The sequence below is a fragment of the Lutibacter maritimus genome, assembly GCF_900116115.1.
GTDB lineage: Bacteria > Bacteroidota > Bacteroidia > Flavobacteriales > Flavobacteriaceae > Lutibacter > Lutibacter maritimus.
Window position 1 is genome coordinate 297,680 of sequence record NZ_FOZP01000005.1, and the last position, 48,068, is coordinate 345,747.

57 protein-coding genes are annotated in these 48,068 nt (G+C 30.4%); 46 read left to right on the forward strand and 11 right to left on the reverse strand.

Annotation, left to right across the window (positions count from 1 at the left end; translation table 11 throughout):
* On the reverse strand, positions 1–1,331 hold a 1,331-nt coding region (locus BM335_RS15740), incomplete at its 3' end, for an Ig-like domain-containing protein (protein WP_177219190.1).
* Positions 1,332–1,541: 210 nt separating this feature from the next.
* Here BM335_RS15740 and BM335_RS10105 point away from each other — a divergent pair.
* The gene (locus BM335_RS10105) at positions 1,542–2,894 is read left to right on the forward strand and encodes a UDP-N-acetylmuramate--L-alanine ligase (protein WP_090226493.1); all 1,353 of its coding nucleotides are present in this window, start codon (positions 1,542–1,544) and stop codon (positions 2,892–2,894) included.
* 3 nt (positions 2,895–2,897) lie between these two features.
* On the opposite strand, the gene BM335_RS10110 is transcribed toward BM335_RS10105, so the two are convergent.
* Positions 2,898–3,356 carry a hypothetical protein gene (locus BM335_RS10110; protein WP_090226496.1) on the reverse strand — a complete coding sequence of 153 codons (459 nt, stop codon included), beginning with the start codon at positions 3,354–3,356 and terminating at the stop codon, positions 2,898–2,900.
* A gap of 126 nt (positions 3,357–3,482) precedes the next feature.
* Between BM335_RS10110 and BM335_RS10115 the strand changes: the two genes are divergently transcribed.
* From BM335_RS10115 to BM335_RS10135, 5 genes are read left to right on the forward strand one after another with little or no spacing between them, the layout of a single operon-like run.
* The gene (locus tag BM335_RS10115; protein WP_143102412.1) at positions 3,483–7,202 is read left to right on the forward strand and encodes a hypothetical protein; all 3,720 of its coding nucleotides are present in this window, start codon (positions 3,483–3,485) and stop codon (positions 7,200–7,202) included.
* Positions 7,203–7,220: 18 nt separating this feature from the next.
* On the forward strand, positions 7,221–7,847 hold the full coding sequence (locus tag BM335_RS10120; protein WP_090226503.1) for a zinc ribbon domain-containing protein: 627 nt from the start codon (positions 7,221–7,223) through the stop codon (positions 7,845–7,847).
* 3 nt (positions 7,848–7,850) lie between these two features.
* Positions 7,851–8,417: a zinc-ribbon domain-containing protein gene (locus tag BM335_RS10125; protein ID WP_090226506.1), complete on the forward strand. Its 567-nt coding sequence runs from the start codon at positions 7,851–7,853 to the stop codon at positions 8,415–8,417.
* 11 nt (positions 8,418–8,428) lie between these two features.
* Positions 8,429–9,322, forward strand: coding sequence for a zinc ribbon domain-containing protein (locus BM335_RS15835; protein ID WP_090226509.1), 894 nt, complete (start codon positions 8,429–8,431; stop codon positions 9,320–9,322).
* A gap of 17 nt (positions 9,323–9,339) precedes the next feature.
* Positions 9,340–9,870 (forward strand): hypothetical protein, encoded by a 531-nt coding sequence (locus tag BM335_RS10135; RefSeq protein WP_090226512.1) that lies wholly within the window; start codon positions 9,340–9,342, stop codon positions 9,868–9,870.
* A gap of 10 nt (positions 9,871–9,880) precedes the next feature.
* Here BM335_RS10135 and BM335_RS10140 read toward each other — a convergent pair whose 3' ends face one another.
* Complete coding sequence (locus BM335_RS10140) at positions 9,881–11,380, reverse strand: TrkH family potassium uptake protein (RefSeq protein WP_090226517.1); 1,500 nt, start codon at positions 11,378–11,380, stop codon at positions 9,881–9,883.
* Positions 11,381–11,383: 3 nt separating this feature from the next.
* Positions 11,384–12,730, reverse strand: a complete 1,347-nt coding sequence (gene trkA / locus BM335_RS10145; protein WP_090226520.1) for a Trk system potassium transporter TrkA — start codon at positions 12,728–12,730, stop codon at positions 11,384–11,386.
* A 56-nt stretch (positions 12,731–12,786) separates the two neighbouring features.
* Between trkA and radC the strand changes: the two genes are divergently transcribed.
* From radC to BM335_RS10160, 3 genes are all read left to right on the forward strand, one after another.
* Positions 12,787–13,485 (forward strand): RadC family protein, encoded by a 699-nt coding sequence (radC, locus tag BM335_RS10150; RefSeq protein ID WP_090226528.1) that lies wholly within the window; start codon positions 12,787–12,789, stop codon positions 13,483–13,485.
* Positions 13,486–13,555: 70 nt separating this feature from the next.
* Entirely contained in the window at positions 13,556–14,848 is a 1,293-nt protein-coding gene (locus tag BM335_RS10155) for a polysaccharide deacetylase family protein (protein WP_090226532.1), read from the forward strand.
* A gap of 7 nt (positions 14,849–14,855) precedes the next feature.
* The gene (locus BM335_RS10160) at positions 14,856–15,728 is read left to right on the forward strand and encodes a hypothetical protein (RefSeq protein ID WP_090226536.1); all 873 of its coding nucleotides are present in this window, start codon (positions 14,856–14,858) and stop codon (positions 15,726–15,728) included.
* 10 nt (positions 15,729–15,738) lie between these two features.
* On the opposite strand, the gene BM335_RS10165 is transcribed toward BM335_RS10160, so the two are convergent.
* Positions 15,739–16,875, reverse strand: a complete 1,137-nt coding sequence (locus BM335_RS10165; RefSeq protein WP_090226540.1) for a glycosyltransferase — start codon at positions 16,873–16,875, stop codon at positions 15,739–15,741.
* Between the two features lie 144 nt (positions 16,876–17,019).
* On the opposite strand from BM335_RS10165, the gene BM335_RS10170 reads away from it, so the two are divergent.
* The 3 genes from BM335_RS10170 to BM335_RS10180 are packed head-to-tail and all read left to right on the forward strand — an operon-like array spanning position 17,020 to position 19,602.
* The gene (locus tag BM335_RS10170) at positions 17,020–18,000 is read left to right on the forward strand and encodes a glycosyltransferase (protein ID WP_090226544.1); all 981 of its coding nucleotides are present in this window, start codon (positions 17,020–17,022) and stop codon (positions 17,998–18,000) included.
* Positions 17,997–18,680, forward strand: coding sequence for a YjjG family noncanonical pyrimidine nucleotidase (locus BM335_RS10175; protein WP_090226548.1), 684 nt, complete (start codon positions 17,997–17,999; stop codon positions 18,678–18,680). The genes BM335_RS10170 and BM335_RS10175 overlap by 4 nt, the downstream gene beginning before the upstream one ends.
* 1 nt (position 18,681) lies before the next feature.
* Entirely contained in the window at positions 18,682–19,602 is a 921-nt protein-coding gene (locus BM335_RS10180) for a hypothetical protein (RefSeq protein ID WP_090226553.1), read from the forward strand.
* On the opposite strand, the gene BM335_RS10185 is transcribed toward BM335_RS10180, so the two are convergent.
* A complete protein-coding gene (locus BM335_RS10185; protein ID WP_090226556.1) occupies positions 19,599–20,873 on the reverse strand; it encodes a replication-associated recombination protein A in 1,275 nt (424 codons plus the stop codon). The genes BM335_RS10180 and BM335_RS10185 overlap by 4 nt on opposite strands.
* A gap of 161 nt (positions 20,874–21,034) precedes the next feature.
* Between BM335_RS10185 and BM335_RS10190 the strand changes: the two genes are divergently transcribed.
* Positions 21,035–21,700 (forward strand): rhomboid family intramembrane serine protease, encoded by a 666-nt coding sequence (locus BM335_RS10190; RefSeq protein WP_090226561.1) that lies wholly within the window; start codon positions 21,035–21,037, stop codon positions 21,698–21,700.
* 105 nt (positions 21,701–21,805) lie between these two features.
* Here BM335_RS10190 and rlmB read toward each other — a convergent pair whose 3' ends face one another.
* From rlmB to BM335_RS10215, 5 genes are all read right to left on the reverse strand, one after another.
* Positions 21,806–22,552 carry a 23S rRNA (guanosine(2251)-2'-O)-methyltransferase RlmB gene (rlmB, locus tag BM335_RS10195; protein ID WP_090226565.1) on the reverse strand — a complete coding sequence of 249 codons (747 nt, stop codon included), beginning with the start codon at positions 22,550–22,552 and terminating at the stop codon, positions 21,806–21,808.
* A 99-nt stretch (positions 22,553–22,651) separates the two neighbouring features.
* A complete protein-coding gene (locus BM335_RS10200; protein ID WP_090226569.1) occupies positions 22,652–23,491 on the reverse strand; it encodes a hypothetical protein in 840 nt (279 codons plus the stop codon).
* A 14-nt stretch (positions 23,492–23,505) separates the two neighbouring features.
* The gene (locus BM335_RS10205; RefSeq protein ID WP_090226574.1) at positions 23,506–25,002 is read right to left on the reverse strand and encodes a SusD/RagB family nutrient-binding outer membrane lipoprotein; all 1,497 of its coding nucleotides are present in this window, start codon (positions 25,000–25,002) and stop codon (positions 23,506–23,508) included.
* A 14-nt stretch (positions 25,003–25,016) separates the two neighbouring features.
* Entirely contained in the window at positions 25,017–28,100 is a 3,084-nt protein-coding gene (locus tag BM335_RS10210) for a SusC/RagA family TonB-linked outer membrane protein (protein ID WP_090226577.1), read from the reverse strand.
* 493 nt (positions 28,101–28,593) lie between these two features.
* On the reverse strand, positions 28,594–30,261 hold the full coding sequence (locus BM335_RS10215) for a ShlB/FhaC/HecB family hemolysin secretion/activation protein (protein WP_090226581.1): 1,668 nt from the start codon (positions 30,259–30,261) through the stop codon (positions 28,594–28,596).
* A 161-nt stretch (positions 30,262–30,422) separates the two neighbouring features.
* Between BM335_RS10215 and rpsL the strand changes: the two genes are divergently transcribed.
* The 33 genes from rpsL to BM335_RS10380 form a co-directional block, all read left to right on the forward strand.
* Positions 30,423–30,797, forward strand: a complete 375-nt coding sequence (gene rpsL, locus BM335_RS10220; RefSeq protein WP_068206887.1) for a 30S ribosomal protein S12 — start codon at positions 30,423–30,425, stop codon at positions 30,795–30,797.
* A 23-nt stretch (positions 30,798–30,820) separates the two neighbouring features.
* Positions 30,821–31,297: a 30S ribosomal protein S7 gene (rpsG, locus tag BM335_RS10225; protein ID WP_090226584.1), complete on the forward strand. Its 477-nt coding sequence runs from the start codon at positions 30,821–30,823 to the stop codon at positions 31,295–31,297.
* Positions 31,298–31,306: 9 nt separating this feature from the next.
* A complete protein-coding gene (gene fusA / locus BM335_RS10230; RefSeq protein ID WP_090226587.1) occupies positions 31,307–33,424 on the forward strand; it encodes an elongation factor G in 2,118 nt (705 codons plus the stop codon).
* A 17-nt stretch (positions 33,425–33,441) separates the two neighbouring features.
* Positions 33,442–33,747 (forward strand): 30S ribosomal protein S10, encoded by a 306-nt coding sequence (gene rpsJ / locus BM335_RS10235; protein WP_070237956.1) that lies wholly within the window; start codon positions 33,442–33,444, stop codon positions 33,745–33,747.
* Between the two features lie 149 nt (positions 33,748–33,896).
* The gene (gene rplC / locus BM335_RS10240; RefSeq protein ID WP_090226590.1) at positions 33,897–34,514 is read left to right on the forward strand and encodes a 50S ribosomal protein L3; all 618 of its coding nucleotides are present in this window, start codon (positions 33,897–33,899) and stop codon (positions 34,512–34,514) included.
* Positions 34,514–35,143, forward strand: a complete 630-nt coding sequence (rplD, locus tag BM335_RS10245; protein ID WP_090226592.1) for a 50S ribosomal protein L4 — start codon at positions 34,514–34,516, stop codon at positions 35,141–35,143. The genes rplC and rplD overlap by 1 nt, the downstream gene beginning before the upstream one ends.
* Before the next feature lie 9 nt (positions 35,144–35,152).
* On the forward strand, positions 35,153–35,443 hold the full coding sequence (gene rplW, locus BM335_RS10250) for a 50S ribosomal protein L23 (RefSeq protein ID WP_090226595.1): 291 nt from the start codon (positions 35,153–35,155) through the stop codon (positions 35,441–35,443).
* 12 nt (positions 35,444–35,455) lie between these two features.
* On the forward strand, positions 35,456–36,280 hold the full coding sequence (rplB, locus tag BM335_RS10255) for a 50S ribosomal protein L2 (RefSeq protein ID WP_090226599.1): 825 nt from the start codon (positions 35,456–35,458) through the stop codon (positions 36,278–36,280).
* 7 nt (positions 36,281–36,287) lie between these two features.
* Positions 36,288–36,569 carry a 30S ribosomal protein S19 gene (gene rpsS / locus BM335_RS10260; protein WP_090226602.1) on the forward strand — a complete coding sequence of 94 codons (282 nt, stop codon included), beginning with the start codon at positions 36,288–36,290 and terminating at the stop codon, positions 36,567–36,569.
* 9 nt (positions 36,570–36,578) lie between these two features.
* Positions 36,579–36,983 (forward strand): 50S ribosomal protein L22, encoded by a 405-nt coding sequence (gene rplV, locus BM335_RS10265; protein ID WP_090226607.1) that lies wholly within the window; start codon positions 36,579–36,581, stop codon positions 36,981–36,983.
* Between the two features lie 12 nt (positions 36,984–36,995).
* Positions 36,996–37,718, forward strand: a complete 723-nt coding sequence (gene rpsC, locus BM335_RS10270) for a 30S ribosomal protein S3 (protein WP_090226611.1) — start codon at positions 36,996–36,998, stop codon at positions 37,716–37,718.
* Positions 37,719–37,740: 22 nt separating this feature from the next.
* Positions 37,741–38,169, forward strand: a complete 429-nt coding sequence (gene rplP / locus BM335_RS10275) for a 50S ribosomal protein L16 (RefSeq protein WP_090226614.1) — start codon at positions 37,741–37,743, stop codon at positions 38,167–38,169.
* 15 nt (positions 38,170–38,184) lie between these two features.
* Positions 38,185–38,376, forward strand: coding sequence for a 50S ribosomal protein L29 (gene rpmC, locus BM335_RS10280; RefSeq protein ID WP_090226618.1), 192 nt, complete (start codon positions 38,185–38,187; stop codon positions 38,374–38,376).
* A gap of 19 nt (positions 38,377–38,395) precedes the next feature.
* On the forward strand, positions 38,396–38,653 hold the full coding sequence (gene rpsQ / locus BM335_RS10285; protein ID WP_090226622.1) for a 30S ribosomal protein S17: 258 nt from the start codon (positions 38,396–38,398) through the stop codon (positions 38,651–38,653).
* Position 38,654: 1 nt separating this feature from the next.
* On the forward strand, positions 38,655–39,023 hold the full coding sequence (gene rplN / locus BM335_RS10290) for a 50S ribosomal protein L14 (RefSeq protein WP_090226625.1): 369 nt from the start codon (positions 38,655–38,657) through the stop codon (positions 39,021–39,023).
* Positions 39,024–39,032: 9 nt separating this feature from the next.
* A complete protein-coding gene (gene rplX / locus BM335_RS10295) occupies positions 39,033–39,341 on the forward strand; it encodes a 50S ribosomal protein L24 (protein ID WP_090226629.1) in 309 nt (102 codons plus the stop codon).
* A 2-nt stretch (positions 39,342–39,343) separates the two neighbouring features.
* Positions 39,344–39,895, forward strand: coding sequence for a 50S ribosomal protein L5 (gene rplE / locus BM335_RS10300; protein WP_090226634.1), 552 nt, complete (start codon positions 39,344–39,346; stop codon positions 39,893–39,895).
* A 3-nt stretch (positions 39,896–39,898) separates the two neighbouring features.
* Positions 39,899–40,168: a 30S ribosomal protein S14 gene (gene rpsN / locus BM335_RS10305; protein WP_090226638.1), complete on the forward strand. Its 270-nt coding sequence runs from the start codon at positions 39,899–39,901 to the stop codon at positions 40,166–40,168.
* Between the two features lie 62 nt (positions 40,169–40,230).
* Complete coding sequence (rpsH, locus tag BM335_RS10310) at positions 40,231–40,629, forward strand: 30S ribosomal protein S8 (protein WP_090226641.1); 399 nt, start codon at positions 40,231–40,233, stop codon at positions 40,627–40,629.
* A 17-nt stretch (positions 40,630–40,646) separates the two neighbouring features.
* Positions 40,647–41,192 (forward strand): 50S ribosomal protein L6, encoded by a 546-nt coding sequence (gene rplF / locus BM335_RS10315; RefSeq protein WP_090226644.1) that lies wholly within the window; start codon positions 40,647–40,649, stop codon positions 41,190–41,192.
* A gap of 14 nt (positions 41,193–41,206) precedes the next feature.
* Positions 41,207–41,560, forward strand: coding sequence for a 50S ribosomal protein L18 (gene rplR / locus BM335_RS10320; RefSeq protein WP_090226652.1), 354 nt, complete (start codon positions 41,207–41,209; stop codon positions 41,558–41,560).
* Positions 41,561–41,566: 6 nt separating this feature from the next.
* Entirely contained in the window at positions 41,567–42,091 is a 525-nt protein-coding gene (gene rpsE / locus BM335_RS10325; protein WP_090226656.1) for a 30S ribosomal protein S5, read from the forward strand.
* Positions 42,092–42,104: 13 nt separating this feature from the next.
* Positions 42,105–42,287, forward strand: a complete 183-nt coding sequence (rpmD, locus tag BM335_RS10330; RefSeq protein WP_090226659.1) for a 50S ribosomal protein L30 — start codon at positions 42,105–42,107, stop codon at positions 42,285–42,287.
* Positions 42,288–42,299: 12 nt separating this feature from the next.
* Positions 42,300–42,752 (forward strand): 50S ribosomal protein L15, encoded by a 453-nt coding sequence (gene rplO, locus BM335_RS10335; protein ID WP_090226663.1) that lies wholly within the window; start codon positions 42,300–42,302, stop codon positions 42,750–42,752.
* Positions 42,753–42,764: 12 nt separating this feature from the next.
* The gene (secY, locus tag BM335_RS10340) at positions 42,765–44,099 is read left to right on the forward strand and encodes a preprotein translocase subunit SecY (RefSeq protein ID WP_090226667.1); all 1,335 of its coding nucleotides are present in this window, start codon (positions 42,765–42,767) and stop codon (positions 44,097–44,099) included.
* Positions 44,099–44,314 (forward strand): translation initiation factor IF-1, encoded by a 216-nt coding sequence (gene infA, locus BM335_RS10345; protein WP_068206835.1) that lies wholly within the window; start codon positions 44,099–44,101, stop codon positions 44,312–44,314. Before secY ends, infA begins: the two co-directional genes overlap by 1 nt.
* Positions 44,315–44,324: 10 nt before the next feature.
* Positions 44,325–44,441: a type B 50S ribosomal protein L36 gene (ykgO, locus tag BM335_RS10350; RefSeq protein ID WP_073370549.1), complete on the forward strand. Its 117-nt coding sequence runs from the start codon at positions 44,325–44,327 to the stop codon at positions 44,439–44,441.
* A gap of 2 nt (positions 44,442–44,443) precedes the next feature.
* Positions 44,444–44,818, forward strand: a complete 375-nt coding sequence (gene rpsM / locus BM335_RS10355) for a 30S ribosomal protein S13 (protein ID WP_090226671.1) — start codon at positions 44,444–44,446, stop codon at positions 44,816–44,818.
* Between the two features lie 11 nt (positions 44,819–44,829).
* Entirely contained in the window at positions 44,830–45,213 is a 384-nt protein-coding gene (gene rpsK / locus BM335_RS10360; protein ID WP_090226675.1) for a 30S ribosomal protein S11, read from the forward strand.
* Positions 45,214–45,297: 84 nt separating this feature from the next.
* A complete protein-coding gene (gene rpsD / locus BM335_RS10365; protein WP_090226683.1) occupies positions 45,298–45,903 on the forward strand; it encodes a 30S ribosomal protein S4 in 606 nt (201 codons plus the stop codon).
* Positions 45,904–45,925: 22 nt separating this feature from the next.
* Positions 45,926–46,918 carry a DNA-directed RNA polymerase subunit alpha gene (locus tag BM335_RS10370; protein ID WP_090226686.1) on the forward strand — a complete coding sequence of 331 codons (993 nt, stop codon included), beginning with the start codon at positions 45,926–45,928 and terminating at the stop codon, positions 46,916–46,918.
* A 34-nt stretch (positions 46,919–46,952) separates the two neighbouring features.
* Entirely contained in the window at positions 46,953–47,432 is a 480-nt protein-coding gene (rplQ, locus tag BM335_RS10375; RefSeq protein WP_090226690.1) for a 50S ribosomal protein L17, read from the forward strand.
* A 94-nt stretch (positions 47,433–47,526) separates the two neighbouring features.
* Positions 47,527–48,068: hypothetical protein (locus BM335_RS10380; protein ID WP_143102413.1), on the forward strand; the 542-nt coding region annotated here is incomplete at its 3' end.

Here is a 48,068-nt window from a genome sequence, read left to right on the forward strand (position 1 = left end):
GTAGGTTTATCAATTTCACAAAAAGTTTGCGTACTTTCAGAAATTGTTGGCGGAGGAACCGTTGTAATAATCACATTTACCGCAACTCTTGAAATACTTTCACAACCAGTTTGCGAATCTTTTTGAGCCGCCCAATAATTTGCTCCGTCAATTAATAAATCATTTGCATTTAACGGAGTAGTAGATATTTCGGAATTATACCATTGAATTTCATTACCAGAGGCAGTTAAATCAGAAACAGTTGCGTTATCAATTTCACAAAAAGTTTGCGTTGTTTGATTGATAGTTGGCGGAAGTGTTTTTTGAATAATTACATTAATATTTGCAGTGGCATCTGAACAAATGTTTAAAGTGCTTGAAACAGTGTAAGTATATACACCTTCATTATTAATTCCAGGTTCAAAAGTGCCTAAATATCCGTCACTTAAATTGCTAGGCCCCGACCAATATCCAGTTGTATCTGGATTTCCTTCAAGTAAATCAAATAAGTTTATAGTAACTAAATCTTTTTCACAAACGTTATAATTATTACTTATTCCTGCATTTGGAGTGGTATCTATTAATACCGTAGTACTAACTCTTTCAGTACTTTCACAAGGAAAAGAATTTTGTGATGCCCAATATTGTTTGTTATTTTCTAATGGCACATTAGAATCTAAAGGCACTCCAGAATCTTCACTTGCATACCAACTAATATTAATTCCAGTTGCTCTTAAATCATTTACAGTTGGATTAGGTGGACTGCAAAATGATTGAATTGGAGCAACAATAGGTGGTTCTGGATCTACAATTGTAACCGTTGTTGGTAATCTACCAGAAGTACAACCATTTTCAGTTTGTTGCACCCAATATGTTTGTCCGTTTGATAAGGGTAAATTACTTGGTAATAAATTCCCTCCAAATTGAGCACTATACCATTGTATATTAGTTCCTGTAGCAGATAAAGATCCAATTGTTGGGTTAGCGCTTTTACATTTACCAACAAATATATCTACTCCAGAAGGATAATTTCCGTTAATGGTTACAGTAACAGGAAGTCTTGATACGCTACAACTCCCACCACTTTTATCATCAGCATAATAGGTTCTGCCATTTATTAGTAAAGATGTTGGATTGAGTTGATTTCCACCAGAAGCCGCATCAAACCAAAATATTTCGGTTCCTTGAACTACTAAATCAGAAATTTTTTTATTATCGGTTTTGCAAAATGATTGTGAACTAGCACCAATCGGTGTTGGGTTAATACATTGTGAATAAGATGGTAGTGTGAAAACAAATAATAGCAATAAAACAACTATCGATTTAACTAATGAAAATCTACCTTTTTTCATAGAAATTATTTTTTTGAGATGTTACTTTCAATTCTAAATGCATACTTTTGAAAATGTATATAAATATATAGAAAAAAACCATTTATTTATAATAATAAACTATATATGTGAGATAAGTCACAATTTATTTAGTGGCTGATAAAGAAACATATATTGTTTATGAAGATTTTAATAGATTATTTACATTTGATTTTATAAATTTTATCTAAAATGAATTTACATTTTATAGCAATAGGAGGAAGCGCAATGCATAATTTAGCATTAGAGCTACATGAAAAAGGATATCAAATAACAGGAAGTGACGACACTATTTTTGAGCCATCAAAATCTCGTTTAGAAAAAAAAGGCTTATTACCAAAAGAATTTGGCTGGTTCCCTAATAAAATAAACTTAACTATTGATGCAGTTGTATTGGGAATGCACGCAAAAGCAGATAATCCAGAGTTATTGAAAGCTAAAGAGTTAGGATTGAAAATCTATTCGTATCCTGAGTTTTTGTACGAACAATCTAAAAATAAAACGCGGGTTGTAATTGGAGGTTCACACGGTAAAACAACGATTACATCAATGATTTTACATGTAATGAATTATCATGAAATTAACGTTGATTATATGGTAGGTGCGCAATTAGAAGGTTTTGATACAATGGTTAAATTAACTGAAAAGAATGAATTTATTGTGTTGGAAGGTGATGAGTATTTATCAAGTCCAATAGATTTACGTCCTAAATTTCATTTATACAAACCTAATATTGCGTTGTTAAGCGGTATTGCTTGGGATCATATTAATGTGTTTCCAACCTTTGAAAACTATGTTGAGCAGTTTTCAATATTTACTAATTCACTAACAAATGGTGGAATTATGGTATATAATGAAGAAGATATTGAAGTTAAAAATGTAGTAGAAAAATCAGAAAATTCCATTAAAAAGTATCCATATACAACTCCAGAATATAAAATTGTAAATGGCACAACTTATATTGAAACTCCCGAAGGTGAAATGCCTTTAGAGTTTTTTGGAAAACATAATTTGCAAAATATGGCTGGTGCAAAATGGATTTGTCAACATATGGGTGTTGGTGAAGATGAATTTTATGAAGCTATTGCAAGTTTTAAAGGAGCCAGTAAACGTTTAGAAAAAATTGCAGAAACTACTTCTGCAGTGGTTTATAAAGATTTTGCACATTCACCAAGTAAAGTAGAAGCAACAACAAAAGCCGTTAAAAATCAATATAAAGATAGAAAGGTAATTGCTTGTTTAGAATTACATACGTATAGTAGTTTAAATCCTACATTTTTAAAAGAATATTTTGGAGCTCTAGATAATGCTGATGTTGCAGTTGTTTTTTATTCGCCACATGCATTGGAAATTAAAAAGTTAGCCGCAATAACTGAAAAACAAATAAAGGATGCTTTTCAGCGCAAGGATTTAATTGTGTACACAAATCCAACTGAATTTCAGGAATTTATATTCAATCAAAATTTTGAAAATACCGCTTTATTGTTAATGAGTTCTGGAAATTATGGAGGTTTAGATTTAAATAAGTTTAAAGAAGTTATTTAATGTTTATTCCATTTTTGTTGTAATAAACATAAGTCCTAAACCAATTACTATCGTAATAAGAATATTAGTAATGGTTTTTTTTTCTTGGTAAGCAGTATTTAATTGTGGAAAATCAGGTAAAAATTTAATAGCAATAAAACTATTTCCATTATTTTTTAAAAATACAGGACTTCCAATTTTTTGCCCATTTCCACTATAGGTTTTTCCTTTATAATTAAATTCATAGCTGTACAAATAGGTATATTGGTTAGGTATTGTTTCATTTCTTTCACCTAATTGTTGCCTATAACTTGTTATTTTAGCATTGGTTTCTGTTCCATATAAAACTAACACACTTAAAAAAATACTATAAAGGGTAAAAAGGATACCAACAGATAAAATAAACCATTTTCCTAAGTTATTTTTGTTTTTAGCTTCCATGTAAAATCTAAAAGGCAGTATATCAAAATTATAAATTTTCATTTTAATTCTATTCTTTCTTTTTGAAAATCAACAAACAAGTTGTAAATTTACGTAGCTACTAATTAAAAAATCAATCAAAATTGGATTTTAAACCAAATGTTTATTGATTTTTTTAATTGGATAGTTATGAAAAAAACTTCGCATTATAACAATTATCTTTACCCAATTATTTTATTAATATTCATAGTTTTTTTGTCAGGAACAATGTTTGGACAAATGAATCCATATGAATGGAATAGATTGCCAACCGATTCTGAAATCAATAGTGCTAAACAAAATTTAATTAAAGAATTAACGCAAACAATTAGTGTTAATGGGAAAGTTGTAGACCAGAAAAATGTGAGGCTTTCACCAGTGATAAAATTTCATAACAAACGAAAAGCTGGACAAGTACCTCCTCAAGATATTTCTAGAATGATTGTTTTTGTGGAAGTAACTGGAATAATGGGAAGTAGGTTAGGAGAGTATAATTTATTTCAAAGTAAACAAACAGGTAAATTTGGTTTTGCAAGACACGCAGATGTAACGCCAGGTATGACATTAGATGAAAAGTACGATGATTTTATAGCATATCTTAACTTATATCCAAACAATGACTCTGGACTTGCAAGAGGTTTTGCACCTGCTTTGGGCGGTACAACTACTTCAGTTAACAATAACACTAAAGCTGATGAGAATATTCCAAATGAAGATGATGAAATACCTTGGGAAATTGTTATTGGTGGTTCAATAGCCGCTGCTGTTGCTGCAATAATTAGAAAAATTTTGAAAAAAGGAGCAGCTTCCAAAACTTCAAAATCTGCAAAAAATAAAAAGGAACAAAAAGAGGAAGAGGAGGAAGCACATTATATTTTACAACTTAATAAAAATAGCTTTCAATTAAAACTTAATGAACCAGAAACTATAGAAGTTCAAGTATGGAAAGTTACTGCAAAAGGAGAAAAAAGGTGCTCAGCCAACATACAAATTCAAAACTTTGAAAAAGCACTAAAAATAACTCCAACAACTGGTGTAAATAGTTTACAAGCACAATTAGTACTAGAAAAGCAACCCAAAGAAACAAGTTTTACTATTTTGGTAAACGCTAATGCTGAAGGACATGAATTTCAAAAAGAGGTGACCATTCAACCTTTTGGAGAACTACAAATTGTTGTAGAAACATCTCCAGATAATAAAAGAACGTTAAGGCCAGATACGTTTCAAATTATTACCTGTTACGCTCAAGTTTTAGATGAATTAGGTAAAAATATACCAGATTTAACAGAGAAAATTAAATTTACTCCTAAAAGTGATTGGGTAGATATCTCTCAAAGTATTATTGATGGTGATCGAATTGCCATTAACATTGGTTGCACTAATCCTAATCCTATTTCTGCCGCATCACATCCTCCAAAATCTGTAATTTTAAGTGTAACCATGGATGATGTACCTGATGATGTTGAACCGCTGCAACTTGATGTGGAAATACAATTGTTAGATTGTAATTTAGAAACTGAAATTAATGATGCAACATTTCCTGCAACCGATGAAATTAATGAAATCACTTTTAATGCTTATATAGAAAATGCTGGTGAAGAAATTGGTTGGAATTTTGTGGGAGAATATAAAATAGGTGATGAACCAACAGATCCGTTAACTACTATTTCTATCGATAAAAAAAATGAAACAGAGGTTAATGTAAAATTATCTGGACCACTAATAAAACCTTCAGAAAATGAAACTTTTATTACTAAAACATTGGTGATTTCAGCATTTCAAAATGATGAAAAACCGTTAGAAAGGCATTTAAATATTATTGTTTCTCGTGAAGGTTTATTTATAAAACACGGCGTAAATAAAAATAACGAACTCAATTTTACGGCAGATAAACCTTTTGAGCAAAATTTAGAATTTGCTTTAAATGTGTATGATGAAAACACCAATCAAATAGTTGTAGATAAAGTAAATTTACAAAACTTAGAATTCGAATTTTTAAACGACGAGAAAGAAATTCAAAATTTAGTAACTGTACTACTTCCAAAAATTGAATATGTTGATTTAGTTACCAATATTCCTTATGGAAGATACCATTTTTCTACAAATGCCGAAATTCCTGGAGTTGGTAATATTCTACCAATAAAATACAAAGTAAAAGCACACGTTGCTAATGCAAAAAAACCTGAAATATTTGAAACAATACTCACTGTTAATGTAAAAACTTATGGTATAGGTAAAGAGTTTCCAGATTGGGTAAAAGCTTACGAAGAATGTAAATATGTTATTAATACTTATGTCCCTGCCGGTGAACCTTATCAAAAATTAAATGCTTTATTAGAAAGCAGAAAAATGACTTTGGGAGCCGAAGGTATGATCGAATTGCGAAATCGAATTTGGAAAATAGCATCTAATTTAATTTTGGCAGAAGGCGCTGAAGGCTATAAAAGTGTTGATGCTTGGGCAAGTGCAATTGTCACTACATTAGAATGGGCAGAATGGGCTGGTGATATTGCATTTAGTGTTTTAATGGCATATACAACGGGAGGTTTAGGAGCAACTGCTGGTGGAATGATTAAAGGAGGCTTAATTGATGCGTTACGATTTTATATTTATGAGCCAGATAAAACCTTTGATGATTTTTGGAAAATGCAAACCGATAAGTTTGTACCAATGCTCATGAATATGGCAAAAGGTAGATTATTGTCTATCGAAAATATTGAATTAATTGTTAAAGGTAATAAACCTTTGGCTTGGACAATTTTTGTGAGTTGCGAATTTTTATACAATTTATATCAAACCAAATCTGTAACCGAAGCTGCTAAAATGACTGCGCAAGCAATGGTTGAAGAAGTAATGATTCAAAAATTGACAGCCAAACTTCATCAAGAGGCAATGAATCGAAAAATTGCGTACAAAAGTCCAAAAGAAGTTTTTGATGATATTATGAAAAACACCAAAGTTGAAAATGATGAATTAGTTATAGATCAAAAAAAATTATTAGAGCTTATGCGTGATCCTGAGGCAGTTAGAACTATTAAAAATCATGGCTCACCAAAAATTAAAAGCTTGTTTGAAAAGTCGCGAAATAAAATTTATCAAGAACACGATTTTCATTTAAAACAGTATATAAAAGATACTTATAAAATTCCTCCTGAAGATATTATTATTGATGATTTTAGAACCCCAGGTTCTGATGCAACAAATGTTAATACCGATCGTGATTACAGAGTGCTTAGAAAGGTTACCAAAGCAGATGGAAGTGTTCAGTATATTGAATTACAACGCACTAACTGGATTGATAAATCATACGATATTTTTGGAAATATTACAGGAAAGCCAAATGGTATTGATAGTGTGGAATGGGCAGAAAAACATCAACAGCGCGGAACCGATAGGTTTGATGCAGAAGCTTGTTCAGATTATTCAGATCATACCTATAACAAACAAACGGGTGAAGTTGAAGTGCTCGATTCAAATATAAAAAGAGTAAAAGAAGGTAAATCAACATTAGTAAATGCTGAAGAAATGGGTGAAATGTATAAAACTAAAGTTGAAAATGCCGTAAAAAATGGTACAATTCCAGAAGCTTATGCGCAATTACAAAAATCAATTAAAACGTTAGAAAATGTAAGAGAAGGTTATAAAAATCAAAATTTAGAGATTCCAGAATTAGATTCGAAACTAAAAATTGCTATGGGCTATGCAAAAAGTGTAAAAACAGATGTTTCGGATATTAAAAACCCTATGAATGTTAAAAATATGGAAAAACAAATTAAAAATATGTCTGGGTATGATCTTAAAAAACTAACAAATGATATTAACAAAAGTTTTAAAGATTTAAAAATACACGATAAAGGTTCACCAAAATAACAGTAAAAACCAACAGCTATGTCATTTTGCAGTAATTGTGGTCAAAAATTAGCAACGCAAATTAAGTTTTGCCCTGCTTGTGGCACAAAAATTTCAGGTGTTATTTCGGGTATAACTTCAAGCCAACACCTTAAAGAATATCAAGAAAAAATGTATAAAAACACTGTAATTTCTTTAAAAAATGAGGGGCAAAAAATTATTGAAAATAAGGCGAAAGAAGCATTTTCATCATTTGCTAAACACAAGTTTAAAACTTCAGAAAGCACACAACCAATTGCAGAAGTTTTTAAACCTGCCAAAACTTTTAATAATGAAGTAAATAAACCTGTTTCATCAGCATCCAAAATAAATAAATGGACTTGGATTTATATTGTAATAAATGCGCTGTTGGTTTATTTTGGAAATCAATTAGAAGAGGTAGTTGGTGTATTGTTCTTTTCATTTTTTATTTTGTTAATAGTTTTTATCAGAAGAAAAAAAGAAAAACCATACAATTGGTTGGTTAAAATTATACTAGTTGTACAACTCATTTTTTTAATTGCATTGGTTGCAGATAGATTAGAAAATATTACAGCTATTACAATTTTATTAATGGGATTATTAATAACGAATTTAATGTTATTGTTTAATGGAAATAAATCGTAAAATATGATGTCAATATATTGTCCAAATTGTGGAGCTATACTTACTAAAGGAACAAAATTTTGCACCAATTGTGGTGCCTCCATGCAGGTTATTAGTAGTGAAAATGATGTTAAAAAAAATAATGAGGTAAATCTTGTTGAAGAAAGTTTAAATCAGCCAAATAAAGGCAAAAGGTTGTTGATTGCGCTCTTGGTAATGGTAGTTTTAACAATTGTTTTTTTTATCGGTAAATCATTTTTTAAAGATGTTGTGCCCACAGAAAAACCATTTTCTGTTGAAGAGCAATTAGGTAAACTTGAAGGAAAATGGTACGATCCAACAGATGCTGTTTTAGGAGATAAAGACGTGATTATTAATTTTAATAGAAAAGAAGATGTTGTAATAGCAAAAGATGAAAAGGGATTGTTTGAAGCTAAAATAACACCTTTTGGGGCAAATAATTACCAAGCAATAACAAAATTACAAGGTGTAGAAGGAGATTTTGAATTGCATTTTTATGAAGAAGAAGATAAATTGGTGTTTTTTAGCACATTAACTAAAAGTAGCTGGTATTTAATAAAGAATAATTAAAAATAATTGATATGAAATTTTGTACAAATTGTGGTGCTAAATTAAGTGAAGAAACAAAGTTTTGTACCAATTGCGGTGCTAAAATTTTAGATGTAAATAATGAAAATAACACTGGAGAAGAAAAGGAGCAAACAAAAGTTTCAGAACTTCCAAATGATTTAACTTTAACTGAATTAAAGAAACTAAATAATGCAATTACACTTAAAAACAATCAAACAGGTATTGTTAAAAAAGCAATATATTCAGCAATCTTTTTTGGATTAGTAATATTGGTTGCCATTATGGGTTTTGATGCGTTACCAATTCATCCATCAATAGTAATGATTTCAATTTTCTTTTTATTAATGTCTTTGGTAATAGCTTTTATGTTTAGAAGCAGAGAAAAAAAATTACAATCGTTAATTTCTGGAGAAAATTTAATTGCAGCTTGGACTTTAACTGATAATGAAAAACACAATTACGTAAATTTTTTATATAGTAATGAAAAATCAAAAAATATTGGTTTACTGATAGTTATTTCTGTTTTAGCTATAGTGATTTTTGGCATATTTATTTTGGTGATAGATGAAGGTAAATTATTTATGTTTTTAGCTTTAATAGGTTTGTTAGTTTTTGTTTCCTTTTTTGCTTTTGGAATGCCTTATTATTATAGAAATCGAAATTTAAAAAACGATGGAAAAATTTTAATAGGAAAGAATTTTGCTTACATCAATGGGTTTTTTCATAATTGGGATTTTCCATTATCAGGCATAAAAAAAGTTAAAGTGATAAAAGAGCCTTTTTATGGTTTATATATAAAATATTATTATACTGATAGAACTTTTACAAACACAGAAGAATTGAATATTCCTGCTTCGGAATGGATAGATTTATCTCTGCTTGTAGCGGCGTTAAACAAAAAATAATTTTAAAATAAATAAAAATGGCTTATTCACTAAAAATTCACGATCCTAGATTTGATAAGTATTTAAAAAATACCAAAGATTATAGATTTCAGTTTGGTTTTGCTTTGGCAATTATAGCCATTGTAGCATTTTATATATATGGTGAAGTAAGTGATGAAATGGACAATCCTGAAGCCCTGTACATTGGTTTAGGAATTGGTGGCATGTTTTTTATAATTGGTATTTATGCTGCGTTATCCATAAAGAAAGAAGCAACTTGGGATGGGGAAGTAGTAGAAAAAGAAATTATTGAAAAAGAAAAAAGCATCGATTTTGTGGTGTATGTAGAAGATCAAAAACATCAAAAACATGAAATTAGATCAGAGAATGATGCTACTTTGTATAATTATTATAAAATTGGTGAAAAGGTTCGTTATCACGGCAAATTAAAATCTTATGAGAAATTTGATAAATCAAATGATGCTATTATTTTTTGCAATGCCTGTGCTTTTATGCACGAGATTGATGAACACATTTGTAGAAATTGTGGCTGTCCGTTATTAAAATAAATTTATGATTTTAATTTTTTCTCCAGAAGAATGGCGTTAATAAAATTAAAACAGTAAATAATTCAAGTCTTCCTATTAGCATTAAAAATGAACAAAACCATTTAGCTGGTATGGTTAAATGTGCAAAATTATCAACCGGACTAACTGAGCCTACTGCAGGACCAATATTTCCTAAAGATGATGCGGCAGCTCCCATTGCAGATAAAAAATCTAATCCAAAAAAAGTTAGTAAAAGACTGCTTACAATAAAAATAAGCATATACAATACAAAGAATGATAATATGTTGTAAATGATGGTTTTAGGAACACTTCCTCCATCGTAACGAACCGGAATTATAGCGTTTGGATGCAGTAATTTTTTAAATTCATAAAAACTACTTTTTATCATAATTATATGACGTACAACTTTAATTCCACCACTGGTAGATCCTGCTGAACCACCAATAAAAAAGAGTGAAAAAATAATGGCTGTAACCATAGAGTTCCACATTGTGAAATCTGCAGATACAAAACCAGTTGTTGTTAAAACTGAAACTACAGAAAAAGCAGCATGCCTAAACGCATTTTCTGTTTCTCCCCAAGTGTAAGCGTGTTGCAAACTAGTTTGTAAACTGGAATCCTGATAATTTACAATTAAGTAAGTAATTAAAAGTGTAACTCCAATTGTTCCAAAAAAGTAATATTTAAATTCTTCGCTTTTAAAAACTTTTCTAATTTTTCCTTTTAATGCAAAATAGGTAAGTACAAAATTTGCACCTGCAATAAACATAAAAATTATGATAATGTATTGAATGATAGGAAAAGAATCATAATGTGCAATACTTGCATTTTTTGTTGAAAATCCTCCAGTACTCATAGTTGCCATAGCGTGGTTAATGGCATCAAACCAAGTCATACCAGCAATTTTTAGTAGAAAAAACTCAGTAAATGTTAATATAAAATAGATTAACCAAAGTCTTTTAGCGGTTTCTGTAATTCTTGGATGCATTTTATCGGCAGAAGGTCCTGGAGCTTCCGCCATAAATAACTGCATACCACCAATTCCTAACAATGGTAAAATGGCAACTGTTAAAACAATAATTCCCATACCGCCAATCCAATGAGTTGCACTTCGCCAAAATAAAATACCTTTTGGCATGGATTCAATATCGGTTAAAATGGAAGAGCCAGTGGTGGAATATCCTGAAAGTGTTTCAAAAAAAGCATTGGTATAAATTGGAATAGCATTGGTAAAAACATAAGGTAACGTTCCTGTTACTGTTAGCATTAACCATCCTAAAGTAACAATTAAATAACCTTCTTTTTTACCAAGATTTTTTTTAGCGTTTCTGTTAAAAAACCATAAAATAAAACCAATAGCAATGGTTGTAAGTCCAGCTTGTAGAATTCCCCATTTTTCAGTTTCACCATAATACATGCTAAAAGGAACTGCAAATAACATAAATGTTCCATTTAACATTGAAGTTAAACCTAAAAAACTGATAATGATTTTGAAATTAAGTCCTCTCATAAATTAGTTAAACAACTTTTCAACTTTATGAATAGCTTCAGGTAAACAAAATACTACCGCTTTGTCTCCTGCTAAAATTTGGAAATCACCAAAGGTCATATGTGCAATACCATTTCTAATGACACCGCCAAACACAGCTTTTTTTGTGATGTTTATATCTCTTACCAATTTTTTTGTAACTGGTGAATTTTCTTTTACTCTAAATTCTAAAACTTCAGCATCAACATTGTGTAAGTTGGCTAATTTTAATACATCGCCTTTTCTAACATGTTTAAAAATAGCACTTGCAGCGAGTAGTTTTTTATTAATAAGGGTATCAATTCCAATAGTTTGTGAAATGTTGATGTAGTCCATATTTTCAACCAAAGCAATTGTTTTTTTTACACCTTTAGATTTTGCTACCAAACACGACATGATATTTGTTTCAGAATTACCAGTAACTGCCACAAAAGCATCCATTTCAGAAATATTTTCCTCTTCTAAAAGTTCCACATTTCTTCCGTCACCTTTAATAATTAGGGCATTTGGTAATTTTTCAGCAACTTCTTTGGCGCGTATTTTATTAATTTCTATTAATTTAATGTTGAATTTATTATCACATAAACTTCTAGCAGCTTTTACACCAATTTTACCACCACCTAAAATCATTACATCCTTAACTCCAAACTGAGTTTTACCCATTAATTTGTATAGTTTTTTAATGCTTTCTTTTGGTGCAGAAAAGTAAATTTGATCGTCAGCTCTGTAAATTGTATTTCCTCTTGGAATAATTGTTTCGTCAGAGTTTTCAGGTTTTATAGCTATGGTTATAAAATCAATATCTGAAAATTTTTCTCTGGCTTGTTGTACCGTTAAGTTTATAAGTGGTGAATTATAATCAAGTGTGCTTCCTAAAATATTTAAGGTACCATTTTCAAATTGAATGGTATCATTAAACGCAGATTGATTGAGCAGCATTTTAATTTCATCTGCAGCTAATTCACCAGGAGATATCATATTGTCAATACCCAATTGAACAAAATCAATTTCAGAATTTTGTGTAAATTCATGATTTGATATTCTGGCAATTGTTTTTTTAGCGCCTAATTTTTTTGCTAAAACAGCAATGGTAAAATTGGTGTTTTGAGACTCTGTTACGGCCAAAAAAATATCGGCTTTATCAATATTTATTTCTTTTAAAAGTTTTATGGAAGTGGCATCGCCACGTTTGGTAATTACATCAATATGGTTAGTTGCGTACTCTAATTTTTCAGCATCAGTATCAACCAAGTATATATCTTGTGACTCAAAAGAAAGCAGTTTTGCTAAATGAAAACCGACATCTCCAGCACCAGCAATTATAATTTTCATATATTGAATATTTGCCACAAAGATATTACTCTTATCTTTGATAAAAAAATTTGCGTATGAGATATGAAAATAATTCACTATCAATTAAATACTGGGCTGAAGATGATAGACCACGAGAAAAATTGGTATTAAAAGGAAAAACAGCATTGTCTGATGCTGAGTTAGTTGCAATTTTAATAGGTTCAGGCAGTAAAAATGAAAGTGCTGTAAACCTTTCAAAACGGATTTTAGCATCTATTGATAATAATTTAAACAGTTTAGGGAAATTAACTGTTGAAGATTTGAAAAAGTTTAAAGGAATTGGTGAAGCGAAAGCAATAAGTATAATAACAGCGTTAGAATTAGGTAGAAGAAGAAGATTGGAAGCAGCCTTAGAATTACCTAAAATTAATAGCAGTAAAGCAGTATTTAATATTATGCAACCCATTATTGGTGAATTAAATCATGAAGAATTTTGGGTGATTTATTTAAACAATTCCAATAAAGTATTGTATAAAGAGCAATTAAGTAAAGGAGGTTTAACAGGTACTTTGGTTGATGTACGATTGGTATATAAAAAAGCATTAGATTTATACGCAACAGCTATTATTTTATGCCATAACCATCCATCTGGAAAATTAGCACCAAGTGTTGCCGATAAATCAATAACTCAAAAGTTAAAGTTAGCAGGAGAAACCTTAGATATAAAAATATTAGATCATTTAATTGTGACTGAAAATGCTTATTTTAGCTTTGCTGATGAAAATATTTTGTAGTAATTAAAATACATTTGCAAATTATGAGTTTTAAAAAGGTTTTAAAACAAATCACCAACAGCTGATAACCATGCTTTTAGTTTATACACATAAAATTACACCACGTCTCAATTATATTTTTAAACACATTTTTGTCAGAATATTACAAATTCCAGTAAGTTTCACAACTAAAGTGGAAGAGTTTGTGGTACATAATGGGCCTAAAATTACTTATGCAAAATCACCTTTAGGTTCAGAGTTTTTTATTAGAAGCAATGATATTTTATTTGAACAAGGTATTAATGATATTGATATAAAAGTTTTAAATTGGGATGAGGTTCCTTGTTTTTTTCCAGCTGGAGAATTTTCATCCATTCCGTTTGATATTTTTGCAGCTAGTTTTTACTTAATTAGCAGATACGAAGAATATTTACCGCATGTAAGAGACATTCATGAACGTTTTCCGTTTAATGAAAGCATTGCATTTAAAAATGGGTTTTTAGAAAAACCTGTAGTGGATATTTGGGCATTTAAATTTTTAGAAACTTTAAAAGAAAAATTTCCAAATTACACATATAAAGAAAGAGAATTTACAATGATTTCTACCATTGATGTAGATATTGCATTTTCATATAAAAACAAAGGTATTTTAAGAACATTTGGAGGCTTTTTTAAAGATTTTGTACAATTTAGATTTGTAAATATTTGGTATAGATTGTTAACCATTTTAAATTTAAAAAAGGATCCGTACAATACGTTTTCTGAAATTTTAAAAATTAAAAAAGAACTTAAATTAACAACACTTTTTTTCTTTTTAGTTGGAGATTATACAACGTTTGATAAAAATATTTCCTCATCAAATAATAAATACAGATCCTTAGTAAAATCTGTTGCAGATTATGCTAAAATTGGTTTGCACCCTTCATATTATTCACATAAAGATGCTGCGCTTTTAAAGAAAGAAAAATTACGATTAGAAAATATTATCAATACTCCAGTAACATTTTCAAGACAGCATTATTTACGTTTAAATATTCCGGAAACGTATCAAAATTTAATTGATTTAGATTTTGAAGAAGATTATACAATGGGTTATGCAAGAACCGTTGGTTTTAGAGCAAGTACGTGTACGCCTTTTTATTTTTATGACCTAGATTTTGAAATTCAAACACCCTTAAAATTATATGCATTTGCATTTATGGATGGCACATTAAAAGACCATTTAAAATTAACAAATGAAGAAAGTTTAGCTAAAATTTTAGCATTAAAAGATGAAGTTAAAAAGGTAAACGGAACTTTTATAAGTTTGTTTCATAATAATTCATTGAGTGAAAATGATGAATGGAAAGGGTGGAGTACTATTTATAAACAAATGTTGAGTTAATTTTTTGATGATTCGTTATTTAAAAAACAATGAAATTGATTTAAAAAAATACGATGCCTGTATACAAACTGCTTTAAATTCCAGAATATACGCATTTAGTTGGTATTTAAATTGCGTTGCCGATAACTGGGATGTTTTAGTTTTAAACGATTATGAAGCAGTAATGCCATTACCTTGGCGACAAAAATATTTTATAAAATATATTTATCCACCAGCTTGGACTCAGCAATTAGGCGTTTTTTCAAAGGCTGAGGTACATGAAACACTTATTGCGGAGTTTGTAAATTCTATTCCTAAAAAGTTTAAAAAAATTACCATTCAGTTTAATTCTCAAAACAATGTGAGTTTCATAAAAACTGAAAAGAGAATCAATTATGTATTGGATTTGAATAAGCCTTATGAAACACTTCTTAAAAGTTTTAGGAAGGATAGAAAATATCGTCTAAACCAAATTAAAAATAAAAATTTTATAGTTAAAAATACTACAATTGATGAGCTTATTTTGCTTGGAAAATTACATTATTCTTATTTAAAAATAGAAGATAAAAGTTACCAAAATTTAAAAAGTCTTTCAGAACTTATTTTAACAAAAGGCACTGGTTTTTTATTAGGCGTTTATGATGTAAATAATGAGTTTTTAGGAGGTTCTATGTTTTTAAAAGATCACAAGAGGTTAACCTATTTGTACTCCGTTGCTACTGAAATGGGAAAACAAAATCACGTAATTAGTTTAGTTTTATCTCACGTACTTAAAGAGTTTTCTTTAAGTAATTATGTGTTAGATTTTGAAGGATCAATGATTAAAGGAATAGCAAGTTTTTATAAAAGTTTTGGAGCAATTCCAGAAACGTATCTTCAGTTTAATAGATTTCGTTTGTAATTAAAAATAACTATTTTTTTGCTAGTGATTGATGATATAATTTTGAAAAACGTTCACAAATTGTTGCTTTACTAAAATGATTTACAACATAATTGTGCATTTCGTGTTTACTAGCTAATTCATATTTTTTGTTATAAATATTGAGTAACTCAATAAATAGTTGGTTTTCATCTTTTGAATTAATTAATTTTCCAAAATTATTAGGAAAAAATTCTTTAATTCCTCCAACATTTGTAGAAATTACAGGCAAACCACAAGAAAAGGCCTCTAAAATTACACAAGGTAAATTTTCATAATTACTAAATAATACAAATACATCTGCTTTATTTAAATATATTGGTATTTCATTATGAGGTATTTCATTTGTTATTTTATAATTGGCAATGCCTAAATTCTTAATTTTATCAATATATAAATTGGACTTATTTCCTATTAAATGTAGTTTTAAATTAGGAATGTGTTTTTGTAACTTTCCAATTGTATCAAGAATTCCTGATACATTTTTAGCTTCATCTCTCATATGAGAAATATGTATGATTTCAAAATGATCACTGCTAGCATCATTAGAAATATTAAAAATAGAGGTATCAACAACATTAGGAATTGGGTAATAGTTTCCTAACAAACCAAATTGTACCATGTTATTTTTTAAATTATCAGAAACAGGACATACAAAAGATGCATTTTTTATAATAATTTTAGTAACTAACTTTTCTAAATATTTAATTGATTTATTATTTGGGTATAAATATCCTGTCCAATGTTCTGTAATTATAAACGGGATTTTTTTAAACCATTTTAAATACAATGCAATAATTCCTTTTGGGAATGAAATATTTAAATGAACAACATCTACATTATCAACAGTTTTAATACTCTTTAAATATGCTTTTAAAAATGTATAAAATTTAAAAATTAAGTTCCCATATTTTGGTACATAAATAATAGTTGTTTGAACATTATTTTCTTTATAATTTTCAATTTCAGCTTTGTTTACTAACCTATCATTGGTAATTACGTGTATTGCGTAAACATTGTGTTTTGTTGCAACAGCTTCGGCATGTCTTTTAACAAAATCGCCATTTTGTGGTGATATTTTTGTAGGATACCATCCAGAAATAAATAAAACATTTAATTTTTTATTCAAATTCCAATAAATTAGTGCTTAATCTTCTGTAAAGTTAGGAGAATATCTTTATATATTTTTTTAAATAAAAGTATTTATTCTTCGTTAATATATTTTAGCTTCGCATTTCAAAACTAAAATTTGAAATAATTTTTTAAAAAGTAAATGGCGCTCAATAAAAAAGTAAATGTTATTGTTTTAACCTATAATCAAGAGGGAATTATTACACAAACAATAGAGAGTATTGTTAGCCAAGAAACTGCATTTAATTTTGATATTATAATTGGAGAGGATGGTAGTACAGATAGCACCTTAAATATTATTTTAAACCTTCAAAAAAAATACTCAAATAAAATTAGAATTATTTCTTCAAATAGAAACAGAGGAATGTACGCTAATTTTTTAAATTGTATAAAGCAATTAGATGCTGAGTTTATTGCAATTTGTGATGGTGATGATTATTGGGTTGATTCGAAAAAATTACAAAAGCAGATTGATTTTTTGGATAAAAATAAAGATTTTAGTTTGGTTGGAACTTTATGTAAATACCTAGATGTAGCAACTAATAAATTTAAAGAGCCTAATGTTTTTAATGAAAAGTATAGAGAATATACATTTCAAGAAATTTTATCAAAAAACCCTTTTACTACATCAACAGTAGTTTACAGAAAATTTTTGTTAGATGATTTTTTAAAATTTTACAACCAAAATAATAATCACTTAAATAGTTTTTTAGATTATACATTATGGATATATTTTTCATATAAATCCAAATGTGCTATTTTAAATAATATAACTACTGTATACAGACTTTCGCCAACTAATTTTTCTCAAAATCCAGCATTAATTAAGCGTTGGGAATTTCAATTGTATTTTTACAATCAATTTAAATTTTATATTGCTGCACTACCAAAAATCAGTCAAATAACAATTAATAAAGCCACTTATTGTAAAGCAAAACAATTGTATATATTAGCGCTTTATAATTCTGATGATGCTATTTTAGCAGAGTTTGAAGCTGTATTTTTAAAGCAAAGAGATTATGTAAGGTACTTTTTATTGAAATTTTCAAGAACCTTTCCGCAGATTATAATTTTAGCTAAAAACTATGAAAAACTTATAATAAAGATTAATTTTAAAAAATGAACAACATCAAACACATATTTTTTGATTTAGATCACACACTGTGGGATTTTGAAACCAATTCAGATATTGCCTTTGCAGCCATTTTTAAAAAATATGGCGTAAATACCAGTTTAGATAAATTTTTAAATTATTACCGTAATATCAACGAAAATTACTGGAAATTATACCGAGAAGAACGTATTACTAAAGAAGAATTACGAATTGGAAGATTAAGAGATGCTTTTGCTAAAATTAAATACCAAGTAGATATGGATTTAATTGACAATTTATCGGTTGATTATATTGAGTACCTTCCCAAAAACAATCAACTTTTTGATGGTACGTTTGAAATTTTAGAGCATTTAAAACCAAATTATAAAATGCACATTATTACCAATGGTTTTAATGAAGTGCAATTTAAAAAAATTGAAAATTCGGGTTTAACTAAATATTTTGATAAAACTATTACCTCAGAAGAAGCTGGTGTAAAAAAACCAAACCCAATTATTTTTCAATACGCTTTACAACAAACCAATGCATTACCATCAGAATCTATTATGATTGGAGACAATTGGGAAGCTGATATTATGGGAGCAAAAAATGTTGGATTTGATGTAATTTATTGTAATTTTAATGCAAAACCTGTTAGTGAAAATATAAAATCAGTATCAAAATTAATAGAAATAAAACAATACTTATAATATGAAAAAAACTTTCTTTATTGTAACGCTTATGCTGGTTTTTACAACCATAAGTTTTGCACAAAAAAACAATATTAATGGTTACAAATACATTCTTGTACCTAATCAATATGAATTTCAAAAAAGTAAAGACGCCTATCAAGTAAATTCATTAACCAAATTTTTATTTAACAGAGCAGGTTTCACTGTTTTTATGACTGATGATAAAATACCAGCTGAAATGGCAAATAATGCTTGTATGGCTCTAAAAGCTATTGTAGTTAATAATTCTGGTTTATTAAGTACCAAAATGCAAATAAAACTTGTTGACTGTTATAACAATATTGTATACTTAACTGATGAAGTTTCTTCGCGTGAAAAAGATTATAAAAAAGCATACCATGAAGCTATTAGAGAAGCTTTTGAAGAAATTGAAAATTTAAATTATAGTTATCAATCTGCCACTCCTGTAAAAGAGGAATTAAAAACAGTTGAAAAAGAACTTCAAAAACCCATTGTAAAAGAAGTAGTTGAAGCTATTGATAATATTCAAGAAGTAAAAATAATTGAAGAAAAAAAGCTAGTTGAAGAAAAGTTGGAAAAGGCCAAAGTTGAAGATAAAATTGAAAAGAAGAAAAAAACAATAAAACCGCTTCAAGAAGAAATTAAAGAAATTGAAATAAAACCAATACTTACCATTGAAGGTAATTATGAAGTAGAGAAGTGGGGTAGCTGTAAAATTTCAAAATCAGAAGAAGGCTACGCATTTACAGCTGGTGATGAAAACTTTGAGTTTGCTGTAGTATATCCAACTTCCAAATCAACAATTTTTATTATTAAATATGCGGCGTATAAACAACCTCAAATGTTAGAGTTAAGCGCAGATGGTAATTTAAAAGTTGATAGTCCAACAGGAATAAAAACATATAAAAGAGTGCGTTAGTAATTGTATTTACTTTTCCACAATTTTTTTAAAAACTCACGAATACTATATTCTCTGGCATTATTTCCAGGTTCATATAGTTTCGTGTTTTTTATTTCATCTGGTAAAAATTCTTGTTCGGCAAAGTTATTCTCATAACTGTGTGCATATTTATAATCTTTGCCATAATCTAATTCTTTCATTAATTTGGTAGGTGCATTTCTTAAATGTAACGGAACCGATAAATCGCCCGTTTCACGAACCAAAGCTTGCGCTTTTCCAATAGCTTCATAACTAGCATTACTTTTTGCTGAAGTTGCTAAATACACTGCGCATTGACTCAAAATTATTCTTGATTCAGGCCAACCAATGGTATTTACTGCCTGAAACGTATTGTTTGCCATAATCAAGGCTGTTGGATTGGCATTTCCAATATCTTCACTAGCTAAAATAAGCAAACGTCTTGCAATAAATTTAGCATCTTCACCGCCTTCAATCATACGTGCTAACCAATATACAGCCCCATTGGGATCGCTTCCTCTAATCGATTTTATAAAGGCAGAAATTATATCATAATGTTGCTCGCCGGTTTTATCATACAACACCGTATTTTTCTGAATTTTAGAAAGCACCATTTCATTGGTAATTGCAATGGGCTCATCTTCGCTATTTACAACCAATTCAAAAATGTTCAACAATTTACGCGCATCACCACCTGATATGCGCAATAAAGCTTCTGTTTCCTCAATTTTAATATTTTTTTTAGCAATAAACGCATCAGTTTTTATAGCGCGTTCTAACAATGCTTCTAAATCAGATTTACTAAACGAATTTAAAATATACACTTGGCAACGAGATAGGAGTGCGGGTATAACCTCAAAACTTGGGTTTTCGGTAGTTGCACCAATTAAAGTAACCCAGCCTTTTTCAACAGCACCCAATAATGAATCTTGTTGAGATTTGCTAAATCTATGAATCTCATCAATAAATAGAATAGGATTTTTGGTTGTAAATAAACCGCCACTTTGTTTTGCTTTATCAATAACATCGCGCACATCTTTAACACCTGAATTAATAGCACTTAAACTATAAAACGGACGTTTAGATTCCTGCGCAATAATATTAGCCAAGGTAGTTTTGCCAATTCCAGGAGGTCCCCAAAGAATTAAAGATGGAATAATACCGCGTTTAATATGTTGCGTTAACGCACCATTTTTACCAACTAAATGTTGTTGACTAATATAGTCTTCTAAACATTTTGGTCTAATACGTTCTGCTAATGGTTCATTCATACTGTAAAAATAATAATAAAAATGCTTTGGGCGTTACACTGCATTACATTTGTGTCGGGCTATACGTTAAATCTTTTTTATAAAAAATAAAAAAGGATAACACTGCTATCCCTAACGTATATAATTTCTTAAATTTAACATTCAAACAAATAAATGCATCAATGTCAGATAATCAATTTAAAACTAAAAAAGGAACTTTTATAATTCCAATTTTAGCATTGTTAGCTATATGGGTAGTATATATAATTGAAATTGGTTTTGGTTTTAATTTTAATAAGTTTGGAATTTACCCTAATAATATAATAGGATTGCGGGGAATATTGTTTTCACCTTTTATACATGCCGATATAAAACATCTATTAAATAATTCAGTTCCATTGTTTGTAATGTTATGTAGCCTTTATTATTTCTATCATAAAATTGCAACTAAAGTATTAGTACTTGGCACTTTAGTTTTAGGATTTTTAACGTGGTTTATAGCCCGTCCAGCAAATCATATTGGTGCAAGTGGTGTTATTTATTTTTTAGTAAGTTTTATTTTTTTTAGTGGAATTTTCCGAAAATATTATCGTTTAATTGCACTTTCTTTAGCAGTAGTATTTCTATATGGAAGTATGATTTGGTATGTATTACCCATTGAGGAAAGCATTTCTTGGGAAGGTCATTTATCAGGATTTATAACAGGTTTGGTATTTACAATACTCTTCAAAAAAGTAGGCCCACAACCTGAAATTTTTGAATTCACCCCTAATGAAGAATTTGAGAATTTATTTGATGAAAACGGAAATTATATTCCGCCTGAAGAATTTCAACAACCAGAAGATTAAATAACGTTACAGAAATATAAAAAAGTTGCACAACTAATTTTAATAGTTGTGCAACTTTTGTTTTTTGTTGTACAGCTAATTTCAAAAGCTGTACAACTAAAAATATTATAATTTAATACGTTGTCTTGTTGCTTCGTATAAAATTGCACCACAAGCTACAGAAACATTTAACGATGCTATTTCACCTAGCAAAGGCAACTTAGCTTTATGTTCTACTATTTTTAAAATAGATGGATTAATACCTCTATCTTCTGATCCCATAATAATGGCAGTAGGTAAGGTTAAATCAATATCGTAAATAAGTTGTTCTGTTTTTTCAGTAGCCGCTACTATTTGAATAGCTTCGGCTTGTAATTGAAAAACAGCATCTTTTATATGATCTACTTTACATACAGGAACTTTAAACGCTGCACCTGCAGAAGTTTTAATGGCATCAGCACTTACCGGCGCATTTCCCTGTTTTTGAATAATAATTCCATCTACACCTGTACATTCAGCGGTTCTAATAATAGCACCAAAATTACGTACGTCTGAAACTTTATCTAATAATAAAAATAAGGGTGTGCTAGTTTTTTCTAATGTTTCGGTTATTAAATCTTCTAGATCAACAAAATCAATTGCTGAAGTTTGTGCTACTACACCTTGGTGATTACTGTTTTTAGAGAGTCTATTTAATTTTTCAATAGGCACAAAACTGCTTGCAATATTGTGTGATTTGATTAAAGTATTTAATTCTGAAAATAACGGACTGTTTAGATCTTTTTGTAAAAAAACTTTACCTATAGTTTTACCAGAATTAATAGCTTCTATTACAGCTCTTATACCAAATATTTTTGAGACTTCGTTTTCCATGCTGCAAATGTAGGTATATTGTTTGAATAAAAAAACCACCTCAATTGAGGTGGTTTTAAAATTAAATACTATTTAATTTAATTTTTTTGTAAAAATATTTTACTGTTTTGTCATTTTAACAACTCTACTACCTCCAAAACATCCAATACTAACACAACGTTTGAACTCTAAATTTAAAGAAAAATCACAAGAGTTGTATGTTGATTGTTCAGGTGTTAAAGTTGTAGCCCAAACTGGCCCATATGTAGAGTGATTGTATATGTAATAATTTGCATCTCCTGCATATGTAATTGTTGGGTTAACAACGTCTGTACTTAATACAATTAATACTTCATCATCTCCATATCCATCGATATTTGTTAATAATAATGAATTTGGTAATGGACCTAGTTCAACTGTAGCTGTTAAAGGATTTGCAAATCTTGCATTTACAGCTGTGTACGTTCCAACAAAACCATTAAGATCAAGAGAACAAACAGCTTGAAGTGTAATAGCTGCTAAATTAGATTCAGATACACTTTCTGATGATGAATCAATTTTTAAAACTAAAGTTTTAGCATCAAAAGGATCAAGATTAGCAGTGTTTACATTTATTACAGCATCAACTGACATTTCACCAGCTGGAATTGTAAAAGTAGTAGCTGCTAAACTATATTCAACACCAGATGTTGCTGTTGAACTTGGGTCAGCGCTTATTGTTATATCAACAGGCTCATTAAGTGGTTTGTTTTTACCTCCAATAATAGTTATAGCTACATTGTAAGGAGTAACAGAACCATCTTTAATGAAGTTAGCTGTAACACTTGGCTTTTCAAATTGAGCCAAGATTGGACCTTTACCAAAGTCGGTTTTTTCATCATCTAATAGACATGAACTTACTGTAAAACTAGCAAGTAACACAACTATAAAGAAATTTAATTTAATTCTTGTTTTTTTCATGATTTACTTATTTTTTATTTCCAAAATGGCGCTTTAGTAAACGCATCTTGATTAGTTAGCGTAGGAACATTGGCAGAATTTCTTGCAATCTCAGAAGCAGGATATAATAATCTTACTGGTCTAACACCACCTGATTCAGCAGGAATTGGTAAACCAGCAGGGTAACCTGTTCTTGTGTATTCAACCCATAATTCTATAGAAGAATTTCCATTTAAAGCTACCCATTTTTGAGTAATTATGGCTTCTATTTTATTTGGTGATGCATCCCAAGAAACATTAGGTAAAGCTTGAGAATAGTACGTTTGAGCAGCAGTTACTGCATTTGGAACACCTAAAGTTGCAAATGAAGCTTCAATTGCTTCGTTGTATAAATCTTTAGCATTTCCAGTTGTAATATACCCTCTTTGAACCGCTTCAGCTTGTAATAATAAACATTCAGCAAGTAACATAATATTTTGATCTTGGTCATGAGATACTAATAACCCAGGTCCAACTTTAGATAAATCATTTGAAGTAAATCCAGTACCTGGTAACGTTGTTGATTGGTACACTCCTTTATAAGCACCACCAGTAGCTGCAGGTGCATATAAACGTTCTCTTCTAGGGTCATCAGTACCTGTTAAATAATTAATGGTATAATCAGATGCAACAGTATAATCACCTCTATCAGTTTGACTATTTGTAGATGGATTTCTAAAGAATCCATAAAAAGGACTTTGTTTATCTGTATTGTCAGAATATCCAGGATTTGCAGTTACGTCTTCTGTAATATAACCAGCACCATTTGCATCAATTTTTGCAATTTCAGCTTTAATGTATGCATCTTGTCCAGTGTTACTTAAACGTACTAACATTCTTAATTTAATTGAGTTTGCAAACTGAGCCCATCTGTTCATGTCACCACCAAAAATTACATCTTGAGATGCAGGATCTTCAGCGTTTCCAGGTAAATTTAAAGCTAATTCAGCAGCAGCTGTTAACTCATCAATTACTTGTGTGTATACTGTTTCAGCATCATCATATTTAGGTGTTGTGTTTGCACCTCTTAAATTTGCTTCAGTATAAGGAATATCACCGTAAATATCTACTAAATATTGGTATTGAAAACCTTTTATTGTTTTTGCAATAGCTCTATAAGCGCTATAATCAACAGCACCTGTAGCATCTTCGTAATTTTCAATATATGTAAGGTTTTTGAAAATAGCTACATATGATGTTTCAAATATTCCAGTATTAAACGTAGTTGTTATGTTATATCTAGGGTAATCTTGGTTTGCTGACCAGTTTGATGGTGTAGCCCAGTTATACATAAAAAATTGTCCAACATACGTCATAGTTCTTGCATTTAAAGCAGCAAAATCTGTTTGAGCCACTGGTAATGTTAAACTTGGCGTAGATATAGATGGATCATTTGGATTGTCGTTGACATCCAAGAAATCACTACAGCTTACCGTCATTATCACAATGGACAATGCTAGTAAGGTAGATTTTATTAATTTAATTGTTTTCATAAGTTATGTTTTTTTTAGAATTTTACTGTTAAGTTAACACCATATTGTCTTGTTGGAGGTGTTTGAGCTTGAGTACCTACACCAATAGCATTACCTGTTGTAAAGTTAAATTCTGGATCAGTATACACATTGTCTTTTGGTCTAAAAGTTAATAAGTTTCTTCCGAAAAGACCTAATGATAAGTTGTCAATTCCAATTTTTCCTAATACTTCATTATCAAAATTGTAAGAAAGTAATACTTCTCTTAATTTTAATGTAGTTGCATCAGTTACGTAATTTTCTTTTACATCGTTATAAGCATCCCAAAAATCGTTTCCACCATCAGAAGTTAAACGGTTTGTATTAGCTACATAACCACCATTACCATCTGAATAAGAAGAGTTAGGGAATACAAAAGGTTGTCTGTTTGCAGAAACACTATGTTGTGTTAAACCTGTAAACTCTAATGCATCTACTAAACTGTTAAAAAATACGTGACCAGTTCTATAATCCATTACAGCGTATAAATTCCAGTTTTTATATTTGAAACTTGTATTTAAACCTATAATGTAGTCTGGAGATGTTTTTCCTTGTGTTTGTAAATTACTATCTTGAATTGGATCACCATCATCACCAACAATTACTCTTCCTTGGTCATCTCTTAAATAAGAGGTAGTTCTAATTAATGGATAAGGTTCACCAACTCTTGCAACAATTTGAGCACTTGCATATCCGCCTATGTCTAATTCGTCAACACCATCAGCTAATGAAATTACTTCAGATTTGTATCCTGAATAGTTAATACCTAAATCCCAAGAAAAATCTCCGCTGTTAATTATTTTAGTATTGATATCAAATTCAATACCTAAGTTTTCAATTTCACCAATATTAATTAAGCTACTTGAAGCTCCTGATGCTAATGATACGTTAACTGGTATAATTTGATCTACAGAATTTGTTTTGTATACAGAAACACTACCTGTAATTCTATTTTTAAATAAACCATATTCAAAACCTCCTTCAATTGAAGTTGTAAATTCTGGGCTTAAGTTTGGATCAGGATCTCTACTTGATTGTGATAAACCTGCAATAGAGCCATAAGGGAAATTAGCAGGAGCAAAATAAGTACCTGCTGTTGCATATACACCTGGATCAGATCCAGTTTTTGTAACGTTAAAGTTTGCTTTTAAATAACTTAATCCATTGTCTGATACAAGTTCAGGAATTGCTTCTGTAGCAATAAATGACACACCAACACCTGGATAGAAGAAAGATCTGTTATCTACTGGTAAAGTAGAAGACCAGTCATTTCTAGCTGTAGCACTTAAAAATAAATATTGTTTGTATCCTAATGTGAAATCAGCATAAACACCTAATTTTCTGTAATTAGAAGTAGATTCTCCACCTATTAAATCTCCAGTTCTTGTAGAAACATTGTAGAAATTAGGAATAATTAAATTTTCACCACTTACATTAACAGCTTTATATGTGTTTAATCTCATATTTTGCCCTAGCGTAAGTTTTGCATTTAAATCAGGTGTAATATCTTTTTTCATGGTGATTAAGAAATCACTATTTACTCTTGTAGATGTTGAAATTTCATCTGCAGTTTTAGCTCCATAAGGATCCATTTCTGAATAAACATGTGCTAAATGGAATGCATAAGTATAGGCATCAAACTGTCTTTTGAAAGTATTTGTACTTCCAGTATAACCAACATTTAAAGTAGCTTCAATCCAATCATTAATTTCATAGTTAGCATTTGCTAATACGTTAAATTCATTATAGTCACTATATTCTCTTTGTGTATCTATAATAAAGTAAGGATTTTCATAGAAACGGAAGAAAGAAACTTCATTTCTAGTGAACTGTCCAGTTCTCCAGTTTTTCATTTGGTCTAATGGTAAGTGTAAAGGCGTATTAATTACGTTCCAATATACAGGTCTACCTTGACGACCAGCTTCATTACCAACTAAATTAGCATGAGATCTGTAGAAAGATAAGTTTCCACCAACTGTTAATTTGTTGTATTTTTTGCTAGCTTTTAATCTGAAGTTTGTTCTGTTGTAAGTATCTTTTGGTACAATACCTTCAGTATTTGTTTGATCTAAAGATAAAAGGAAATCTCCAGTTTCGTCTCCACCACTAAGTGTTACACCGTGTCTGATAGTACTACCTGTGTTAAAGAAGTTTTTATTTCTGTCTTTAATAGGGCTAAATGGCACTTGCCAAACAGAACCGTCATCTAACGTTTCACTTGCATCAACCAATCTTCCGTCATAAGCAGGTCCCCAGTTTACGTTTTCTAATGGATATAAAGTTCCATCAGGGAAACCACCAGCTCCAAACTCTTCTTGGAATTCAGGCATGTAAGCTACAGATTCAGCAGTATAAGAAGTGTTATACTCAACACTTAATTTACCTTTACCTTTTTTAGTAGTAACAACAATAACACCATTTGTTGCATCAGAACCATATAAAGCAGATGCGTTAGCACCTTTAAGTACAGTTACAGATTCAATGTCATTTGGGTTAATGCGGTCTAAAACACCTCTAGCTGAAGGGAAACCATCAACTACAATAAGTGCTTCGTTATTACCTAATAAAGATCTGTTACCTCTTAATACAACTCTTGTACTTGGATTAACACCGTTGTTTGTAGTGTTAATTTGTAAACCAGATACTTTACCAACCATAGCTGTTGCAGTATTTACAGCTTTAGTTTTTGTAATGTCATCGCTTTTAAGACTTGTTACAGAGTATGAAAGCTCTTTAGGTTTTCTTTTAATACCTAAAGCAGTTACCACAACCTCTTCAAGTGCTTCTGCACTTTCTTGCATAACAACATTAATTACATTTGATGACCCAACGGTTTTTTCAACTGTTTGCATCCCAATAAAGCTGTATTGTAATACCGCTCCTGCGTTTGCAGTAATTGAATAATTACCATCAAAATCTGATTGAGTACCAACTTTGGTACCTTTTACAACAACTGTTACCCCAGGTAAAGGTCCGCTTGCATCGGAAATCTTACCAGTAACAGTTTTTCCTTGCGCAAATGATATTTGCACTACTAACGCTAGTAAAAGCGTTAAAAAACCATTAAACTTTGTTTTCATTATATAATTGTTTGAATTAAAATTTTACCAAAAATCATAAATTAATATTAAATTACCTAATATTTTGTTAAAAAGAGTTAATAATAATTAGTTTTTGGCCTTATAGTTAAGCTGTTTATTAGATGTTTTTTTTTCTAAAAAGTTGCGTCATTTTTTTAAATTTTAGTGTAAATGTCATTTTAGATGTGTTTTAATAGTTGAAATACAAGTATTTACAATTTTGTGTTTTTTATTAAAAATCCCAGTTTTTTGAGGTTAAAATCTAATAATTATCAAAATAAAAAAAATAATCAACTGTTAAAAATTTAACATTTTTTGGATTTCACTTGGTGTTTTAATAATGTTTTAAAGCTTTTGTTGCGTTAATTATTAGGTTTTGAGCATAAAAACTCATTATCAATATTCTTATTTGGTCATTTAAATCGTTTTTTTTGTTGCTTGGAGGTGGTGTTTTTGTATGTGTTTTAGGCAATTTTGTATGCTTTATGAGTCATTAAAAAAAGTAAGTAATCTTTAAATGAATTTTTGAGCTATTAAACTCAAATGGTAATTTGTTTGTTTTTCCTATTGCGTAACTTAAGTTGGTGCTGCTTTTATCTGTATTAAAAACATAGCCAATGCCTAAACTATATAACTGTGAGGTAAGTTTTAGTAAATTATTCTCTACATATCCATAATCTGTAATTGAATATAATTCTGAAAATTCATTTAAAGAGTAATGATATTCTATATTTGTTATCACATATTTTGATGCTGAAATAGCTAATTCATCAAAACCTCTGATTGATGAGCTTCCGCCAATTTTGTAAAGTTCGTTTTCTAATATGGTTTTTGAAAATAGGAATTCATTTTGTTGTTTAAGAAAAAGATAACTTCTATGGTTAAACGGTAAGCTATATTCTCCTATAAATTCTAATACTTTTTGATTTTCTTTAGATGAGTTGTATTTTCTTGTTCCTAATAGGTAGCTTAATTCTAATGTTAATGGAGAATTTCTTTTTGTATTTTTAAAAGTGTATGAAACGCCAATGTTAGATTTTTTAAAACTACTGATTGCAGCGTTGTAATTGTTAGCAATAGCATTAGAATTTTCATTTCTGTACAAAGCGCTTAAAGCCATATTTTTATGAATAGAATAATCTAATTTTATGTTGGTTTTAATATTGGTATAAGTGGTGTCTTGTTTTATAATTGAGAAGCTAAAAGTTGGACTAATTTTTGTGTTATATATATATGGTGTAAAAAAACTACTTTTAAATAGTTTATTTTCATTAATACTGCTTCTCCAATTTAATGAAATTACCTCGCCTTTGTTAAAAATATTTTGAAGTTCAAGATCAATATTTCCTGTAAAAGCAATTTTGTTGCTATTTTCTTTATTTGAAAAACCAATGATGCCATTAAATTTATTGAATGATTTTTTCTTTAGGTATAAATAAATAGTGGTTGAATCTTCTGAAAATAAAACTTCAGGAGGTTTTATATTTTTTACAAATTTTAAAGTGTTAAGCTGGTTGTTTAGGCTTTTTAATGTTTTGGTGTTAAAAATGGTATTCGGTTTTATATTAAAATAATTTCTATAAAATTTTTTAGGAAATGTTTCATAGCCTTTAACTATAATTTTATCTATTGTTCTTTTAGTAGCATGGTTTATTAACAACTTAGCTGTTAAAATATTATTTTTAATTTTTAGGTTTGTTAAAGAAACTTCACTAAAAGTATTTCCTTTTTGTTCAAAATAATTAGTAATTATATGAATGGTTTCTTCTATTTTATCAAAAGGAATATCAAAATAAGTTGTATTGAGATTTGATGTAATATTTTTTAAAAAAGGCTGATCGAAATTTTCACTATAATAAATTCTTGCAAAATCTATTTTTGTTTTTAAGTTAAATTCCGTTATTATTATTGAATCGGATATTTTTAAATTATAAGTATTACTTATAAATCCTATTTTTTTTAATTTTTTAGAAAACAAATCTGCTTCTGCAATAGCATTCTTTTTTTCAGAATGTTTTTTGATGTAAGTAATATTATTAAATAATTTATGCTGAACACTGTCTATAGGACGAATTTCTAATTCAATTTGCTGAGCGTGTACTTTAAAAACAAAACATATAAAAAATACACCAAAAAGTAGTGGTTTTAAAAGGTATTTCAAAACAATATAATTTTGAGGTGAATATACATGAATATTTATTGAAGTTTTCTATGAAAAATAAATTATATACAAGTTTGGTTAACAAGAATTTATTTGTACATTTGCAAACTCTTAGAAAAGAGCTAAGAAATTTATAAGTAATATAATAACAAAATTTTAGTATGCCAACAATTTCGCAATTAGTACGAAAAGGAAGAACCAAAATAACTAAGAAGAGTAAATCGGCTGCTTTAAATTCATGTCCTCAACGTAGAGGAGTATGTACACGTGTTTATACTACAACACCAAAAAAACCAAATTCAGCAATGCGTAAAGTTGCAAGGGTAAGGTTAACAAATGGTAATGAAGTAAACGCATACATCCCTGGAGAAGGACATAATTTACAAGAGCACTCGATAGTATTAGTTAGAGGTGGAAGGGTTAAAGATTTACCAGGAGTTAGATATCACATTGTTCGTGGAGCATTAGATACTGCCGGTGTTGATGGAAGAACACAACGTCGCTCTAAATATGGTACAAAAGCACCTAAAAAGTAATTAAAAAACTTTAATGTAAAGACATGAGAAAAAGAAAGGCGAAAAAAAGAGTTCTTTTACCAGATCCAAAGTTTAATGATCAATTGGTAACACGTTTTGTGAATAACTTAATGTGGGATGGTAAAAAATCTGTAGCTTTCAAAGTATTTTACGATGCGTTAGACATTGTAGAGCAAAAAAAGCAAAATGATGAAAAAACATCATTAGAGATATGGAAAGACGCATTATCAAATGTAATGCCACACGTTGAGGTTCGTAGCCGTCGTGTTGGTGGAGCTACTTTTCAAATTCCAATGCAAATCAGACCAGACCGTAAGGTGTCTATTGCAATTAAATGGTTGATATCTTATTCAAGAAAACGTAATGAAAAATCAATGGCTCAGCGTTTAGCTGGTGAAGTTTTAGCTGCTGCAAAAGAAGAAGGTGCTGCTGTTAAGAAAAGAATTGATGTTCATAAAATGGCAGATGCTAACAAAGCATTCTCTCACCTTAGATTTTAATAGTAAGAAATGGCAAGAGATTTAAAATACACAAGAAATATAGGTATTGCTGCGCATATTGATGCAGGTAAAACTACATGTACAGAACGTATCCTTTTTTATACGGGTGTTTCTCACAAAATTGGAGAAGTACATGATGGTGCTGCAACAATGGACTGGATGGAACAAGAGCAAGAAAGAGGTATTACAATTACATCTGCTGCAACAACTTGCGAGTGGAAATTCCCAACAGAAAACGGAGAGCCAACTGCAGATGCAAAAGGATATCATTTTAATATAATTGACACTCCTGGTCACGTAGATTTTACAGTTGAAGTAAATCGTTCTTTGAGAGTTTTAGATGGGTTGGTTTTTTTATTTAGTGCTGTTGATGGTGTTGAACCTCAATCTGAAACTAACTGGAGATTAGCTGATAATTATAAAGTACCAAGAATTGGTTTTGTTAACAAAATGGACCGTCAAGGTGCTAACTTTTTAGCTGTTTGTCAACAAGTAAGAGAAATGTTAGGTTCTAATGCAGTGCCTATCGTTATTAATATTGGAGATGAAGAAAACTTCAGAGGAATTGTAGACTTAGTTAAGAATCGTGCAGTAATTTTCCATGACCATACAATGGGTGCTACTTTTGATGTAGTTGAAATTCCTGAAGATTTAAAAGAAGAGGCTAAAGAATTACGTGGTAAATTAATTGAAGAGGTTGCTGCGTATGATGAAAACCTTTTAGAAAAATATATGGAAGATGAAGATTCTATTACTGAAGATGAGGTGCATGCTGCGCTTCGTGCTGCTGTAATGGATATGTCTATCATTCCTATGGTTTGTGGTTCTGCATTTAAAAATAAAGGAGTACAGTTCTTATTAGATGCTGTTTGTCGTTATTTGCCTTCCCCAACTGATAAAGAAGGTGTTATAGGTGTTAATCCAGATACAGAAAAAGAAGAAATTCGTAAGCCTGATGTAAAAGAACCATTTGCAGCATTAGCTTTTAAAATCGCTACCGATCCTTATGTTGGACGTTTAGCTTTCTTTAGAGCATATTCTGGACGCTTAGATGCGGGTTCTTATATTTTGAATAGCCGTTCTGGTAAAAAAGAGCGTATTTCAAGAATTTATCAAATGCATGCTAATAAGCAAAATGCTATTGATTATATTGAAGCTGGTGATATTGGTGCTGGTGTTGGATTTAAAGACATCAAAACTGGTGATACTATGTGTGATGAAAAACACCCAATTGTATTAGAATCAATGAATTTCCCTGACCCAGTTATCGGTATCGCTGTAGAACCTAAAACTAAAGCAGATGTTGATAAATTAGGAATGGCTTTAAGTAAATTAGCTGAAGAAGATCCAACATTTACTGTAAAAACTGATGAAGCTTCAGGACAAACAATTATTTCAGGAATGGGTGAGTTACACTTAGAAATTATTGTTGATCGTTTAAAGCGTGAGTTTAAAGTTGAAGTGAACGAAGGTCAACCACAAGTTGAATATAAAGAAGCACTTACAGCTAAAGCTGATCACCGTGAGGTTTACAAAAAACAATCTGGTGGACGTGGTAAATTTGCTGATATTAAATTTATTATGGAACCTGCTGCTGCTGGTGAAACAGGTTTAATATTTGTAAATGAAATTAAAGGTGGTAACATTCCTAAAGAATTTGTTCCTTCTGTAGAAAAAGGTTTCAGAGAGGCTATGAAAAATGGTCCTTTAGCTGGATATGAAATGGATAGTATGAAGGTTACTTTATATGACGGTTCTTATCACGCAGTGGATTCAGATCAATTATCTTTCGAATTAGCTGCAAAAATGGGTTACAAAGTTGCTGCAAAAGCTGCAAAAGCTGTAATTCTTGAACCAATTATGAAAATTGACGTTGTTACTCCTGAAGAAAATATGGGTGATATTGTTGGTGATTTAAACAGAAGAAGAGGTCAAGTAAATGCAATGGATGATAGAGCTGGAGCAAAAGTGGTTAAAGCACATGTTCCATTATCAGAAATGTTTGGTTATGTTACAACATTAAGAACATTATCATCAGGTAGAGCATCATCTTCAATGGAATTTTCACATTATGAAGCTTGTCCATCAAATATTTCAGAAGAAGTAATAGCAAAAGCAAAAGGATAATCTCTAAATTATAAACGATGAGTCAAAAAATTAGAATAAAGTTAAAATCGTACGATTACAATTTAGTAGATAAATCTGCTGAAAAAATCGTTAAAACCGTAAAAAACACAGGTGCTGTTGTAAACGGACCAATTCCATTACCAACACACAAAAAGATTTTTACAGTATTACGTTCTCCGCACGTAAACAAAAAATCAAGAGAGCAATTCCAATTAAGTTCTTATAAAAGATTATTAGACATTTATAGTTCATCATCAAAAACTATTGATGCTTTAATGAAATTAGAACTTCCAAGTGGTGTTGAAGTAGAGATTAAAGTTTAATTTCATAAAAGTCAAAAATTATTTTTTGACTAACATGTCCGGAGCGATTGACGAAGGAAAAACGGAAAGAAAATAAATTCAGGGTTGAATTATTTTCATCCCTGAATTTTTTTAAATAAATAGAAACAATAAATAATAATTAATTAATTATGTCTGGGTTAATAGGTAGAAAAATCGGTATGACCAGCTTATTCGACGAGAACGGGAAAAATATTCCTTGTACAGTTATCGAAGCAGGTCCATGCGTAGTTACCCAAGTCAGAACCGAAGAGGTTGACGGGTATAGTGCTCTTCAACTTGGTTTCGATGACAAAGCAGAAAAACGTACGAACAAAGCGTTACAAGGTCACTTTAAAAAGGCTGGAACCACTGCTAAGAAGAAAGTTGTTGAAATTCAAGATTTTAGAGAAGATTACAAATTAGGAGATCAACTTACAGTTGAGCTTTTTAAAGAAGGAGAATTTGTTGACGTTTCAGCAGATACGAAAGGTAAAGGTTTTCAAGGTGTAGTAAAACGTCACGGATTTGGTGGTGTTGGTCAAGCTACTCACGGTCAACATAACCGTTTAAGAGCTCCAGGATCTGTTGGTGCGGCATCGTATCCAGCAAGAGTATTCAAAGGTATGAAAATGGCCGGAAGAATGGGAGGAAATAAAGTAACTGTTCAAAATTTAAGAGTTTTAAAAGTTGTTCCAGAAAAGAACATACTTGTGGTTAAAGGAAGCATTCCTGGTCATAATAACGCTTATGTAATTATTCAAAAATAATGAAAGTATCAGTTTTAGACATACAAGGAAAAGATACAGGAAGAAAAGTAGAACTTTCTGATGCTGTATATGGAATAGAGCCAAATAATCATGCTGTTTATTTAGATGTAAAACAGTTTTTGGCTAACAAAAGACAAGGTACTCACAAATCTAAAGAGAGAGCTGAGATATCTGGAAGCACAAGAAAAATTAAAAAACAAAAAGGAACAGGTACAGCTCGTGCGGGTAGTATTAAGTCACCTTTGTTTAAAGGTGGAGGTAGAGTTTTTGGACCAAGACCTAAAGATTATTCTTTTAAATTAAACAAAAACTTAAAAAGATTAGCACGTAAATCTGCATTAAGTATTCAAGCAAAAGAGAACAATATTATTGTTGTAGAAGACTTTAATTTTGAAACTCCAAAAACTAAAAATTATACTGCAGTTTTACAAGCATTAGGTATAGAAAACAAAAAATCTATATTAGTGTTGGCTGAATCAAATAATAATGTATATTTGTCATCGCGCAATTTAAAAAGTGCAAAAACCATAACAAGTTCAGGTTTAAGTACTTATGAATTGTTAAATGCAAATAAAGTAATTCTTTCTGAAGGATCTTTAGAAGGAATTGAATCTAATTTAAGTAAATAGGTAACAGATATGAGTATTTTAATTAAACCTATTATAACGGAAAAAGCAACAAATGCAAGCGAATTATTTAATCGTTATACATTTATTGTGTCTAAGAAAGCTAATAAACTTGAAATTAAAAACGCTGTAGAAAAAACTTACGGTGTTACAATTGAAAGTGTGAAAACAATGAATTATCCAGTTCAACGCAATACAAAATACACTAAAAGTGGAATTGTTCAAGCAATGAAAGGAGCTTATAAAAAAGCAGTTGTTCAATTAGCTGAAGGTAATAATATTGATTTTTATAGCAATATATAAGAAGGATAAAAAATGTCAGTTAGAAAATTAAAACCAATAACACCAGGTCAGCGTTTTAGAGTAGTAAATGGGTTCGACACCATTACTGCTGATAAGCCGGAAAAAAGCTTAATAGCACCGAAAAAAAGATCTGGAGGTCGAAACAATAATGGTAAAATGACGATGCGCTACATTGGTGGTGGTCATAAGAAAAAATACCGTATTATTGATTTTAAAAGAAATAAAAATGGGGTTCCTGCAACCGTTAAAACAATTGAGTACGATCCAAATCGTACAGCTTTTATTGCATTGCTTAATTATGCAGATGGAGATAAAAGATATATCATTGCTCAAAACGGATTAAAAGTTGGACAAACTGTAATTTCTGGTGAGGGAGCTACTCCTGATGTTGGAAATACAATGTTGTTGAGCCAAATACCTTTAGGAACAACAATTTCTTGTATTGAGTTACATCCTGGTCAAGGAGCGGTATTAGCACGTAGTGCTGGTTCATTTGCTCAATTAATGGCAAGAGATGGTAAATACGCTACTGTGAAATTACCTTCTGGAGAAACTAGAATGATTTTATTAACTTGTTCTGCAACTATTGGCGTTGTGTCAAATTCAGATCATCAGTTGTTAGTTTCAGGAAAAGCAGGTAGAACTCGTTGGTTAGGAAGAAGACCACGTACAAGACCAGTTGTAATGAACCCAGTAGATCACCCAATGGGAGGTGGTGAAGGTCGTGCATCAGGAGGTCATCCAAGATCAAGAAAAGGAATTCCAGCAAAAGGATTCAAAACACGATCTAAGACGAAAGCGAGTAATAAATATATTATAGAACGTAAAAAGAAATAATTGATATATGGCACGTTCATTAAAAAAAGGACCTTACGTTGCTCTTCAACTAGAAAAGAAAGTTCAAGAGAAAGTAGAATCAGGAAATAAATCAGTTATCAAAACTTGGTCAAGATCTTCAATGATTACACCAGATTTTGTTGGACAAACAATAGCTGTTCATAACGGACGTCAGTTTGTTCCAGTATATGTTACTGAAAACATGGTAGGGCATAAGTTAGGAGAGTTTTCACCAACACGTTCTTATAGAGGACATGGTGCTGATAAAAAAAATAAAGGAAAAAAATAGTAGGTAATCATGGGAGTTCGAAAAAAAATAAGAGCACAACAGATAAAAGAGGAGAAAAAGCAAGTAGCTTTTGCTAAGCTTACGGGTTGTCCTACATCACCAAGAAAAATGCGTTTAGTTGCAGATTTAGTAAGAGGAGTAGAGGTTGAAAAAGCTTTACAAATTTTAAAATTTAATGTTAAAGAATCGTCAATAAATCTTGAGAAATTATTATTGAGTGCTATTGCAAATTGGCAAGCAAAAAATGAAGGTTCAAACATTGAAGATGCAGGATTATTTGTAAAAGAAATTTTTGTAGATAGCGCAGGAATGTTAAAGAGATTAAGACCAGCACCTCAAGGTCGTGCACACAGAATTAGAAAACGTTCTAATCATGTGACTTTAGTCTTAGGAAGTAAAAACGTTAGCAATTAATTATAAGTAGAAATGGGACAAAAAACAAATCCAATAGGAAATCGTTTAGGAATTATCAGAGGATGGGATTCTAACTGGTATGGAGGAAGAAACTACGGAGATAAAATTGCTGAAGATGATAAGATAAGAAGGTATGTTCATGCTAGATTATCTAAAGCAAGTGTTTCAACTGTAATTATTGAGCGTACACTTAAACTTGTAACCGTTACTATCACTACTGCTAGACCTGGTATTATTATTGGGAAAGGTGGACAAGAGGTAGACAAGTTAAAAGAAGAGCTTAAAAAGATTACCGGTAAAGAAGTTCAAATAAACATATTTGAAATTAAACGTCCAGAACTAGATGCTCGTTTAGTTGCAGCAAGTATTGCTCGTCAAATTGAGAATAGAATCTCATACAGAAGAGCTATTAAAATGGCAATTGCAGCAACAATGCGTATGAATGCAGAAGGTATTAAAGTTCAAATTTCAGGTCGTTTAAATGGTGCTGAAATGGCACGTTCTGAACACTATAAAGAAGGAAGAATTCCTCTTTCTACTTTTAGAGCCGATATTGATTATGCCCTTGCTGAAGCACATACTACTTACGGCCGTTTAGGTGTAAAAGTATGGATTATGAAAGGCGAAGTTTATGGAAAAAGAGAATTATCACCTTTGGTTGGACTTTCTAAAAAAGAAGGTAAAGGAGAAGGTAGAGGAAACTCTAAAAAGTCACAAGCTCGCAGAAGAAAATAATATTTAAAATTTACAAGGTAAAATGTTACAGCCAAAGAGAGTTAAATATCGTAAAGTACAGAAAGGGAAAGGGCAGATGTCAGGAGATTCACAAAGAGGGCACCAACTTTCTAATGGAATGTTTGGTATCAAAGCTTTGGAACAAGACTTACTTACGTCTCGTCAAATAGAAGCAGCTCGTATTGCGGCAACGCGTTATATGAAAAGAGAAGGTCAATTATGGATTAAAATATTTCCAGACAAGCCTATTACTAAAAAGCCATTAGAAGTTCGTATGGGAAAAGGTAAAGGTGCTCCTGAATATTTTGTAGCCGTAGTGAAACCAGGAAGAATCATGTTTGAAGTAGGTGGAGTGTCTATGGAAATAGCAAAAGAAGCTTTACGTTTAGCAGCACAAAAATTGCCTGTTAAAACTAAGTTTATTGTAGCTAGAGATTTTGATAACGCTTAATAACCGATTAAAGAAATGAAACAATCAGAAATTAAAGGATTATCAACGGAAGAGTTACAAGAGAAACTTGGAAGTTTAAAGAAAAGTTATACAGATCTAAAAATGGCTCACACAATTTCGCCATTGGAAACACCAATGCAATTAAGAGCCCTTAGAAAATCTGTAGCACGTGTTGCAACAGAATTAACTAAAAGAGAATTACAATAATTGTATTCAGAAGTAAAAGATGGAAAAAAGAAATCTTAGAAAAGAGAGAATAGGTGTAGTTTCAAGCAATAAAATGGAGAAATCTATTGTTGTTTCTGAAGTTAAAAAAGTGAAGCACCCTATGTACGGTAAATTCGTGTTAAATACTAAAAAGTATGTTGCACACGATGAGAAAAATGATTGCAATATTGGAGATACTGTTAGAATAATGGAAACACGTCCAATGAGTAAATCTAAACGTTGGAGATTAGTAGAAATCCTAGAAAGAGCAAAATAATATGTTACAGACAGAATCAAGATTACGAGTAGCAGATAATACTGGAGCTAAAGAAGTTTTAGTTATCCGCGTTTTAGGAGGAACCAAAAAACGTTATGCGTCAATTGGAGATAAAATTGTTGTAGCTGTAAAAGATGCTACTCCAAATGGATCTATTAAAAAAGGCCAAGTTGCAAAAGCGGTAGTTGTTAGAACGAAAAAAGAAATTAGAAGAAAAGACGGATCTTATATTCGTTTTGATGACAATGCGTGTGTATTGTTAGATGCTTCTGAGCAAATGAAAGGTACCCGTGTATTCGGACCTGTTGCAAGAGAACTTCGTGAAAAACAATTTATGAAGATTGTATCATTAGCACCTGAAGTGCTTTAAAACTTATAAATTATGAAGTTAAAGATAAAATCAGGAGATACTGTTAGAGTAATGGCAGGTGACCATAAAGGTGAAGAAGGAAAAGTAGTTACTATTTTTTCTAGTAAAAACAGAGCAATTGTAGAAGGTGTCAATTTGATATCAAAACATACAAAACCTAGTGCACAAAACCCTCAAGGTGGAATTGTGAAAAAAGAAGCTTCTATTCATATTTCTAATCTAATGCTTATCGAAAGCGGTAATGCAGTTAAAGTTGGATTTAGAACAGAAGGTGATAAGAAAGTTAGGTTTTCTAAAAAATCTGATAAAGCAATTTAGTTATGGCTTATATACCAAGACTTAAAGAAGAGTATAACAGTAGAGTAATAAGTGCTCTAACTGAAGAGTTCAGTTACAAAAACGTAATGCAAGTTCCTAAATTACAAAAAATTGTAGTTAGTAAAGGAGTTGGCGCTGCAGTAGCTGATAAGAAATTAATTGATTACGCTGTAGAAGAATTGACTAAAATTACTGGTCAAAAAGCATTATCAACAATATCTAAAAAAGACGTTGCAACTTTTAAATTACGTAAAGGAATGCCAATTGGTGCCAAAGTAACATTAAGAGGTGATAAAATGTATGAATTTTTAGATAGATTGGTAACAGCTTCCTTACCTCGTGTAAGAGATTTCGGTGGAATTAAAGCAAATGGTTTTGACGGAAGAGGAAACTATAATTTAGGTATTACTGAACAAATCATTTTCCCAGAAATTGATATTGATAAAGTAAACAAAATTAGCGGTATGGATATCACTTTTGTAACATCTGCAAATACTGATAAAGAGGCAAAATCATTATTAACGGAATTAGGTTTACCATTTAAAAATAATTAAGGAATGGCTAAAGAATCAATGAAAGCCCGTGAGGTTAAGAGAAAAAAATTAGTTGACAAGTATGCTGAAAAACGCAAAGCTTTAAAAGAAGCTGGTGATTATGAAGCATTACAAAAACTACCTAAAAATGCTTCTCCAGTGCGTTTACACAACAGATGTAAATTAACAGGAAGACCAAAAGGGTATATGAGACAATTTGGTATTTCGCGTGTAACATTCCGTGAAATGGCTAACCAAGGTTTAATACCAGGAGTTAGAAAAGCAAGCTGGTAAAATTATAAATTGGTTTTAGGTTCAATAAACAATTGAAAACCAAAACCGCAAAATTGAAATAAATGATTACAGATCCAATCGCAGATTATCTAACTAGAGTTAGAAATGCTATTATGGCAGGGCACAGAATTGTTGAAATTCCAGCTTCTAAAATTAAAAAAGAAATAACTAAGATTTTATTCGATCAAGGTTATATTTTAAGCTACAAGTTTGAGGACAATAACGTTCAAGGAACAATTAAAATAGCTTTAAAGTATGATAAGGCTACTAAATCTTCAGTAATTAAAAAATTACAAAGAGTAAGTACACCTGGTTTAAGGAAATATGTTGGGGCAACTGAAATGCCTCGTGTATTAAACGGTTTAGGTATAGCTATAGTTTCTACATCAAGAGGTGTAATGACTGGTAAAAAAGCTACCCAAGAGCATGTTGGTGGAGAAGTTTTATGTTACGTATATTAATAAAGAACTAAACAAAGATGTCAAGAATAGGAAATAATCCAATTACTTTACCAAATGATGTTACATTTGATATTAAAGAAAATGTAATAACTGTAAAAGGTAAATTGGGAGAGTTAACTCAGGAAATAGCAGGAGATATTACTGTTAAAGTTGAAGATGGAAACGTAGTTTTAGAACGTCCATCAGATAGTAAAGACCATAAAGCAAAACATGGTTTATACAGAGCTTTATTAAACAATATGATTACGGGAGTTTCAACAGGATGGACTAAACAATTAGAACTTGTGGGTGTAGGTTATAGAGCAAGTAATCAAGGTCAAGTACTTGATTTAGCTTTAGGATTTTCACACAATATAATTTTAGAATTAGCACCTGAAGTTAAAGTTGAAACCGTTTCAGAAAAAGGAAAAAATCCAATTATTAAATTAACTTCTTTTGACAAACAACTTGTTGGAGCAGTTGCAGCTAAGATTCGTTCTTTCCGTGCACCAGAACCATACAAAGGAAAAGGTGTTAAATTTGTTGGGGAAATATTAAGAAGAAAAGCAGGTAAATCTGCATAATAATTAAGAGTATTATGGCATTATCAAAGCTTGAAAGAAGAATTAGAATTAAACATAGAATTAGAAAAGTAGTATTTGGTACTGCTGATCAACCAAGATTATCTGTGTTTAGAAGTAATAAAGAAATTTATGCTCAGTTAGTTGATGATAATTTAGGTACAACCATTGTATCTGTATCATCAAGAGATAAAGAAATCGATGCTAAAGGAACTAAAACTGATGTAGCAAAGTTAGTAGGTAAAAGTATTGCCGAAAAAGCTATGAAAGTTGGAGTATCAAACGTAGCATTCGATAGAAATGGATTTTTGTATCACGGAAGAGTGAAAGCTCTAGCAGACGCTGCAAGAGAAGCAGGTTTAAAATTTTAGTAAATTATGTATCAGAAATACAATAACGTAGAAAGAGTAAAACCTAGTGGGTTAGAACTACAAGATCACTTAGTTGGTGTACAAAGAGTTACTAAAGTAACAAAAGGTGGTAGAGCATTTGGATTTTCAGCTATTGTTGTAGTTGGGGATGGAAATGGTGTTGTAGGACATGGATTAGGTAAATCTAAAGATGTTGCTTCAGCTATTGCAAAAGCAATTGAAGACGCAAAGAAAAATTTAGTAAGAGTTCCTATTATTAACCAAACGTTGCCTCATGAACAAAAAGGTAAATTTGGTGGAGCGAAAGTATTTTTAAAACCAGCTTCACACGGTACTGGGGTAATTGCAGGTGGTGCAGTTCGTGCGGTACTAGAATCTGTTGGTGTACATGATGTACTTTCTAAATCTCAAGGATCTTCAAATCCTCACAATGTGGTAAAAGCAACTTTTGATGCATTATTACAATTGCGTAGTGCAAGTATGATTGCTCAAGAGAGAGGAATTTCTTTAGAAAAATTATTTAAAGGATAAAACAAGGAGAAAGATGGCAAAAATAAGAGTAACACAAGTAAGAAGTAAAATTAGACGTCCACAAGATCAAAAAAGAACTTTAGAGGCACTAGGTTTACATAAAATGGATCAAGTAGTGGAACATGAAGCTACTCCATCAATCCTTGGAATGGTAAATAAAGTTAAACACTTAATTTCTGTTGAAGAAGTTAAATAACATATTTAAGAAATGACATTAAATAACTTACAACCTGCAGAAGGATCAGTTAAAAATCAAGGAAAACGTATTGGTAGAGGAGAAGGATCTGGTAAAGGTGGGACAGCTACTAGAGGACATAAAGGAGCAAAATCTCGTTCTGGATATTCTAAAAAAGTTGGTTTCGAAGGAGGTCAAATGCCTTTACAAAGACGTGTGCCTAAATTTGGTTTTAAAAATATTAATCGTAAAGAATATGTTGGTGTTAACTTGCATAAATTGCAAGAATTAATAGATAATAATATTATTACAGATACTGTAACTTTAGATGTTTTAATTGAAAATAGATTAGCAGGAAAAAATGACCTAGTAAAAATATTAGGTAATGGAGAGCTAAAAGCAAAATTAGATGTTAAAGTTCATAAATTTACAGCTACTGCTAAAGCAGCTATTGAAAAATTAGGCGGTACAGCAGAAACATTATAATATTTAAGTAAGATGAAAAAATTTATACAAACCATTAAAGACATTTGGACAATAGAAGAACTTAGAAATAAGATTTTATTGACACTTGGATTTATGGCTATTTATCGTTTTGCTGCTCAAATACCATTACCGGGAATTGATATTACTGCTGCTCAAGCTGCATTACAAAATCAAACTAGTGGAGGTGGAATTTTAGGCTTATTAGATATGTTTACTGGTGGAGCTTTTGCAAGAGCTTCAGTTGTAGCATTGGGTATTATGCCTTATATTTCTGCATCTATTGTGGTACAATTAATGGGAATTGCGGTTCCTTATTTACAGAAACTACAAAAAGATGGAGAAAGTGGAAGAAAGAAAATCAATCAAATTACACGTTGGTTAACTATTGCAATCACAATGGTTCAAGGACCGGCTTATATTACTAATATTTATCAATTAATTCCATCATCTGCTTTCTACATTAGTGGTAGTATGTTTTGGTTATCATCTATGGTAATTTTAACAGCTGGAACCATCTTTGCAATGTGGTTGGGTGAAAAAATTACTGATAAAGGAATTGGTAACGGTATTTCGTTATTAATTATGATTGGTATTATAGCTCGTTTTCCTGGAGCGTTTATTCAAGAAGCAGTATCTAAAATTTCCGCATCAAATGGTGGGTTAATTATGATACTTATTGAAGTAATCATATGGTTCGTAGTAATCTTAATTTGTGTTTATTTAGTTACTGCAGTAAGACGAATTGCTGTACAGTATGCTAGAAAAACCGTTGCAGGAAATATCAAAAGTGTATCGGGGTCAAGAGATTATTTACCTTTGAAATTAAATTCATCAGGAGTTATGCCAATAATATTTGCTCAAGCAATTATGTTTGCACCAGCTTTATTAGCTAGATCTGATAATGAGTTTATTAAATCAATTGGTATTGAATTTTCCAATATGTTTGGTTTATGGTATAATTTATTATTTGCATTTTTAATTATAATTTTTAGTTATTTTTACACCGCAATTACAATACCTACAAATAAGATGGCTGATGATTTAAAGCGTAGCGGTGGATTTATTCCAGGAATTAGACCAGGAAAAGATACAGCTGAAATGTTAGATAGAATTTTATCTCTTATAACATTCCCAGGTTCGTTATTTTTAGCTTTGGTTGCAATTTTGCCTTCTATTGTTATAAATTTTGGATTGACACAAGGATGGGCATTATTTTATGGAGGAACATCATTATTGATTATGGTTGGTGTTGCAATAGATACTATTCAACAAATTAATTCTCACTTATTAAATCGTCATTATGATGGTTTAATGAAAAAGGGTACTAAAAGAAAATCAATTTCATAATGGCAAAACAACCAGCAATACAACAGGACGGAACTATTACAGAAGCTTTGTCTAATGCTATGTTTCGAGTAGAGTTGGAAAATGGACATATAGTAACGGCTCATATATCAGGTAAAATGCGTATGCATTACATTAAATTATTACCTGGTGATAAAGTTAAACTGGAAATGAGTCCATATGATTTAACAAAAGCAAGAATTACTTACAGATACTAAAGATAAAACGATGAAAGTTAGAGCATCAGTAAAAAAGAGAAGTGCCGAGTGCAAGATTGTGCGTAGAAAAGGCAGATTATATGTAATCAACAAAAAAAATCCTAGATTTAAACAAAGACAAGGATAATTATGGCAAGAATAGCAGGTATTGATATTCCAAAAAACAAAAGAGGTGTTATTGCCTTAACGTATATTTTTGGAATTGGAAAAAGCAGAGCTAAAGAAATTTTAGCAATTGCAAAAGTTAGTGAAGATACAAAAGTTCAAGATTGGACTGATGATGAAATTCATAACATTAGAGAACAAGTAGGAACTTACAATATTGAAGGTGAATTACGTTCTGAAATTCAATTAAACATTAAGCGTTTAATGGATATTGGTTGTTATAGAGGAATCCGTCATAGATCTGGATTACCTTTACGTGGTCAAAGAACAAAAAATAATTCTAGAACTAGAAAAGGTAAGCGTAAAACTGTAGCTAATAAGAAAAAGGCAACTAAATAATAACTAATATTATGGCGAAAACAACTTCAAAAAAACGTAAAGTTATTGTAGAGGCAGTAGGTGAAGCTCACATTACAGCTTCATTTAACAATATTATTATTTCACTTACTAATAAAAAAGGTGATGTAATTTCTTGGTCATCAGCTGGAAAAATGGGATTTAGAGGTTCTAAAAAGAATACTCCTTATGCTGCTCAATTAGCTGCAGAAGATTGTGCAAAAGTTGCACATGAAGCAGGTATGAGAAAAGTAAAAGTGTATGTTAAAGGACCAGGTAACGGAAGAGAATCTGCAATCAGATCTATTCATAATTTAGGAATTGAAGTTTCTGAAATTATTGACGTTACTCCATTACCACACAATGGTTGTAGACCTCCAAAAAGAAGAAGAGTATAATTATAATAAATTTTAACCGATAGGATTATATGATTATCGAAGGATTAGCCTTAATTCATAATCCCTATCAATTAACAAATAAAAATGGCAAGATATACAGGACCAAAAACTAAAATTGCTCGTAAATTTGGTGAAGCAATTTTTGGAGATGATAAAGCTTTTGAAAAAAGAAATTATCCTCCAGGACAACACGGAGCTAACAAGCGTAGAGGTAAAAAATCTGAATACGCAATTCAGTTAGAAGAAAAGCAAAAAGCTAAATATACCTATGGTATTTTAGAAAAACAATTTAGAAACATATTTAAAAAAGCATCGGCATCGTCAGGTGTTACAGGTGAGATTTTATTACAATTATGTGAATCTAGATTGGATAATGTTGTATACAGATTAGGAATTGCTCCTAGTAGAAGTGCAGCACGTCAGTTAGTATCTCATAGACATATAACAGTTAATGGAGAATTAGTTAGTATTCCTTCATATACTTTAAATGCTGGTGATGTAGTTGCTGTTAGAGAAAAATCTAAATCATTAGTTGCTATTGAAGATTCTTTAGCTAATAGAAATGATGTATATGAATGGCTTACTTGGAATTCAGATACAAAACAAGGTAACTTTGTAAGTGTACCTGAAAGAATTCAAATTCCTGAAAATATCAAGGAACAATTAATCGTAGAGTTATACTCTAAATAATTTTAAAGATACCAATTCTATTATGGCAATTTTAAATTTTCAAAAGCCCGATAAAGTAATTATGATCGATTCTACCGATTTTAGTGGTAGATTTGAGTTCAGACCTTTAGAACCTGGATTTGGTTTAACGGTTGGTAATGCTTTAAGAAGAGTGTTATTATCTTCTTTAGAAGGTTTTGCAATAACATCACTTCGTATTGAAGGTATTGAACACGAATTTTCAACAATTAAAGGTGTTGTTGAAGATGTAACTGAAATTATCTTAAATTTAAAGCAAGTACGTTTCAAAAAGCAAATTGATGATACTGATAGAGAAACTGTAAATGTTTCTATTTCAAATCAAAGTCAGTTAACTGCCGGAGACTTACAAAAATATATTTCTGGTTTTCAAGTATTAAATCACGATTTAGTAATTTGTAATATGGAAAAATCTGTTACTTTAGATTTTGAAATTACAATTGAAAAAGGAAGAGGATTTGTACCAGCTGAAGAAAACAAAAAATCAGGAGTAGCTTTAGGAACAATTTTTACAGATTCTATTTTTACACCTATTAAAAATGTAAAATACGCTGTTGAAAACTTCCGTGTAGAACAAAAAACAGATTACGAAAAATTGGTTTTTGACATTACTACAGACGGGTCAATTGCACCTAAAGATGCTTTAACCGAGGCTGCAAAAATTTTAATTCATCATTTTATGTTATTCTCAGATGAGCGTATAACTTTAGAAGCTGATGAAATTGCTCAAACTGAAACTTATGATGAAGAGTCTTTACATATGCGTCAGTTGTTAAAAACAAAGTTAGTGGATATGGATTTATCTGTAAGAGCACTAAATTGTTTAAAAGCTGCTGAAGTTGATACATTAGGAGATTTAGTATCATTTAATAAAAACGATTTAATGAAGTTCCGTAATTTCGGTAAAAAATCTTTAACTGAACTTGATGAATTAGTTCATAATAAAGGTTTGAATTTTGGGATGGATTTAAGCAAATATAAATTAGATAAAGATTAATTTAAAACGAAAGTTTTAATTACGATAAGATAAGATGAGACACGGAAAGAAATTTAATCACTTAGGAAGACAAACCGCACATAGAAAAGCTATGCTTGCTAATATGGCTTGTTCTTTAATTGAGCATAAAAGAATTAACACAACTGTTGCTAAAGCAAAAGCATTACGTCAGTTTGTTGAGCCTTTAATCACAAAATCAAAAGATGATACTACGCATAATCGTAGAATTGTATTTAGTTATTTACGTAACAAATATGCAATTACTGAATTATTTAAAGAAGTATCAGTTAAGGTTGCGGATAGACCAGGAGGATATGTTCGTATCATTAAATTAGGAAATCGTCAAGGAGATAACGCTCCAATGGCTATGGTTGAACTAGTTGATTACAACACAACATACAATCCAAATAGTAAAAAGAAAAAGAAAACAACGCGTAGAGGAAAGTCTAAAAAGGCTGAAGACACTGTTGTTGATGCCGCAGATACAACTGAAGAAACTAAGAGTGATAATTAATGTTAATTAATCATCAATTATAAAATAAAAAGGATAAATTATTAATAATTTATCCTTTTTTTTACCTTTATAATAAATAATTAAAAAAAAACTTATGAAAAAGATATTTGTATTCCTGTTTTCAATATCAACTGCTTATTTTTTACAAGCTCAAACATTTATAAATTACAATACTTTGTCCGGAAAAGATGCCGGAGCAACTGTCAGTGCTTATATTAATAATAATTCTGAAATGAGTGGGAGTTTTTATTTGTATGAAAATTGGGAAAATAATGCAACTGTTTTATTTAAAAATGAAGAAGTTTTGATAAAAAACATAAACTTTGATGCATTAAGAGGCAAATTTGTTTCCCAAATTTCTACTGATTCTGTATTCGTATTCTATAACTTAGATAAAGTTTTTATTTTAGGAAAAACTTTTATAAATATAAATAACAAATATTATCAAAGTTTAGATAGTAGCAACCCAGAAAATGGATTTTTAAAAGAATATTATATTAAAGAAATTAAACCCGAAGTTCATGTAATTTCCAACAAAGTTTTAAAACCCGGTGAAAAGAAATTAATGCATAAATATTATATGTATTTAAATAATACACTAACAGAAATAAATTTAAAAAAGAAAGATATTTTAAA

Bases quoted from the DNA above. Each gene is read 5' to 3' on its own strand.
- BM335_RS10160 (WP_090226536.1), top strand. From the start codon at position 14,856: ATGATTCGTTATTTAAAAAACAATGAAATTGATTTAAAAAAATACGAT.
- rpsK (WP_090226675.1), top strand. From the start codon at position 44,830: ATGGCGAAAACAACTTCAAAAAAACGTAAAGTTATTGTAGAGGCAGTA.
- BM335_RS10170 (WP_090226544.1), top strand. From the start codon at position 17,020: ATGGCGCTCAATAAAAAAGTAAATGTTATTGTTTTAACCTATAATCAA.
- rplE (WP_090226634.1), top strand. From the start codon at position 39,344: ATGGCTTATATACCAAGACTTAAAGAAGAGTATAACAGTAGAGTAATA.
- rpsC (WP_090226611.1), top strand. From the start codon at position 36,996: ATGGGACAAAAAACAAATCCAATAGGAAATCGTTTAGGAATTATCAGA.
- BM335_RS10175 (WP_090226548.1), top strand. From the start codon at position 17,997: ATGAACAACATCAAACACATATTTTTTGATTTAGATCACACACTGTGG.
- BM335_RS10205 (WP_090226574.1), bottom strand. From the start codon at position 25,002: ATGAAAACAATTAAATTAATAAAATCTACCTTACTAGCATTGTCCATT.
- rpsQ (WP_090226622.1), top strand. From the start codon at position 38,396: ATGGAAAAAAGAAATCTTAGAAAAGAGAGAATAGGTGTAGTTTCAAGC.
- rplO (WP_090226663.1), top strand. From the start codon at position 42,300: ATGACATTAAATAACTTACAACCTGCAGAAGGATCAGTTAAAAATCAA.
- rpsH (WP_090226641.1), top strand. From the start codon at position 40,231: ATGATTACAGATCCAATCGCAGATTATCTAACTAGAGTTAGAAATGCT.
- BM335_RS10140 (WP_090226517.1), bottom strand. From the start codon at position 11,380: ATGAGAGGACTTAATTTCAAAATCATTATCAGTTTTTTAGGTTTAACT.
- BM335_RS10135 (WP_090226512.1), top strand. From the start codon at position 9,340: ATGGCTTATTCACTAAAAATTCACGATCCTAGATTTGATAAGTATTTA.
- secY (WP_090226667.1), top strand. From the start codon at position 42,765: ATGAAAAAATTTATACAAACCATTAAAGACATTTGGACAATAGAAGAA.
- rplC (WP_090226590.1), top strand. From the start codon at position 33,897: ATGTCTGGGTTAATAGGTAGAAAAATCGGTATGACCAGCTTATTCGAC.
- radC (WP_090226528.1), top strand. From the start codon at position 12,787: ATGAGATATGAAAATAATTCACTATCAATTAAATACTGGGCTGAAGAT.
- BM335_RS10370 (WP_090226686.1), top strand. From the start codon at position 45,926: ATGGCAATTTTAAATTTTCAAAAGCCCGATAAAGTAATTATGATCGAT.
- rplP (WP_090226614.1), top strand. From the start codon at position 37,741: ATGTTACAGCCAAAGAGAGTTAAATATCGTAAAGTACAGAAAGGGAAA.
- BM335_RS10110 (WP_090226496.1), bottom strand. From the start codon at position 3,356: ATGAAAATTTATAATTTTGATATACTGCCTTTTAGATTTTACATGGAA.
- rplV (WP_090226607.1), top strand. From the start codon at position 36,579: ATGGGAGTTCGAAAAAAAATAAGAGCACAACAGATAAAAGAGGAGAAA.
- rplQ (WP_090226690.1), top strand. From the start codon at position 46,953: ATGAGACACGGAAAGAAATTTAATCACTTAGGAAGACAAACCGCACAT.
- BM335_RS10125 (WP_090226506.1), top strand. From the start codon at position 7,851: ATGATGTCAATATATTGTCCAAATTGTGGAGCTATACTTACTAAAGGA.
- rlmB (WP_090226565.1), bottom strand. From the start codon at position 22,552: ATGGAAAACGAAGTCTCAAAAATATTTGGTATAAGAGCTGTAATAGAA.
- rpmD (WP_090226659.1), top strand. From the start codon at position 42,105: ATGGCAAAAATAAGAGTAACACAAGTAAGAAGTAAAATTAGACGTCCA.
- rpsN (WP_090226638.1), top strand. From the start codon at position 39,899: ATGGCTAAAGAATCAATGAAAGCCCGTGAGGTTAAGAGAAAAAAATTA.
- BM335_RS10210 (WP_090226577.1), bottom strand. From the start codon at position 28,100: ATGAAAACAAAGTTTAATGGTTTTTTAACGCTTTTACTAGCGTTAGTA.
- BM335_RS10180 (WP_090226553.1), top strand. From the start codon at position 18,682: ATGAAAAAAACTTTCTTTATTGTAACGCTTATGCTGGTTTTTACAACC.
- rplR (WP_090226652.1), top strand. From the start codon at position 41,207: ATGGCATTATCAAAGCTTGAAAGAAGAATTAGAATTAAACATAGAATT.
- rpsL (WP_068206887.1), top strand. From the start codon at position 30,423: ATGCCAACAATTTCGCAATTAGTACGAAAAGGAAGAACCAAAATAACT.
- rpsS (WP_090226602.1), top strand. From the start codon at position 36,288: ATGGCACGTTCATTAAAAAAAGGACCTTACGTTGCTCTTCAACTAGAA.
- BM335_RS10115 (WP_143102412.1), top strand. From the start codon at position 3,483: ATGAAAAAAACTTCGCATTATAACAATTATCTTTACCCAATTATTTTA.
- infA (WP_068206835.1), top strand. From the start codon at position 44,099: ATGGCAAAACAACCAGCAATACAACAGGACGGAACTATTACAGAAGCT.
- rpsM (WP_090226671.1), top strand. From the start codon at position 44,444: ATGGCAAGAATAGCAGGTATTGATATTCCAAAAAACAAAAGAGGTGTT.
- rplW (WP_090226595.1), top strand. From the start codon at position 35,153: ATGAGTATTTTAATTAAACCTATTATAACGGAAAAAGCAACAAATGCA.
- rplD (WP_090226592.1), top strand. From the start codon at position 34,514: ATGAAAGTATCAGTTTTAGACATACAAGGAAAAGATACAGGAAGAAAA.
- ykgO (WP_073370549.1), top strand. From the start codon at position 44,325: ATGAAAGTTAGAGCATCAGTAAAAAAGAGAAGTGCCGAGTGCAAGATT.
- rplB (WP_090226599.1), top strand. From the start codon at position 35,456: ATGTCAGTTAGAAAATTAAAACCAATAACACCAGGTCAGCGTTTTAGA.
- rpsD (WP_090226683.1), top strand. From the start codon at position 45,298: ATGGCAAGATATACAGGACCAAAAACTAAAATTGCTCGTAAATTTGGT.
- rpmC (WP_090226618.1), top strand. From the start codon at position 38,185: ATGAAACAATCAGAAATTAAAGGATTATCAACGGAAGAGTTACAAGAG.
- trkA (WP_090226520.1), bottom strand. From the start codon at position 12,730: ATGAAAATTATAATTGCTGGTGCTGGAGATGTCGGTTTTCATTTAGCA.
- BM335_RS10190 (WP_090226561.1), top strand. From the start codon at position 21,035: ATGTCAGATAATCAATTTAAAACTAAAAAAGGAACTTTTATAATTCCA.
- BM335_RS10120 (WP_090226503.1), top strand. From the start codon at position 7,221: ATGTCATTTTGCAGTAATTGTGGTCAAAAATTAGCAACGCAAATTAAG.
- fusA (WP_090226587.1), top strand. From the start codon at position 31,307: ATGGCAAGAGATTTAAAATACACAAGAAATATAGGTATTGCTGCGCAT.
- rpsG (WP_090226584.1), top strand. From the start codon at position 30,821: ATGAGAAAAAGAAAGGCGAAAAAAAGAGTTCTTTTACCAGATCCAAAG.
- BM335_RS10185 (WP_090226556.1), bottom strand. From the start codon at position 20,873: ATGAATGAACCATTAGCAGAACGTATTAGACCAAAATGTTTAGAAGAC.
- BM335_RS10105 (WP_090226493.1), top strand. From the start codon at position 1,542: ATGAATTTACATTTTATAGCAATAGGAGGAAGCGCAATGCATAATTTA.
- rpsE (WP_090226656.1), top strand. From the start codon at position 41,567: ATGTATCAGAAATACAATAACGTAGAAAGAGTAAAACCTAGTGGGTTA.
- rpsJ (WP_070237956.1), top strand. From the start codon at position 33,442: ATGAGTCAAAAAATTAGAATAAAGTTAAAATCGTACGATTACAATTTA.
- BM335_RS15835 (WP_090226509.1), top strand. From the start codon at position 8,429: ATGAAATTTTGTACAAATTGTGGTGCTAAATTAAGTGAAGAAACAAAG.
- BM335_RS10200 (WP_090226569.1), bottom strand. From the start codon at position 23,491: ATGAAAAAAACAAGAATTAAATTAAATTTCTTTATAGTTGTGTTACTT.
- BM335_RS10155 (WP_090226532.1), top strand. From the start codon at position 13,556: ATGCTTTTAGTTTATACACATAAAATTACACCACGTCTCAATTATATT.
- rplN (WP_090226625.1), top strand. From the start codon at position 38,655: ATGTTACAGACAGAATCAAGATTACGAGTAGCAGATAATACTGGAGCT.
- rplF (WP_090226644.1), top strand. From the start codon at position 40,647: ATGTCAAGAATAGGAAATAATCCAATTACTTTACCAAATGATGTTACA.